This window comes from Gorillibacterium sp. CAU 1737 (assembly GCF_039888655.1).
Lineage (GTDB): Bacteria > Bacillota > Bacilli > Paenibacillales > NBRC-103111 > Gorillibacterium.
Window position 1 is genome coordinate 113,450 of the sequence record NZ_JBDQQO010000007.1, and the last position, 57,671, is coordinate 171,120.

Annotated in this window: 53 protein-coding genes (2 of these 53 running past the window's edge); 38 read left to right on the plus strand and 15 right to left on the minus strand. The window is 55.2% G+C overall.

Annotated elements, in window-relative coordinates; genetic code table 11:
• Positions 1-480, minus strand: partial view of an aminofutalosine synthase MqnE gene (gene mqnE, locus AAFN83_RS15680; protein WP_347770982.1) — the 5' portion only. Its footprint begins 621 nt before the window's first position; only the first 480 of its 1,101 coding nucleotides appear in the window; its start codon is at positions 478-480; its stop codon lies beyond the left edge, outside the window.
• A gap of 244 nt (positions 481-724) precedes the next feature.
• Between mqnE and AAFN83_RS15685 the strand changes: the two genes are divergently transcribed.
• The 7 genes from AAFN83_RS15685 to AAFN83_RS15715 all read left to right on the plus strand — a co-directional run bounded on the left by AAFN83_RS15685 (position 725) and on the right by AAFN83_RS15715 (position 5,368).
• Positions 725-1,084, plus strand: a complete 360-nt coding sequence (locus tag AAFN83_RS15685; protein ID WP_347770984.1) for a HesB/IscA family protein — start codon at positions 725-727, stop codon at positions 1,082-1,084.
• Positions 1,085-1,273: 189 nt separating this feature from the next.
• Positions 1,274-1,618, plus strand: a complete 345-nt coding sequence (locus tag AAFN83_RS15690; RefSeq protein WP_347770986.1) for a PadR family transcriptional regulator — start codon at positions 1,274-1,276, stop codon at positions 1,616-1,618.
• Entirely contained in the window at positions 1,615-2,427 is an 813-nt protein-coding gene (locus AAFN83_RS15695; RefSeq protein WP_347770988.1) for a DUF1129 domain-containing protein, read from the plus strand. The genes AAFN83_RS15690 and AAFN83_RS15695 overlap by 4 nt, the downstream gene beginning before the upstream one ends.
• A gap of 136 nt (positions 2,428-2,563) precedes the next feature.
• Positions 2,564-2,959 (plus strand): hypothetical protein, encoded by a 396-nt coding sequence (locus AAFN83_RS15700; RefSeq protein WP_347770990.1) that lies wholly within the window; start codon positions 2,564-2,566, stop codon positions 2,957-2,959.
• Positions 2,960-3,079: 120 nt separating this feature from the next.
• Complete coding sequence (locus tag AAFN83_RS15705; protein WP_347770992.1) at positions 3,080-3,328, plus strand: hypothetical protein; 249 nt, start codon at positions 3,080-3,082, stop codon at positions 3,326-3,328.
• 186 nt (positions 3,329-3,514) lie between these two features.
• Entirely contained in the window at positions 3,515-4,231 is a 717-nt protein-coding gene (locus AAFN83_RS15710) for a glycoside hydrolase family 73 protein (RefSeq protein ID WP_347770994.1), read from the plus strand.
• Between the two features lie 321 nt (positions 4,232-4,552).
• Positions 4,553-5,368: a glycosyltransferase family 8 protein gene (locus tag AAFN83_RS15715; RefSeq protein WP_347770996.1), complete on the plus strand. Its 816-nt coding sequence runs from the start codon at positions 4,553-4,555 to the stop codon at positions 5,366-5,368.
• A gap of 107 nt (positions 5,369-5,475) precedes the next feature.
• On the opposite strand, the gene AAFN83_RS15720 is transcribed toward AAFN83_RS15715, so the two are convergent.
• From AAFN83_RS15720 to AAFN83_RS15730, 3 genes are all read right to left on the minus strand, one after another.
• Positions 5,476-5,928: a YkvA family protein gene (locus tag AAFN83_RS15720; RefSeq protein WP_347770998.1), complete on the minus strand. Its 453-nt coding sequence runs from the start codon at positions 5,926-5,928 to the stop codon at positions 5,476-5,478.
• 21 nt (positions 5,929-5,949) lie between these two features.
• Entirely contained in the window at positions 5,950-6,207 is a 258-nt protein-coding gene (locus tag AAFN83_RS15725) for a hypothetical protein (protein ID WP_347771000.1), read from the minus strand.
• Positions 6,208-6,395: 188 nt separating this feature from the next.
• Positions 6,396-7,433, minus strand: a complete 1,038-nt coding sequence (locus AAFN83_RS15730; RefSeq protein WP_347771002.1) for an NAD(P)/FAD-dependent oxidoreductase — start codon at positions 7,431-7,433, stop codon at positions 6,396-6,398.
• Positions 7,434-7,749: 316 nt separating this feature from the next.
• Here AAFN83_RS15730 and AAFN83_RS15735 point away from each other — a divergent pair, with 316 nt between their 5' ends.
• Both AAFN83_RS15735 and AAFN83_RS15740 read left to right on the plus strand, forming a co-directional pair.
• On the plus strand, positions 7,750-8,937 hold the full coding sequence (locus tag AAFN83_RS15735) for an NAD(P)/FAD-dependent oxidoreductase (protein ID WP_347771004.1): 1,188 nt from the start codon (positions 7,750-7,752) through the stop codon (positions 8,935-8,937).
• Positions 8,938-9,008: 71 nt separating this feature from the next.
• Positions 9,009-9,272 carry a hypothetical protein gene (locus AAFN83_RS15740; RefSeq protein ID WP_347771006.1) on the plus strand — a complete coding sequence of 88 codons (264 nt, stop codon included), beginning with the start codon at positions 9,009-9,011 and terminating at the stop codon, positions 9,270-9,272.
• A gap of 154 nt (positions 9,273-9,426) precedes the next feature.
• Here AAFN83_RS15740 and AAFN83_RS15745 read toward each other — a convergent pair whose 3' ends face one another.
• The 5 genes from AAFN83_RS15745 to hemQ form a co-directional block, all read right to left on the minus strand.
• A complete protein-coding gene (locus AAFN83_RS15745) occupies positions 9,427-10,782 on the minus strand; it encodes a DUF711 family protein (protein ID WP_481810517.1) in 1,356 nt (451 codons plus the stop codon).
• A 48-nt stretch (positions 10,783-10,830) separates the two neighbouring features.
• Complete coding sequence (locus AAFN83_RS15750) at positions 10,831-11,100, minus strand: ACT domain-containing protein (RefSeq protein ID WP_347771010.1); 270 nt, start codon at positions 11,098-11,100, stop codon at positions 10,831-10,833.
• A gap of 347 nt (positions 11,101-11,447) precedes the next feature.
• Positions 11,448-11,804, minus strand: a complete 357-nt coding sequence (locus AAFN83_RS15755) for a hypothetical protein (RefSeq protein WP_347771011.1) — start codon at positions 11,802-11,804, stop codon at positions 11,448-11,450.
• Between the two features lie 58 nt (positions 11,805-11,862).
• Positions 11,863-12,234 (minus strand): hypothetical protein, encoded by a 372-nt coding sequence (locus AAFN83_RS15760; protein ID WP_347771013.1) that lies wholly within the window; start codon positions 12,232-12,234, stop codon positions 11,863-11,865.
• Between the two features lie 13 nt (positions 12,235-12,247).
• Positions 12,248-12,997, minus strand: a complete 750-nt coding sequence (gene hemQ / locus AAFN83_RS15765; protein ID WP_347771015.1) for a hydrogen peroxide-dependent heme synthase — start codon at positions 12,995-12,997, stop codon at positions 12,248-12,250.
• Positions 12,998-13,182: 185 nt separating this feature from the next.
• Between hemQ and AAFN83_RS15770 the strand changes: the two genes are divergently transcribed.
• On the plus strand, positions 13,183-14,115 hold the full coding sequence (locus AAFN83_RS15770) for a DUF5050 domain-containing protein (RefSeq protein WP_347771017.1): 933 nt from the start codon (positions 13,183-13,185) through the stop codon (positions 14,113-14,115).
• A gap of 9 nt (positions 14,116-14,124) precedes the next feature.
• Here the strand turns inward: AAFN83_RS15770 and AAFN83_RS15775 are convergent, their stop codons facing one another.
• Positions 14,125-14,532: a NusG domain II-containing protein gene (locus tag AAFN83_RS15775; RefSeq protein WP_347771019.1), complete on the minus strand. Its 408-nt coding sequence runs from the start codon at positions 14,530-14,532 to the stop codon at positions 14,125-14,127.
• Between the two features lie 55 nt (positions 14,533-14,587).
• Here AAFN83_RS15775 and AAFN83_RS15780 point away from each other — a divergent pair, with 55 nt between their 5' ends.
• Positions 14,588-15,178 (plus strand): histidine phosphatase family protein, encoded by a 591-nt coding sequence (locus AAFN83_RS15780; RefSeq protein ID WP_347771021.1) that lies wholly within the window; start codon positions 14,588-14,590, stop codon positions 15,176-15,178.
• 7 nt (positions 15,179-15,185) lie between these two features.
• On the opposite strand, the gene AAFN83_RS15785 is transcribed toward AAFN83_RS15780, so the two are convergent.
• Positions 15,186-15,818, minus strand: coding sequence for a CPBP family intramembrane glutamic endopeptidase (locus AAFN83_RS15785; RefSeq protein WP_347771023.1), 633 nt, complete (start codon positions 15,816-15,818; stop codon positions 15,186-15,188).
• Between the two features lie 151 nt (positions 15,819-15,969).
• On the opposite strand from AAFN83_RS15785, the gene AAFN83_RS15790 reads away from it, so the two are divergent.
• From AAFN83_RS15790 to uvrC, 6 genes are all read left to right on the plus strand, one after another.
• Entirely contained in the window at positions 15,970-16,719 is a 750-nt protein-coding gene (locus AAFN83_RS15790; protein WP_347771025.1) for a VOC family protein, read from the plus strand.
• A 166-nt stretch (positions 16,720-16,885) separates the two neighbouring features.
• Positions 16,886-18,376: a replication initiation and membrane attachment family protein gene (locus AAFN83_RS15795; RefSeq protein WP_347771027.1), complete on the plus strand. Its 1,491-nt coding sequence runs from the start codon at positions 16,886-16,888 to the stop codon at positions 18,374-18,376.
• A gap of 57 nt (positions 18,377-18,433) precedes the next feature.
• Positions 18,434-19,402, plus strand: a complete 969-nt coding sequence (zapE, locus tag AAFN83_RS15800) for an AFG1/ZapE family ATPase (RefSeq protein WP_347771028.1) — start codon at positions 18,434-18,436, stop codon at positions 19,400-19,402.
• Positions 19,403-19,661: 259 nt separating this feature from the next.
• Positions 19,662-20,867 carry an MFS transporter gene (locus AAFN83_RS15805; protein ID WP_347771030.1) on the plus strand — a complete coding sequence of 402 codons (1,206 nt, stop codon included), beginning with the start codon at positions 19,662-19,664 and terminating at the stop codon, positions 20,865-20,867.
• A gap of 135 nt (positions 20,868-21,002) precedes the next feature.
• Positions 21,003-21,320, plus strand: coding sequence for a thioredoxin (gene trxA / locus AAFN83_RS15810; protein WP_347771032.1), 318 nt, complete (start codon positions 21,003-21,005; stop codon positions 21,318-21,320).
• Positions 21,321-21,454: 134 nt separating this feature from the next.
• Positions 21,455-23,560: an excinuclease ABC subunit UvrC gene (gene uvrC, locus AAFN83_RS15815; protein ID WP_347771034.1), complete on the plus strand. Its 2,106-nt coding sequence runs from the start codon at positions 21,455-21,457 to the stop codon at positions 23,558-23,560.
• Here uvrC and AAFN83_RS15820 read toward each other — a convergent pair.
• Positions 23,487-25,190 carry a CPBP family intramembrane glutamic endopeptidase gene (locus AAFN83_RS15820; RefSeq protein WP_347771036.1) on the minus strand — a complete coding sequence of 568 codons (1,704 nt, stop codon included), beginning with the start codon at positions 25,188-25,190 and terminating at the stop codon, positions 23,487-23,489. The two genes, uvrC and AAFN83_RS15820, sit on opposite strands and share 74 nt — an antisense overlap.
• Positions 25,191-25,338: 148 nt before the next feature.
• Between AAFN83_RS15820 and AAFN83_RS15825 the strand changes: the two genes are divergently transcribed.
• The 4 genes from AAFN83_RS15825 (at position 25,339) to AAFN83_RS15840 (ending at position 29,970) form a co-directional block, all read left to right on the plus strand.
• A complete protein-coding gene (locus AAFN83_RS15825) occupies positions 25,339-26,004 on the plus strand; it encodes a potassium channel family protein (protein ID WP_347771038.1) in 666 nt (221 codons plus the stop codon).
• Positions 26,005-26,202: 198 nt separating this feature from the next.
• Positions 26,203-26,913 carry an ABC transporter ATP-binding protein gene (locus AAFN83_RS15830; protein WP_347771247.1) on the plus strand — a complete coding sequence of 237 codons (711 nt, stop codon included), beginning with the start codon at positions 26,203-26,205 and terminating at the stop codon, positions 26,911-26,913.
• Complete coding sequence (locus AAFN83_RS15835) at positions 26,906-28,531, plus strand: hypothetical protein (protein WP_347771040.1); 1,626 nt, start codon at positions 26,906-26,908, stop codon at positions 28,529-28,531. The genes AAFN83_RS15830 and AAFN83_RS15835 overlap by 8 nt, the downstream gene beginning before the upstream one ends.
• Before the next feature lie 110 nt (positions 28,532-28,641).
• Complete coding sequence (locus tag AAFN83_RS15840; protein ID WP_347771042.1) at positions 28,642-29,970, plus strand: SH3 domain-containing protein; 1,329 nt, start codon at positions 28,642-28,644, stop codon at positions 29,968-29,970.
• A 113-nt stretch (positions 29,971-30,083) separates the two neighbouring features.
• Here the strand turns inward: AAFN83_RS15840 and AAFN83_RS15845 are convergent, their stop codons facing one another.
• Positions 30,084-31,001, minus strand: coding sequence for a LysR family transcriptional regulator (locus AAFN83_RS15845; protein WP_347771044.1), 918 nt, complete (start codon positions 30,999-31,001; stop codon positions 30,084-30,086).
• Positions 31,002-31,164: 163 nt separating this feature from the next.
• On the opposite strand from AAFN83_RS15845, the gene AAFN83_RS15850 reads away from it, so the two are divergent.
• From AAFN83_RS15850 to sdhB, 3 genes are read left to right on the plus strand one after another with little or no spacing between them, the layout of a single operon-like run.
• Positions 31,165-31,830: a succinate dehydrogenase cytochrome b558 subunit gene (locus AAFN83_RS15850; protein WP_347771046.1), complete on the plus strand. Its 666-nt coding sequence runs from the start codon at positions 31,165-31,167 to the stop codon at positions 31,828-31,830.
• A gap of 5 nt (positions 31,831-31,835) precedes the next feature.
• A complete protein-coding gene (sdhA, locus tag AAFN83_RS15855) occupies positions 31,836-33,623 on the plus strand; it encodes a succinate dehydrogenase flavoprotein subunit (protein WP_347771048.1) in 1,788 nt (595 codons plus the stop codon).
• Positions 33,604-34,380 (plus strand): succinate dehydrogenase iron-sulfur subunit, encoded by a 777-nt coding sequence (gene sdhB / locus AAFN83_RS15860; protein WP_347771050.1) that lies wholly within the window; start codon positions 33,604-33,606, stop codon positions 34,378-34,380. The genes sdhA and sdhB overlap by 20 nt, the downstream gene beginning before the upstream one ends.
• Positions 34,381-34,545: 165 nt before the next feature.
• Here sdhB and AAFN83_RS15865 read toward each other — a convergent pair whose 3' ends face one another.
• Positions 34,546-36,735: a HelD family protein gene (locus AAFN83_RS15865; protein ID WP_347771051.1), complete on the minus strand. Its 2,190-nt coding sequence runs from the start codon at positions 36,733-36,735 to the stop codon at positions 34,546-34,548.
• A 516-nt stretch (positions 36,736-37,251) separates the two neighbouring features.
• Between AAFN83_RS15865 and AAFN83_RS15870 the strand changes: the two genes are divergently transcribed.
• Entirely contained in the window at positions 37,252-38,238 is a 987-nt protein-coding gene (locus tag AAFN83_RS15870) for a Gfo/Idh/MocA family protein (protein ID WP_347771053.1), read from the plus strand.
• Positions 38,239-38,279: 41 nt separating this feature from the next.
• On the opposite strand, the gene AAFN83_RS15875 is transcribed toward AAFN83_RS15870, so the two are convergent.
• Positions 38,280-39,182, minus strand: a complete 903-nt coding sequence (locus AAFN83_RS15875; RefSeq protein WP_347771055.1) for a helix-turn-helix domain-containing protein — start codon at positions 39,180-39,182, stop codon at positions 38,280-38,282.
• A 351-nt stretch (positions 39,183-39,533) separates the two neighbouring features.
• Between AAFN83_RS15875 and AAFN83_RS15880 the strand changes: the two genes are divergently transcribed.
• From AAFN83_RS15880 to AAFN83_RS15940, 13 genes are all read left to right on the plus strand, one after another.
• On the plus strand, positions 39,534-41,045 hold the full coding sequence (locus AAFN83_RS15880) for a glycoside hydrolase family 43 protein (protein ID WP_347771057.1): 1,512 nt from the start codon (positions 39,534-39,536) through the stop codon (positions 41,043-41,045).
• Positions 41,046-41,094: 49 nt separating this feature from the next.
• A complete protein-coding gene (locus AAFN83_RS15885) occupies positions 41,095-42,048 on the plus strand; it encodes an ABC transporter permease (protein ID WP_347771059.1) in 954 nt (317 codons plus the stop codon).
• A gap of 23 nt (positions 42,049-42,071) precedes the next feature.
• Entirely contained in the window at positions 42,072-42,965 is an 894-nt protein-coding gene (locus AAFN83_RS15890; protein ID WP_347771061.1) for a carbohydrate ABC transporter permease, read from the plus strand.
• 145 nt (positions 42,966-43,110) lie between these two features.
• Complete coding sequence (locus AAFN83_RS15895) at positions 43,111-44,868, plus strand: extracellular solute-binding protein (protein WP_347771249.1); 1,758 nt, start codon at positions 43,111-43,113, stop codon at positions 44,866-44,868.
• A 166-nt stretch (positions 44,869-45,034) separates the two neighbouring features.
• Positions 45,035-46,996, plus strand: coding sequence for a sensor histidine kinase (locus AAFN83_RS15900; RefSeq protein ID WP_347771063.1), 1,962 nt, complete (start codon positions 45,035-45,037; stop codon positions 46,994-46,996).
• A gap of 19 nt (positions 46,997-47,015) precedes the next feature.
• Positions 47,016-48,530, plus strand: a complete 1,515-nt coding sequence (locus AAFN83_RS15905) for a response regulator (protein WP_347771065.1) — start codon at positions 47,016-47,018, stop codon at positions 48,528-48,530.
• A gap of 193 nt (positions 48,531-48,723) precedes the next feature.
• A complete protein-coding gene (locus AAFN83_RS15910) occupies positions 48,724-49,605 on the plus strand; it encodes a carbohydrate ABC transporter permease (RefSeq protein ID WP_347771067.1) in 882 nt (293 codons plus the stop codon).
• Between the two features lies 1 nt (position 49,606).
• Positions 49,607-50,440 carry a carbohydrate ABC transporter permease gene (locus tag AAFN83_RS15915; RefSeq protein ID WP_347771069.1) on the plus strand — a complete coding sequence of 278 codons (834 nt, stop codon included), beginning with the start codon at positions 49,607-49,609 and terminating at the stop codon, positions 50,438-50,440.
• 263 nt (positions 50,441-50,703) lie between these two features.
• The gene (locus AAFN83_RS15920; protein ID WP_347771071.1) at positions 50,704-52,017 is read left to right on the plus strand and encodes an ABC transporter substrate-binding protein; all 1,314 of its coding nucleotides are present in this window, start codon (positions 50,704-50,706) and stop codon (positions 52,015-52,017) included.
• A 171-nt stretch (positions 52,018-52,188) separates the two neighbouring features.
• Positions 52,189-53,451, plus strand: a complete 1,263-nt coding sequence (locus AAFN83_RS15925; protein ID WP_347771073.1) for an MFS transporter — start codon at positions 52,189-52,191, stop codon at positions 53,449-53,451.
• A gap of 111 nt (positions 53,452-53,562) precedes the next feature.
• Positions 53,563-53,982, plus strand: coding sequence for a hypothetical protein (locus tag AAFN83_RS15930; protein ID WP_347771075.1), 420 nt, complete (start codon positions 53,563-53,565; stop codon positions 53,980-53,982).
• Positions 53,983-54,168: 186 nt separating this feature from the next.
• Complete coding sequence (locus AAFN83_RS15935; protein WP_347771077.1) at positions 54,169-57,198, plus strand: ATP-binding response regulator; 3,030 nt, start codon at positions 54,169-54,171, stop codon at positions 57,196-57,198.
• Positions 57,195-57,671 carry the 5' portion of a response regulator gene (locus AAFN83_RS15940; protein WP_347771079.1) on the plus strand. It continues 666 nt past the right edge of the window, so 477 of the gene's 1,143 nt are visible here — the first part of the coding sequence; it begins with the start codon at positions 57,195-57,197; its stop codon lies beyond the right edge, outside the window. Before AAFN83_RS15935 ends, AAFN83_RS15940 begins: the two co-directional genes overlap by 4 nt.

Genomic DNA, 57,671 nt, shown 5'->3' on the forward strand with positions numbered 1-57,671 from the left:
CCCCGACAGGCGCGAGAAGAACTCGATCTCGGCAGCGGTGTGGGCTTTGATCGTGACGTGAGGGTAGCGCTGCTTCAAGGCGCGAACATACCCGACGTAATAGTCAAACGAAACATGCGGGTTATGCCCGCCGGTGATGTGGAATTCCCGCGTATCCGGCTGAATGTGTTGGTCGATATACGCGAACATTTCCTCCGGGCTCACGGTATAAGCCCCTTCTTCTCCTTCATCGCGGCGATAATGGCAGAAGGCACAGTGGGCTTCACAGACGTTGGTGAAATACAGACTCATGTTCTCAATGAAATAAACCTTCTTGCCGTTCTTGCGCAGGTTGACCTTGTTGGCCAGCATGCCCAGCATAGCCAGGTCATCGGATTGATACAGGAACAGGCCGTCCTCCAGCGTGAGGCGTTCGCCGTGCTCCACCTTCTCGGCAATGGCCGCCATTTGCGTGGCGGGAGTAGGAATGATGATGCTCATGGTCACTCTCCTTGCATCCGGCTTGGGTTCGGCCGCTTTTCTAGAATCATTATAAACTTCTTGAGGAAGAGGGACAAATTAAAATCGGTGCCAGCTGTGGAAAAACGGGGGACGCTTCTTTCCATGATGAAACTTACTGCGGTTCCAGGCCCCGTAGAACCCTTCTTTCCTCCTTGAGCCCTCCGACGAATCCGGGTATACTTGAAGGAGTGAGAATTCTTATCACCGACGAGGAGGAGATCCCATGATCGATATATCGGCTACGGCCATCGAGAAAGTCAAGGAAATGCTTGAGGAGCAAGGGAACCCGAAGCTGTTCCTGCGACTGGGTGTTCAGGAAGGCGGATGCAGCGGCTTTACGTACCAGATGGGACTGGATGACGAGCGCGGCGAAGGAGATCACGAGCTGAGCTATGACGGCTTGCCAGTCATTGTCGCGGAAGCCGATCTGCGGATTTTGGACGGACTCCAGGTCGACTACCAGGATTCCGGGATGTCGGGCGGGTTCACCATCGACAATCCGAACGCCGTCGCCACCTGCGGCTGCGGCTCCAGCTTCCGCACCCGCTCCGATGCAGGCAAGGCGGAGAAGTGTGACGATTGATTCGTCGAGACTCCCTTTTTTGACAAGACGCCACTTCAGCGGATTCTTCCGCTCGAGTCGGCGTTTTTTGTTATGCACTCAAAGCAGGAAATCCCACTAACATGCTTTACAAGGTAGTAAAGCCGTGCTACACTGATCTCAGCAAGTACTTTGCAATGCAAGATAGTAAAGCAGCAAGGAGGCACGCGAATGGAAGAGGAATCCAAGCGATCCTCCCAGATGCTGAAGGGCATTCTGGAGGGCTGCATCCTCATCATCATCGGCCGGGAGCCTGTCTACGGCTATGAGATGAATGAGAAGCTGCAGCGGTACGGCTTCTCGACCGTCTCCGAAGGGACAATTTATCCGCTTCTGCTGAAGCTTCAAACCAAGAAGCTCATTATGGGAGAGCTGATGCCCTCGCCGGGCGGACCGATGCGCAAGTATTTCAAGCTGACAGAGGCCGGCGTGAGCGAGCGCGATGCTTTTATCGAGCAGTGGACCCGCTTGCACACCAGCGTCAGTCAATTGGTGAAAGGGGACGAACAACCATGAACGCGAAGCAGATAATCGAGCAGAATCGAAAACTGCAAAAAGAATTGAATGAAGAGAACGGGAAGTACTATACGGATCTCGTGGCATATACCCGCTTGAAAGGAAGCCTTCTCTACAAGGAGCAGCAGGTTGAGGAAATCCTGCTCGTCATCCTGCAGGACCTTCTGGATGCTCAGCGGGCGGGAATTGGCGCTTCCGACTATTTCGGCAAACATCCAAAGCAAGTGGCCGACGCGATGATGCGGGAGCTTCCGACCGCCCCCTTCCTGCAGCAGATTCGCTATGTGCTCTATGTCTTCGGGATCTATGCGTTGTTTACGATCCTTCCCGGTCTTGTCTTTCCGGACGAAAGCTTTGACATCGGAGCGCTTCTCGTCAGCTTCCTGATCACGATCCTGTTTGTCAAAATGATCGTTGTGGAAATTCGTCAGTCCATTTACCGCGAGACGGGGCGCAAGGGGAAGTTCGTCATGATTGGCTGTGCCTGTCTTGGCCTTGCTTCCATCGTTGTCGCAAAGATCCTCCTCCCTGCCCTTTGGCCTGTGAAGCTGGAAGGAGCTCTCGGCATCGGCGTTGTGGCGGTCCTGTTGGCGCTGGCGACTTGGTTTACGCTGAGAAAAGGGAACGAGTTCTTCCGCCCCTTCCTGATCGTGGCTTATGCCTCGGGTGTGCTTGCAATTGTCTCTCGAATCCCGAAATATGCTGCCTTTTGGAAAAGTACGGGCGGCCTGCTCGTGATCGTCGTCTGGCTGGCTGGGAGTTTGATCTGGTTCTTCTATCGCAGCTACCGGCAAATAAATAGGGAGTAAAGGGAGAGCCTTCAATCGAAAAGCCCCTCTTTCCGGCAAACTGGCAGATTCCAGCTGTTCCCTCTGCCCAACGAGAGCACCCAGCCGCTATAATAGAGCCATTACTCTCGTTTTTGAAGTCACGGAGGCCTTCATCATGATCGAACCAATCCTTCCTTCTCGAACAAGAGCGGCCGTTGCTTCTCTTGCTCAAGAAGGAATTGTTTTTGCCGGCTGCTATTATTCCTGTTCACTCGCCATTCGCGCAGGGTGGTTTGTTCCTAGGCGGGAAGGGGAGCTTGTGGACGGAAAGCTTGCAGTCACCTATAAGGAAGGCTGCTATCCGCCGGAGGAATTGGAGCTGGTGAGTGCGGAAGGGTTAAACGGCGAACCCGTCATTGCGCGGAGGCTTCTGCACGCCTCCATGGAGGAGAGCGACCGACTCGCTTACCAGGAGCAATTCCAAGCGCTGCTTGCAGCGTGGAAGCTCAAGCGGCCCCGAAGAAGGCGGAGAGCGGCAGCGCACGGGACGGCACTCCTTCGGCCGGAATGAGGCGGCCGTTCTCCTTCGGGCTCAGGGCAGGTTGCGAGCCCGCGCGGCAGGACTGGCTTTTGCCTTCGGGCATGGGTATACTTTTCCTTATGGATATCATCATGGAAAAGGAGAATCCCTGTGCGCGAATTGTCTGACAAGCTGTTCCTGATCTCGCTGTTCCTCCTGCTCGTAACCTTTCTGTATGCAGGCTTTGGGCCGACGCATGCGATCAAAGGAGACGCGGAGGACCAGGAGGAGGAGCCGAAGACCCGCTTGCAGCGGAAAATTGAAAAACAGGATCAGCGGCTTGCCGCTGTGTGGAAGATGAAGCTGCTCTGGATTTCGGTCGGCGGCATCCTTCTCTCCGTTCTTCTCAGCTACCTCTGAAACAGAAGCCGCCGAAGCAAGCAAAGGCTGGCACAAGGAAGCCGCGTCCCGAAGTCGCGGCTTCCTTGTGTCTGCCTTTTTCTTATTCCCTGCCGGGTTGGTCTCCCGCCCCGGGCAACCTGTCCCTTGCCTTTCCCTTCCCCTTGGCATACAACAGGAGTAACGGGTTGGAAAGGAGGGATCGTCATGACCCGCCAGGACTTCATTGCGACGATCGGGCCGATCGCGGTTCGCCTGCGGCTCGAAGGGTCGCCGATCTTCCCGTCGCTTCGTACCGCCCAGGCTCTTCATGAAACCGGCGGCATCATTCCAGCTTGGAACAATGTGGTGGGCTTCAAGGTCGGCAGCGGCCAGCCGAACGCCTATTGGAAAGGGCGTTCTGTCAACACGCGGACGTGGGAGGTCTACAACGGCATCCGCTACAACGTAACCGCGAATTGGCGTGCGTACGACCAGATCGAGGATTGCTTTCGCGACCAGGATCTCTTGTTCCGCCTGAGCCGCTATGAGCGGGTTCGTCGGGCCACAAGCCCGGAGGAGCAAGCGATGGCGCTTCAACTCGGCGGCTATGCCACCGATCCGGACTATGCGAAGAAGCTGGTTCAAGTCATCTCGAGCTATGGCTTGAAGCGGCTTGATGAGGAGGTGGAGGATGTGCTCGAAAGCTTGTCGGTGCAGTTGAACGATCTGCAAAAGGAATTGCAAGCGACCCGGACCGAGCTCGCGACGGTGAGAAAGCAGCTGGATGCGCTGAGAAATCTGGAGCAGCAGGACCCTCCGGTTTGGGCGAAGGAAGCGATGGAGGCCGCCGTCGCGTCCCGATTGGTCGATACGCCCAAGGGGAGCATCGACTTCTATCGTGTGCTGACCATCATGTATCGCATGAAGCTGTTCAGCAAGTAAGGCACCGCTCTTCCGTTGAGCGTTCACAGGCTGCCCCGCCAGCCTTGGGAACGCTCTTTTCATTCACCAGCAGCTTCGTTATGATGAGGAGGAGCCTATGGAAGTGAAACGTGTGGAACGGCAGAAAAGCACGAAGAGATAGGTTGAAACTGGAGGAGCGAACGCGTTCGCCTTTGTTTTTCAATTTCAACTGCCCGCTAAGAAATCAAACCGAGAAATTGAAAAACAACAGCGACCGGAAGTTCAAGCTGTTCTCGTAGTGCGCGCCTTCTCTGCTAGTTCACAAGTTGAACTTCTGATACCGAAACCAAGGAGTGTCCCATGCCGATCCCCATTCTGGTCACCCTCAATTCGAACTACCTCCGCCCGCTCAAGGTCATGCTGAAGTCGCTGTTTCTCCAGCATCCGGGCGTTTCCTTTGACCTCTACCTGCTCCACTCCAGCATCCTTCCGGCGGAGATCGCCGACCTGCATCACTATATTGAGGAGCACGGAAGTGATCTACATGCCATTCGCGTGGATGACCACATGTTCGAGGAAGCGCCGATCGTCAAGCATTACTCCAAGGAGATGTATTACCGCATTCTGGCGTTCCGGTTCTTGCCGCCGGAGCTGGACAAGGTGCTTTACCTCGATCCCGATCTGCTGATCCTCAACGACATTCTTCCGCTTTACGAAACCAATTTGTCAGAGCATCTGTTTGCAGCGGCGTACCACGACCGCATTCCACTGACCGAAATCAATCGCCTTCGGCTGAGAACGCAGGAGCTGCCCGCCTATTACAATTCCGGCGTTTTGTTGATGAACCTGAAGCTTCAACGCGAGCGAATTTGTGAGCAGGAGATCTTCGATTACGTCCGAGAGAACAAGAAGAGACTCATCCTTCCCGATCAAGACGTGCTGAATGCCCTCTACTCCACGTCCATCCTAAAGATCGAGGAGCTTCTGTACAATTACGATGCCCGCTTCTACCTCTATTACAAGCTGGCGAGCGGCGGCAAGGTAGACATGGACTACGTCATCCGCCATACGGCGATCCTTCATTTCTGCGGCAAACGAAAGCCGTGGAACAAGAATTACTCCGGCAGCTTTCACGCTCTCTACAAGCATTATGAACGATTGGCGCTGCCGAAGTAAACGTACTCTCTATGCATGCCCGAAAGTATATTCTCATAAAAAGAAGCTGCCGGCCCCTGGCGATCTGCCATGGGCGAGCAGCTTTTCTATTGGATAAGGGCGAGAGCTTACGCCTTCGATTCCGGCGCCGGACCATGTTGGACGAGCTTCCGTCCGGAGATCCAGGCCTTCGCTTTGTCGCGATGGTCGTTCGTCACCTTCGAGGACAGCGTCTTGAGGGCTCCGGCGAGGATCGCGGCGTCATCGGTCCAGCCGGCGAGCAGGAACACGTCAGGGATGGCATCGATCGGCAGGATAAAATAGGCGAGCCCGCTGAACGCGATGGCTTTGGCCCACTTTGGCGTCTTCGGATCCATGGCGCAGTAGAAGAGGGCGATCACGTCCTGCAGGAAGGGGACCTGCTCGGCATGAGCCTTCAGCTTACTCCAGAAGTGATGCCGGACGTACTCCTCGTCGCTTTCCCCCTCATGCCGAACCAGCGCTTTTTCCTCCTGGGAAGAAGCGGGGGGATTCGAGCTTGGCTGCTCTTTTTTCCAAGGGAAGCGCAAACGGTTTGCCATGAGTTTCACTCCTCCAGTTTATCAATCTCCAATCGAGAACTCCTGTATATATACGGGAAAGGCATGGGCACAGTTTCGACAAAATGCCGTGTGAGCGCAAGCGCCTAGCGCCAGATCCGGCAGCCCGTTGGAAGCAGAGGCTTGTTCGATCGAGCCATAGGGAGAATAAGGGCCGAACTGATCCTGCATTCGCCCTTGATCGAGGGCCGCACTGCCGCATACCGGGCAACGAGCGGACAGGCGACTGAGTCCATTGCATACCGGGCAGATGGTATCCACAGGCTTCTCTTCCTTTCCAAGTGAACGTCCCTGCTACCTTCAAATGAAAGTGGCTTCTATTAACAGCTTACCCATTTTTCCCGAGTTCCCTCATTGGCATCTGAGTTCTATCCAAAAAAAACCCTCACGGCCAGGAGGCTCATGAGGGAGAGGAGTTCGAATTCTAAGCTGCCTCATAGGTTGCTAGGCTAAAACTTGAGGTTGCTGCTGTGGCCGGGAGAAAGCTTGGCGTCAGGATCGATGTAGACCTTGGCGTTGTTGATGGCGGTCGGTGCTTCTCCAAAGCCGACGGCAATCAGCTTCAGCTTGCCGGGGTAGGTCGTGATGTCGCCGGCGGAGAAGATGCCGGGGATGTTCGTCTCCATACGGGAATCGACGACCACACAGTGGTCTTCAATCCGGAAGCCCCATTCGGAGATCGGGCCGAGCGCGGAGACGAAGCCGAAGTTGACGATCACGTCGTCCACCGGAACGATGGTTTCTTCTCCGGTCTTGATCTGGCGGAGAATGACGCTTTCGATGGCATCATCGCCGTTCAATCCGGCAATTTCGGTCGGGGTGATGATCTTGACCTTCGACTTCATCAGCAGCTCGACGCTGTGCTCATGAGCCCGGAATTTGTCACGCCGGTGAATCAGGGTGACCTCTTCCGCAATCGGCTCCAGCATAAGCGCCCAGTCGACGGCGGAATCTCCGCCTCCGCTGATGAGAACGCGCTTGCCGGCAAAGGAGGAGAGGTCTTTCACGAAGTAGTGAAGGTTCTTCTTCTCATAACGGTCCGCTTGAGCGAGCTCGAGCTTTCTCGGCTCGAAGGCGCCAATGCCGGCCGTGACGATGACGGCTTTAGCCAGGTGAACGGCTTTGGTCGTCGTAATCTCGAACAGGCGCTCATCCTTTTTCTCCACGAGCTGAACCTTTTCTTCCAGACGGACATCCACCGGGAAGTGGTTCATCTGTGTAAGCAGGTTGTCGACGAGCTCTTGCCCGCGGACCTTGGGGTAGCCGGCGACGTCGTAGATGTATTTTTCCGGGTACAGGGCAGCGAGCTGTCCTCCCAGTTGGGGCATGCTTTCAATCAGTTTTACCGATGCATGACGCATCCCGGCATAGAAGGCCGCAAACATACCAATCGGGCCTCCGCCGATGATCGCGATATCGACGATTTCCTCTTTCGTGGTCACTCCAGTGGACACCTCCAGGGACGATTGCTTACGATACGCTTTCATTATACCCAACTCCGAGTGAGAAAAGAAATCAAATGAACGGCTTGCTGTAACTTTTGTCACAATGCGTGTCCGGAAGGCCAAAAAAGGCAGGCGGCGGTTTGCTTTCGGCAATCGTCTCGCGGTATGATGAAATGGGGAAAAGTCTTGCACTTTCGCCCTCAAAGGGATATCATTTTTAGGATTGAAAAGGAATGAAAGCAACCATTTAAGCGCCGGAGCGCCTCGCATGAACGAGGCTCCGCACTCGCTTGAGCGGGCCGGCATTCTACTATAGAGAGAGATAAAAGAAATTACGAGAAGGAAAGGATTAGGAGAGATGAGCCGTATTCCCCGCATTGTCATCCTCGGAGCCGGTTATGGAGGTGTGGTCACGGCCATACGGCTTCAGAAGCATCTTAACTACAATGAAGCGGATGTGACGTTGGTCAACAAGCACGAGTATCACTACATCACGACTCACCTGCATATGCCGGCTGCCGGAACCGATAAGCCGGAGAACGCCCGGGTTGACATTTCGAAGCTGATCGACGAGTTCAAGATCGATTTCGTCAAGTCCACCGTCGCCCAGATTCGTCCCCAGGACAAGAAGGTCATTCTCGAGGACAGCACCCTCTCCTATGACTACCTGGTGATTGCATTGGGCGGAGAACCGGAAACCTTCGGCATCCCGGGCTTGCGTGAGCACGCCCTTACCATCCGCAGCTTAAACAGCGTTCGCTACATTCGGGAGCATATCGAGTTTCAATTCGCCAAGTTCAAGCAAGAGCCCCAGCGCAAGGACTACCTGACGTTTGTCGTGGGCGGAGCTGGTTTTACCGGCATCGAGTTCTTGGGCGAGTTGGCCGATCGGCTCCCGAAGCTGTGCCGGGAATTCGATGTCGATCCCGCACTTGTGCAGATTGTGAACGTCGAAGCGGCTCCGAGCGCGCTCCCGGGGTTTGACTCCGAGCTAGTAGAGTACGCAACCGAAGCCCTTAAGGCGAAGGGCGTTGTCTTCCGCCTGTCTACCGCCATCAAGGAGTGTACCAAGGAAGGCGTTATTCTCGCGAATGGCGAAATGATCAAGGCCGGCACAGTCGTCTGGACCGGCGGCGTGCGCGGCAATCGCCTGCTGGAGGATGCCGGGTTCGAAACGATGCGCGGCCGCGCGGTGGTGGATGCTGAGCTGCGGACGAAGGAGCACGACCACGTCTACGTGATCGGCGATTGCTCGATTGTGTTGAGTGAGCAGGGGAAGCCCTATCCGCCCACCGCTCAAATTTCAATCCAGCAAGCGGAGGCGTGTGCGCACAACCTGATCGCCACCATCCGCAACACGCCGCTTAAGGAATTTTCCTTTACCAACCGCGGAACCGTCGCTTCGCTTGGCAAGGGAGATGCGGTCGGCGTCGTCGGCAAGTACAAGGTTAAAGGCTACAAAGCGGCCATGATGAAGAAGGCCATCGATATTCGGTATCTGTTTATCATCGGCGGGCTGCCGCTCGTCGTGCGCAAAGGCCTTTAGCTAATTCGTTGAACGAAGAAGCGAAGAGAAGCACGGAGGAAAAGGTTGAAGCCGGAGGAGGGAGAAGTCGGATGAGGCATTGCAGCGTACAGGTACGTGGGCTGCTGACCCGGGATGAATTGGACCGCTATAACGCTTTGATGGAAGTAGGGTCTTTTCTCGAATCGGTGAATCGCTACGACCTGGTCTATCCGGTCCAAAAGGAAGTCGATCTGCTCATCCAGCCAGCCATCGAGCGGCTGAAGGAGAAGGGGCGCCAGCGGGACCGCGCGGATGAGGAATACCTGGCTTCGCTCCGGGAGCGAGAGGGTACTTTGCCGAGCGAGGAAGATTGACCTAGAGCGTGTTTGCAAACACGCTCCGTGGAAAAAGGGTTCGGCAGGACGAGAATCTATGCCGTGACGATAGAAAAGACGCGCCGCCGTCGCTTTCCGAAAGGGAAAGGACGGGGACGCGTCTTTTTTGCATGAGCATCGGTGGATATAGGGTTTAGTTTTTGAAGCTGTGGATGGGGGCGGGAATGCGGCCGCCGCGTTGAATGAAGCTCTCGCAGGAGAAGGAATTGACGGCCATGACCGGCGCATAGCCGAGAAGTCCGCCGAACTCGACCATCTCCCCGACTTCCTTGCCGATGACTGGAATGATCCGCACGGCGGTCGTCTTCTGGTTGATCATGCCGATCGCCGACTCATCGGCGATGATGCCGGAGATCGTGTCCTTGGACGTGCTGCCGGGGATGGCGATCATGTCGAGGCCTACCGAGCAGACGCAGGTCATCGCCTCGAGCTTCTCGAGGGTGAGCGCGCCCTTCTGCACGGCTTCGATCATGCCATGGTCCTCGCTCACCGGGATGAAGGCGCCGCTCAAGCCGCCGACGTAGGAGGACGCCATGACGCCGCCCTTCTTGACGTTGTCGTTCAGGATAGCGAGGGCAGCGGTCGTTCCCGGTGCTCCCGCTTGTTCCAGGCCCATCACCTGGAAGATTTCGGCAATGGAATCGCCGATCTCGGGCGTCGGGGCGAGCGACAGGTCGATGATGCCGAACGGCACGCCGAGCCGTTTCGAGGCTTCCTGGGCGACGAGTTGGCCGACGCGGGTGATCTTGAACGCGGTGCGCTTGATCGTCTCGCACAGTGTCTCGAAGTCCTGGCCCTTCGCTTCTTCCAGGGCGCGCTTCACGACTCCGGGGCCGCTGACGCCGACATTGATGACACATTCGCGTTCTCCGACACCGTGGAAAGCGCCTGCCATGAAGGGGTTGTCTTCCACGGCATTGCAGAACACGACGAGCTTGGCGCAGCCGATGGAATCGCGGTCCGCCGTTCGCTCGGCGGTCTGCTTGATGATGTCGCCCATCAGCTTGACGGCATCCATGTTGATGCCGCTGCGCGAGGAGCCGACATTGACGGAGGCGCAGACGCGGTCCGTCACGGCGAGTGCTTCGGGAATGCTCTCGATCAGCACACGGTCGCCCTTCGTGCAGCCCTTCTGCACGAGTGCCGAGAAGCCGCCGATGAAGTTGACGCCGACCTGCTTGGCGGCGCGGTCGAGCACCTCCGCGACCGGAACATAGCTGTCGGTGTTCAAGCTTCCGGCCGCAATGGAGATCGGCGTGACGGAGATGCGCTTGTTGACGATAGGCACGCCGAACTGCTTCTCCAGGTCCTCACCGGTCTTGACGAGATGTTCGGCGGAGCGGGTAATTTTGTCATAAACCCGGTCACAGAAGACCTTTAGCTCGGAATGGGCGCAGTCCATCAAGCTGATGCCCATCGTGATGGTCCGGACGTCCAGGTTCATCTCCCGGATCATTTTGTTGGTTTCCTGTACTTCCACCAAGGAAATCAATGTGGACAAGCCCCCTTTTTCTAATCGTTGTGCGTTGTGGGTGAATTAAATCCGGTGCATGATGTTGAAGATGTCCTCGTGTTGCAGTTTGATTTCCACGCCGATCTCACGGCCGACTCCTTGGAGCTCCTCCACGAGGGCCTCCAGACTTTTTGGTGCTTCAGTGAGGTCGACAATCATCATCATGTTGAAGTATCCCTGCACGATGGTCTGCGAGATATCGAGGATGTTAACCTTTTCCGCAGCGAGGTAGGTGCATACTTTGGCGATGATGCCCACCCTGTCTTTTCCGAGTACGGTAATGATCCCTTTCAAGCCCATGGCCTCCTTGTCGAATCGGTCCTCCGCTTGTCCTTTGCGTCTAGGACACAAATCCATATTTCAATCATTATGGCAAAAGCGAAGCAAAGCTTCAACCAAGGATTTTTTCTCACCGTGATGGAGAGCGCCAGAGCGTGTTTGCAAACCCGATTTTTGGCCGAATAGGTCGAATGATTTTCCCTGAATCCAGCCACGATGGCTAGTCTCAAGGCGATGCACATCTGCTGTTTGGCCGTTTCATGGGTTTGCAAACACGCTCTAAATCGGAGAGGGGGAAGGTGAGGAGTGAAGGGGATAAAAAAAGGAAAGCAGGAACCGAACGCTCCGCTTTCCATTCTTTCTTACCGGTTGGTTGAGGGTTCCTCATTCAAGGAGACACCGTCATTTGAATCGTTATGCCATACAATAAAAGCAGGCGGCTTATGATGGATTTTGAAGTATTCGATCGCGGCATACACCCGTTCAACAGGCAATACCCAGGCCATGGGATATTCGTCACACTGCCCGTTGGATAGGAAGAATTCCATGGTTGCCTCTTCCGGGCCTGCATAATCGGGGTTTCGGGAGCTGAATCCCGCATCGCCTTCCTCGCGCAAATACATCAACCAGCCGTATTCTCCATTGAGGAGTGCAACTACCGTTTGCTCATCGGGTTCGTTGGTTACCCATATCTCTTGATACTGGTCTTTGTCGCTCATCTCATATCCTCGCTAACCCGAAAAATGAAGGTCTCCAGCTTATCCTCAGTCCGCCCGTCTACAGCTCCTCCCATTGAATGCAAGAAGGCTTTTCCGGCGAACGGAAGAAATGCAAAGCACATTCCAGGGCGGATTGCGGCTGGATAACCTGGTAGGCTGCCACTTCATACTTCCCGTTCTCAAAACAGGCGAGCCCCTCTTGGGACAGATCGCCTAGGGACGCAAACATTTGACCGTTATCTTCGGAAAAGTAGTTCACTACCGCCTTCGTATCCTTCACAAGGATGGAGAGGCAAGGAAAGTCTTGTCCTTCCTGGCGATAGCACCAGATTTCATTGCCGGGAGAAGCGAATAAACTTGACTTGAGCTGGGCTTCGTATTCGGCAAGAGTGAGGCAGGGAACCTCTCCGAACTTGCTGCTAATCACCATTGGGTCGTTCTCCTTACTTGACGCCCAGCCAATCGCCCAATCTTGCGGCATCGAGGCGGTTCCCGACGTAGAAGCCGCCGAAGTCACCGTAACGGGCGCTCACTTCGTCAAAGCGCATCTCATAGATGAGTTTTTTGAATTGCAGCGGATCATCCGAGAACAGGGTGACGCCCCATTCCCAATCGTCCAGGCCGACGGAGCCAGTGATGATCTGCTTCACCTTCCCGGCGTAGCTGCGGCCGATCATGCCATGACTGCGCATCATCGAACGGCGTTCGTCCATGCTGAGCATGTACCAGTTGTCGTGGCCTTCCCGGCGTTTGTTCATCGGGTAGAAGCAGAGATGGGCGCTCTTCGGAAGGATCGGTTTCAGGCGGGCTAGAATGTCGGGATCTTCCATCGGGTCCGTTCCCGGTTTCGCCATGTAGCTGGACAACTCGACGATGGAGACATAGGAATAGGTGGGCTCGGTGAATTCGGCGATAAGCGAACGGTTGAAGGCAAGTTCGACCTTTTCCAGATCCTGCAGCGTCTCCCGAAGGTGGAAGATCACAAAATCAGCCTTTTGGCCAACGATGCTGTAGAGGACGGTACTGCCGCGCCGCGAGGATTCCGTGAGAGCCCACTCGTCGAGCAGATTCTTCCATTCGGTCAAGGCCTGTCTCCGCTTTTCGGCGGGTGCTGCCTGAAAGGCTGACCAGTTGATGCGGCGAAAATCATGAAGGGCGTACCAGCCCTCCAGTGTTTGAACGGCTTCATTCATGGGAGACACTCCTTACGGAACATGGTTGAGAATCATCTTCATCTGATTGTAGCGCAAGGGACTGGGGAGGGCAAACGAGTGAGCGTGAGCGGTTTTTGTTGCCGATTTTTGTGACAACAATGCTAGCGCTACCGAACCGTAATATGGGATAGTGGAGAGGAATTCGTGCGTACGGAGGGATGTCGGTGAATCGCATTATGCTATGGGGAAGCCTGATCATCCTTATTCTTTTCAGCTCGGGTTGTTCGAAAACGCCAACCTTTCGAATCTTTGAAGGAATGACTCAAGAAGACGGAGGCCACACTCCGGGATTCGTGCAGAACGATGAAGCGGGAACGTATTTTATCAATGGTAACGGGAATCATCGAATCTATCGGGCAAGCCAAGCGGGCGCAGACAAAACTCCTTTAGGGAAAGATTCGGCAAGCAGTCTGCTGTTGGTTAACGATTGGCTTTACTATGTAAAGGATAGTGATGAATCCGGTCTGTATCGCATCCAAACCGACGGGACTAACCAGGAACAGTTGAGTGATGCGTTTGTCGGACTGGTTGGCTCTGATGCTAAAGGTTCCGTCTATTATCGAGACAGCAAAGATAATTATCACTTGAAACGGATGAAGTTTCCCGAGAAAGAGATAGAGACGCTTGTTCCTGAATCGATTAATGAAGCGGCAATGGCGGAGGGTTCCATTTACTACATAAATAATTCAGAAGAAGGACTCCTGTACCGGTATAACCTATCCGATGGTACTAAGGAAAGAATGAGCTCCTTTCCTGTTCGCATGATCACTTGGTCAGGAACAGACCTGTATGCTGTAAATCGACAAGACCAGGTTCTTTACCGATTTGATGAACAAGAGTCTCCCAAACCATTGACGAATTTGAAAGTGGAACATTACGCTGTGCAAGGAAGCAATATTATATACAAGACTGAAAATGGAGGACTCTTTCAAATCTCGCGGGATGGGACCTCATCTGAAATCCTTGTGTCTTCAGAAGATGACCATTACTACCGGTTTCAGATTCTTCAGAACTGGCTCTATTACGAAGACCATGCCAATCCTCGTCATGCAAAGCTTTCACTCATTTCACTTGAGGATATTGGATTTCAACGATAGCCCTGCCGCTCAATAAGAGACAGCGTCTATTCCCGTCTCATCGGCCGAGCTTGCCGGCCCTGTGATCTCGATGTTCATGCGCAGCGGTAAGCAGATGATAACCTGATGCGGTTTGGTGATGCGGCCGAAGGTAAAGCAGACTTTCTCGGGGCAGTCCGATTCGATCACTTCGATTCCGTTCTCTTTCACCCGTAACAGGTCATAGCCCTTATCGGTTCGGACCTCAATGAGCTGCGGTTCTTTCGTCAGCATCACGGTCTTATAGACCTGACCCTCCACATGAATCGTTGCATAGGAAGCTTGTCCCTCATAGGAAACGGGATGAGAGGCGCTCCATTTCATTTGGAAGGAAAAGCCGATGGCTAGGGCAATGCAGGTGAATAAGATCCAGTCGCTCTTCTTAAGCAGGGGGTTCATGGTTCCATTCCACATCCTATCAAAAGGTATTCTAGTCTTTAGCAGGAGGCTGTACATGCACACCTACGTTTATATGATCCGTCATGTTGAATCGCCGAAAGAAGGACCGGATCGGTTGAGAGGCCTCACCGACAAAGGCAGGGCGGACGCCGAACGAATCACGGAGCTTCTCCGGGAGGAAGGCATTGACGTGTTCGCATCGAGCCCCTATCGGCGAGCGGTCTTGACCGTACAGGGCTTGGCGGACGAAGCCGGGAAGGAGATGCTCCTCTTTGAGGATTTGAAGGAGCAGGTTTTCTCTGCGGAAGAAACCCGCATGCCGGATAAGGAATTGATGCCTCTGATCCATCGGCTTTACGCCGAGCCGGGGTTTTCCTTGCCTGACGGGGAATCGAACCAAGCCTGTCAAACCAGAGCCGTGGCCGTTCTGAATCAGTTGTTGGAGACTTATGCGGGACAGCGCATTGCCATTGGGACTCATGGAGCGGTCATGGCCCTGATGATGGGCGGCTATGACCCCCACTACGACTTGAATTTCCTCCTGCACACCACGAAGCCGGATGTCTATCGCATGCAGTTCGATGGGCATCAACTGATGGAAGTGGAGAGGCTGTGGCCGAGACGGCAGTCCGAGGAGCAAGGATAAGGGAAGCCTATCGAGGCTTCCTTTTTGCGTAATAGACGCAGAGTAGATTGAACTCGATATGCAGCACGACCGTGAACAGAATCGACTGGGTAGAATCAGCGACTGCTCCGAAGACCACACCGCCGATAAAGGCATAGGCCATATAGATCAAGCTGGACCTAGTCAGGCGGTAGTATTGGAGATGGGAGACGGCAAACAGGAAGGCCGTAAGGAGAATCGGACCCGTAATGGACAGATCGAACAGTTCCCAATGGGAGGAGGCGCCCAGCACCTGATTTAGCAGCGGAAGAACAGCCCCTCGGTAGACCCACTCTTCCATGACCGGAAAGAAAATAACGAAGTTTGCTAGGTTTCGCCTGCCGACGGGGTGATACCCAGAATATTTTGCAATCCAAAGGTTGGTAAGAAGTACGGCGACAACCAGGGGAAGTACGAAACCTACATCAACCGGCAGGCGGCACGCATAGTTCCCCTCCATAAACGGGACTGCGGCGATGAGAAGAACAGCCCAACCGTAAACCCAATAGGATTCCATACGTTGAAAACGATTTTTGCCGAGAAGGGTGTGCAAGGTCATCTCGACGAGTTTATAGGAAAAGGAAAGCAAAGCAGCAAGAAGCAAAGCGGATAGAGCACCCATCCCTGTATCCCCCATTGATTCGTGGTTGTGATCTCGATGTGAACTCTGTTACAAGTTCGCCTTTTCGTACCAAGTTCCTTCTCCGATGGCGGGGGGCTCTATGGTATACTGCGTGGAAGAAGATTCCTAGCGTATACAGATGAGGTGGCCCATGAAGATTGATCATCTAGTCGTTAACATAGACTCCGCCTGGCAAGAAGACCCCCATCATGTGGAGGAGATTCGTTCGGCTGGACTGCCGTATATGCCGAAATGGGGGAAGGGGACACGAGGATTCAAGGTGTCGAATGTCTGGATCGGCAAGGAATATCTGGAGCTGGTTCGCATCAAACGTCCGGACGGGGGCGGCTGGATTCCCGAATGGACCCAGCGCTACCTCGCGGGGCATCGGGGCCTCGTCGGATTGGCGATCGATGTGGAAGATATCGAAGCGGTCTATCGAAAGCTTCGCGATGCCAAGGTGAAGGTCACCCGGCCGGAGCCGCTTCGGTTCAAGTGGTTTTTTCGCCTGCTGACGCGGACGATGCCCTGGAAGAACGCCTATTTGCCGCCTTTTGAGGGAATGCCGTTCCAGCTCTTTCTGCAGCAGATGGATAACGAGAAGGCGCGTTCCTTCATGGAAGCTTACATGGTGCCGAACAGCCGGAATCAGGGCATAGAGGGAATAGCGGAGTTGATCGTCTATGGCCGGTTGACGGCGGACGACAAACGGATCGTGATGGCGCTGTTCGATCATGTGGATGAGATAGCCGGCGAGATTCGGATTGCCATCGGGGAGCAGATCATTCGCTTTGTTCCTGCGGATGCTCACCGGGTGGAGGTTGTCCTGAGGGGGACCAACCGGGAATATAACGGCCAGCGGCTTGCCTTGCACAACCTGGAACTTATCCATCCCGAGTAAAGAAGAAGCCGTCTTGGATGACGGCTTCTTTTAAGTCCATGCCCTCATTCCTGCCCGAATTGACGCTTAATAGGAAAATCTTTTTTCGTTGGGAACGTAAGATACGTGTCGATTTGTGTGGTAGAATGAAAGGAATGAACGTCAGGGAGGATGGGGTTTTGCTGATATGCGCATGACCAATATGTTGCATTTTACGGAGAATCATCGGTTCTGCGTGTTTCGGGATTTTTCCCTGAGCAGCCTGGATTACAAAATGTTGACCAAGATGTACCAGCCCATGGTCGGAGCGTTTGCGATCGGGGTCTATTCGACACTCTATCAACAGCTGGAAGGGGACCGCGTTGGCTTCTCGTCGCTAGAGCAGCAACGGACGCTGTTTCTGTCGCTCGATCTGGAGCCGGGAGAACGCGGACGCAAGATCTTCATCGAGCAGACGTCGAAGCTGGAGGCCGTGGGGCTTCTCCAGACCGTGCGGCGCTTCCTGCCGGAAAGCGATGACTATGTGTTCGAATACCAGCTGTATGAGCCGCTTGCACCGGCTGAATTTTTCCGCAACCAACATCTGACCTACCTGCTTCGCGACAAGGTAGGCAAATATACGCTGCTCTTTCTGAAGGACGAGCTAGTGGCCAGCGAGCCCGAAGGGTTTACCGATGCGAACGGAGAGAACCTGTCGGTTCCCTTCTACGAGCTGTTCCGCCTCAACACCCAGGTGTTCGACGACGAGTTGGAGCAAGGCTTTGCCGAAGCGGCGACGACACGCGATTCGAAGGTGAAGCTGGACGTGGTGTCCAAGGGCTTCGCTTACCCCGATATCATTCAGCGTTTTCCGCGCGGGTCTCGCAACCGCGACTATGTTGAGGCGCTCAAATACCGCCAGGATCAGTTGGTGGAGATCAACATCATCGCCAAGAAATACGAGCTTACCCTCAAGGAGACCTGCGCCCTTCTGGACGAGGATTCGGTGTTCGACGAGGACGGCTCCCTGCGGCGCGATGTTCTGCAGTACAAAGCCAACCTCTACTTCCGCCAAGGAAAAAAGCGGGAGGACGAGCTGGAGCGAGGCCTCGCCAAGGTGGTCCCATTACGGGCAGGCGACGAGGAAGGCACGGAAGAGATGGCGGTCGAAATGGCTTATTACCTGGAGGTCCCTGCCATCTTCCAAGGCCAATGTGACCAGCATCAATATAATATGATTCTGCGGAATGATCCATATACGAAGGTGCTCAAACGCTTCTTCTCGCAGGGCAGCGTGCCGGACGGCGTACTCGACGTATTCGAGAAGATCGATTTGAACTACAAGCTCCCGGAGGAAGTTATCAACGTCCTCGTTCATTACATGCATACGAGCCGTCGCTCCTGGGCGAAGTCCTCCATTGAGGCGGTGGCGTCCGATATGCTCGGCAAGCAGGTGCATACCTACGAGCAGGCTGTGGAGTATACCCGCGATCGCGCCAAGCTCAAGGAGCGCACGGAGGCAGGGGCTGGCAAAACCGGCGGCGCTGCAGGCGGACGAACGGGAGGAGCACGCGGACGCGGCAAGTCGTCGAAGCCCGTGCTGCCGACCGTCAAGGGGACGAAGGCGAACGGCAAGCTGTCGCCGGAAGAGTTTGCCGAGATGGTGAAATGGGCCGAGAAGCTGGATGGCAATCCCTAACCTGCGAAGCAGCATCCTGATATAACGTTCACTTAAGCAAGAAAGGAGAAATCCTTCATGGAGTCCTTATCACAAGCCCTTAAGGGCATGATAAAGCCGGAGTACCGCAAGATGGCGGAGGACAAGAGCCGTGAGCTGTTGGCCGACCCGCTTCTCCAGAAATGGCGTGCCCGGTTTCCCTTCGTAACGGACGAAGACCTGAAGCCGCATCTGAATGCGGTCTATCAGTTTTTAAAAGAATACAAGGTTTGCACCACGGCTTGCCCCGGCTTGGCCGACTGCCCGCATGATCTGCAAGGGCACTACACGACGATCGTGGCCGAACGAGACAGCGGGGAAGCGAAGCTATACGACCAGCGAACCCCGTGCAAGCGATTCAAGGCATTCGAAGCCCAGAGTGCGGTTCACCGCCGCATTCGCAGCTTTTACGTGGATGACCGTGCGCTCAACGAAGGGTATTCGCATTCGGAAATTTTGAAGATCGATCCCGAGCGTGCCTCGGATGTGGCCCAAGTCTTTGAGTATGTGCAGCGGACGAAGGAGCGAGGCTTGTCTCCTTACGGTCTTTATCTGCAAGGCGAGCACGGCGTCGGCAAAACCTTCCTCATGTGCTACCTGCTCTATGAGCTGGCGAAGGCGGAGCTAAGCGGGGTTATCGTCTACATGCCTGACTTTGCCGAGGATTTGAAGTCGATGTTCGAAGAGCCTCAGAAGCTGAAGGAGACCATCGACCTGTTGAAGGAGACCGATCTGCTCGTGTTCGATGACATCGGTGCGGAGAATCTCAATCCGTGGCTGCGGGATCATGTTCTGGGCTCTATTCTTAATTATCGGATGGACCGCAAGCCAACCTTCTTTACCTCCAATCATGACCTGGACACGCTTGAGCGTCACTTCAGCTTCACGACGCGGGACGGGGAAGACATATCGCGCGGCCGTCGACTGATGGAGCGTGTCCGTCCGTTCGTGCAGGTCGTTACCCTGGCCGGAAGTAACAAACGGGGGCTCGGCCGTTCGCAGGAGTAGAGGAAGCCGCATGCGCCAGGACGAATCCGTTTTGGGCAATGGGTAATAATGGGTTTAAAAAAGTGGGACGAAGAACGGCCTACTGCCGGAATGTGTGGTACAATAGGGGAAAGCAATGTCGATGGAATTGGGGTTTGTTTTGTCCAAGTGAGTAAGATGAGAGCAAACCAGGCATGAAGAGAAAGCTTCCAATCCGTCGCAGACGGAGCCAGGAAGCTTTTTTTATTTGTGCTGTATTTTTCGGAGGGAGGAAGGATCGATGCCCGTTTGGAAACGGAATTTGTTGGTGCTTTGGATCGGTTGTTTTGTAACATCCGCGAGCTTTTCCATGGTCATCCCGTTCTTGCCGCTCTTCTTGCTGCAGATTGGGCAGACCGAGCATGTGGAGATGTGGTCGGGGCTTTTGTACAGCTCTGCTTTTTTCGCAGGGGCGTTGTCAGCCCCGTTTTGGGGGTCGGTTGCAGATAAATACGGACGCAAGCCGATGATCGTTCGCGCGGGCTTCGTGCTGTTCTTCGTCTACGGGTTGATGGCCTTTGTGGTCCATCCCTGGCAAATCCTCGTCCTGCGCATCCTGCAGGGGCTTTTATCGGGTTTCATTCCCGGCTCCATTGCCCTGATTGGGACGAATACACCAGAAAATAAGGTGGGGTATGCTTTGTCGATGATTTCGACAGCAACCGCTACCGGAAGCATTATGGGGCCTTTGCTAGGAGGCGTTATTGCCCGGGTAATGAGCAACCGCGTCGCGTTCGGTAGTGCGGGAGTCATGATTTTCTTCGTGACGCTGCTCGTCATGTTCCTGGTGAATGAGGAGAAATTCGTTCCTGCTAAGCAGCGAAGCTCCATCTTGAGCTCAATGAAGGACGCGATGGGCAATCGTCCGTTACGAAATGTCCTCATGCTGACCCTGCTCACGTCGCTGTCTGTCATGACCATCGAGCCGGTCTTGACGCTGTACATTGTGCAGCTTGGGGGTTCCGAGAAGAATGCTTCGCTATTGGCGGGAATCGTCTTCTCCATATCCGGGGTGGCCGCGATTTTGTTCGCTGCACGCTGGGGCAAATGGGCGGATCGCGTCGGGTTCCGCAAGGTGCTGCTGATCGGGCTGCTCTTTGGCGGCCTCTGGACGCTGGCTCAGCTTCCCATGCATACGATTCTGGGATTCTCCATCATGCGGTTTGTCTACGGAATCTTCTTCTGTGCGGTATTTCCCGCTCTGAACGGACTTGTCGTTCGTTCCACGACCGAGGATTTCCGCGGTCGTGCTTTTGGCCTGAACCAGACCGCGAATCAGGCGGGAAGCATGCTGGGGCCGATGGTAGGGGGAGCCGTCAGCGGAGCGGCGGGGATTCACAGCGTGTTTTGGGCAACGGGCCTTCTCTTGCTGGTGACGGCTGCCGTCGCGTATCGGCTCCGCTTGGACTCTGGAAACTCACAAGAGAGCACCGCATCGATGCCCTGACGGGGGTAAGCTACCCCGGCGAGAGTTGGATTGTGGCTCCCATGGAGGTGAAGCCTTCAGCTTGCTTTACTTGTCGTACAGAAATGGGTAAGATAGAAAAGAAGTGTTACTTACAAAAGAAAAGGAGGATCAACCATGGCAATTGTCAATGTTTCGGACCAAACCTTCGGAGCAGAAGTAGAAGGCAAAGGCACCGTCCTCGTGGATTTCTGGGCACCATGGTGCGGCCCTTGCAAAATGATCGCGCCGGTCCTGGAAGAACTGGATCAAGAGATCGGAGATAGCATCAAAATCGCCAAGCTGAACGTGGATGACAATCCCGAGTCCGCTTCCCGCTTCGGCGTTATGAGCATTCCTACTTTGATTGTGTTCAAGGATGGCCAACCGGTCGATAAGGTCGTGGGCTTCCAGTCCAAGGACGCATTGAAGAACGTCGTAACCCGTCACCAATAAGGGCTACGGGGCTTGCGTAAGGGAGCTGTGTGCCTGTAGGCATACGGCTCTCTATCGCACGAGAGCAGGCGGAGGACACTGGCGGTGAAGCCGGACGATTCCCCTGCTCTTTTTTATGAGAAAGAGGTGAACATATGATCGCATCCGTACCGGAAACGGTTCGCCACAAGCTCGCTCTCTTGCCGGATCAGCCGGGCTGCTACCTGATGAAGAACGAGGAGGGCAAGATCATCTACGTCGGCAAGGCGAAGGTGCTCAAAAACCGGGTCCGCTCGTACTTTACCGGGAGCCATGACGGCAAGACCCAACGACTTGTCAGCGAAATCCGGGACTTTGAATATATCGTCACCGCGAGCAACATGGAGGCGCTCATTCTCGAGTGCAACCTGATCAAGAAGCACTCTCCTCGCTACAACGTGCTGCTCAAGGATGACAAGACTTATCCCTATATCAAGATCACGAACGAAGAGCACCCCCGATTGGAGGTGACCCGCTCGGTGGGCAAGGACAAGGCGAAGGTATACGGCCCTTATCCAAACGCTTATGCAGCGCACGAGACGAAGAAGCTGCTGGATCGGCTTTACCCGTTGCGCAAATGCCGGACCATGCCGCCGAAGGTCTGCCTCTATTACCACATCGGGCAATGCCTCGCTCCTTGCGAATACGAGGTGCAGCCGGAGACGTATGCCTCGATGCTGTCCGATATCCAGCGCTTTCTTGGCGGCGGGCATCAGGACATCCGCAAGGAGATCGAGAAGAAGATGCACGAGGCGGCGGAAAACCTGGAATTCGAGCGGGCGCGCGAGTTTCGCGACCAGATCGCCAGTATCGACGCGGTCGTTGAGAAGCAGAAGATTACCACGGCCGATCGCTTGGACCGGGACGTCTTCGGCTATGCGGTCGACAAGGGCTGGATGTGCGTGCAGATCCTGTACATGCGTCAGGGGAAAATGATCGAGCGCCATGCCTCCATCTTCCCTTATTACGGGGAAGAGTACGATGATTTCTTGTCGTTCGTCACGCAGTTCTACAGCAACAACCCCGCCCTCCCGAAGGAGGTGCTGCTTCCGGCTGCTCCCGGAACGGTCGAGATCGAGTCCGAGTCCGAAGAAGCCGATAAACCCGCGAGCGTTGACGAAAGCTCGGAAGGAACGGGGGAACCCGCCTCCGAAGCCGATACGAAGCGAGCCATTGAAGAAGCGAATGAGCTCATTGACGCCGAGCCGGAGGATGAGGCGGAGGAAGAAGCGAGTGCAGCAGCCGGCTCGGCTGGCGAGGAAGAGAACGCACCGGGGGCGGAAGGCGCCGTGCGCAGTTCGAGTGATCTAAAGGAGACGCTTGAAGGGTGGCTGGGCGTCAAGCTGCATATTCCGCGGCGGGGCCGGAAGAAGAACATGGTCAGCATGGCGGTTAAAAATGCGCGGGTCTCGCTTGACGAAAAGTTCCGCCTCATCGAGCGGGACGAGGCGAGGACCGTCAAAGCCGTGGAGAATCTCGGCGCTTACTTGGGCACGGGTCCGATTCGGCGCATCGAGGCATTCGATAACTCGAACATCCAGGGCAGCGACCCGGTCTCCGCCATGGTCGTGTTCACCGACGGCAAACCGGACAAGAAGGAATACCGCAAATACAAGGTCAAAACCGTACAAGGCCCGGATGACTATGAGACCATGCGCGAGGTGGTGCGGCGGCGATACGAACGGGTGCGGAAGGAAGGCCTTCCGCTTCCCGATCTCGTCGTCATCGACGGCGGGCGAGGCCATATCGCAGCGGCGGCCGATGTGCTGGAGAACGAACTCGGGCTGTATCTGCCGGTCTGCGGCCTGGTCAAGGACGCGAAGCACAAAACGGCTGAGCTGATGGCCGGCGACCCGCCTCAGGTGGTGCCGCTGCCGCGCGACAGCCAGGAGTTTTACTTGCTTCAGCGAATTCAAGATGAGGTGCACCGCTTTGCGATTACCTTCCATCGTGAGATCCGCGGCAAGTCGATGGTTGTCTCCCAGCTCGATTCGATTCCCGGCATCGGGGAAAAGAGGCGGAAGCAGCTGCTCAAGCACTTCGGATCGCTCAAAAAAATCCGAGAGGCCGCAGTCGATGACTTTCGGCCTCTCGGAATTGGGGATAAGCTGGCAAGCACGATCCTCCGTCATCTTCGACAGGAGGAACCTACAGCGTCGGAATCGGAATTGAATCCGAATGAGGACTTGGATCAGGAGTTGGATTCAGAGAATCTGGAGTAGCTGGGGGCTTTCGCCAGAAGGTTTTGTGCAGGAACAGGATGATGGCGGCGACCAGGAATGGCGTCGCCATGTAGAAGAGTCCCAGTGCGATCGATCCCGGCGTGCGCACACCGACCATGTACGACAGGGCCATCAGAATGACGTCCATGGAGACGTGAGCGAAGATCGCCGTGTACAGGCCGTACCGCAGGAAAATGTACCCGAAGATCAGGCCGAGTGCGGTCACCTCGAACAGGCGGGTGTAGTTCGGATAGAACGCATAGCTTGCATGCCCGGCGGCCCAGATGAGGGTCGGCAGCAGCACGCTGATGAAGCGAATCAGGTGCTGGCTGACCTTGTTGCGGCCGTTCGGCAAAATCTTGCGGAACAAGGATATGCCGAAGAGACGGAACACGATTTCTTCCCCAATCCCTGCATACCAGGCCAAGGTTGGGAAAACCCAAGGCCAATAGAGATTCTCCATCGATTGCGACGGATCATTGACCGAGAACGTATCAAATGCATTGTAGGCGAACAAGAACAGCACCTGCTGAACACCCATGATGAAGAGGCAGAGCAGGTAGCCGCGCCCCATGCTGGCGTACACATGCTGGCCAAACCGTTCATCCTTCCAGCTTGGCCAAGGCTTCCAGCCTCGCTCCTTCCAGAGCACATCGCCTGATACGGCGTTGAAGTAGAGGGAGACGGCTAGCAGCGCATAGAGCACGATGCTGACGATGGCGAGGAAGGAATCGCTCATGAGGCCGGATTCGCTCACTCCGACGCTGGCTCTCTGAGCCGGAAGGCTGTTATAGGTATGAATGCTGATCGCGGCTAGAAAGACCAGGCTGAACAGGATGCCGCGGCGGAAGCTTGCGTTCTTGCGTTTCAGGATCATGAGAATGAGTCCGACGATGCCGAAGGTGAAGGCTCCGATCATATAGAGCATGCTGTAGAGTCCGGCTCCCGTATCTTGTTTATGGAGCCAGCTCAGGAACTCCGCAGGCGGCTGAAGAGAGGGAACCATCTGGGTGATGCCGTCTGGACCTGTCGAATAGTCGACAACCAGCTTGGCCTCTCCGATTGTCGGCTGAAGCGGTTCGAAGCGGAAGGTGGGGGAAACCGCTTCGGTTTTGTCTTGATTTCGGAAGACCTTGATCTGATAATCCTGGGGAGAATAGCCGAGCTCCGCGAACAACTCATCAGGCTGCTGCGTCTTCAAGACAATCGCTGATTCGCTGTGGGGCTTCGGGGACAGAATGCCGAACACTCGGTTTTCCTCCAGGCCGATCCGCAGGTACAGGCGGCTGCCGTTATCTGCGACTAGGCCCACCCTCCAATATTCCAGGGGAAACAGGTCCTTGTAGGCGTCTTCGTATTGCTTCGTAAGCTTGTTCTTTTCCAGGTAAACCTGGGCTTGCTTTTCTACGGTATGTACGACTTCCTCTACGCGGGCGGTACCGCCAACCTCGCGCTCAAACCAGTCGAGTGCTGTTTTCTCCGCGATTTCCTTGGTCACGGCTGGAGTGGGCGGCAGCGTGTCCGGGTTGTCTTCCCCCTTCGTCGCATACCAGGCCGATACGGAGAAGTAGAGCACGATGCCGACCAGCGCCAGGATGAGGAGCTTGCGGTTCAAGCGAATTGAGAACAAATCGGTTCCTCCTTCATGGTCATTACGCAGTGTCTTCCTGATTATTATAACGGTTGGCAAAGGCTGGAGTCTATTCTCCGGTTCTGCTGAACCCAATCCGGAGGACGGGATCACCTTAAGATGAATGATAGCGAGAGGAAGATAAGACATGCGGAAAAATCAATTCGCGGTCATCGGACTGGGACGGTTCGGCGCCAGCCTGGCCCGGGAGCTGTATCAGCTTGGGTATGAGGTGCTGGGCGTCGACCGCGATGAAGAGCGCGTAAGTGAAATGAGTCCTTACCTCACCCATGCGGTTGTAGCGGAAGCGATCGATGAAGAGGTGCTTCGCTCCCTCGGTCTGCGCAACTTTGACTGCGGCGTGGTCGCGATCGGCAGCGATGTGCAGGCGAGCATCATGACCGCGATTCTGCTGAAGGACATCGGCGTGAAGATGGTCGTGGCGAAGGCCGTCTCCAAAATCCACGGCAAGGTGCTGGAAAAGATCGGCGTCGACCGGGTCGTCTTTCCGGAGCGCGACATGGGCATTCGGGTTGCCCATCAGCTCGGGTCGCCCAACCTGCTCGATTACATCGAGTTGTCGTCCGAGTACACGATTGCCGAGCTTCGGGCTACCGCCCGCATTGCGGGCCAAACCTTGCGGCAGCTGAACCCGCGCGCCCGTTACGGCTGCAGCGTGGTGGCCCTCTTCAACAAGTCCGGCAAGGTGAGCATTGCCCCCAGCGCGGACGACATTGTGGACGAGAATGACATCATGGTCGTTATCGGCATGAACGATCAGATTGAAAGCTTCGAAGAAGCGGTAGGCAACTAACAGGGGAAGACGGACTAGAGCAGCCTGGAGTCGACATTGAGCGACGGCGGGCTGCTTTTCTTTTCCTATAACCAAGAAAAGGGAGCGGATGGGAAGCGGAAGAAACCATTGCAGCGAGATTGCGTAGAAAGGGGAAAAAGCCTAGTGCGTGTTTGCACATGCTCTAGCCTAGAGAAGGGAGAATGCACAGTCGTGACCATGAAGCTGAGAATCGCAGGCATGGAAAAATCCTTCGGCAGCAAGCAGGTGTTGGACAACCTCCAGTACACCTTTGAACAAGGGAGAATCTATGGGCTGCTCGGACGAAATGGAGCAGGGAAGACTACGCTCTTCAACTGCTTAAGCGGGGAAATCCGGGCAGACGGCGGGAAGGTTCTGCTGGAGGACAGCCAAGGCTTGTCGCGGGAGCTCCAGCCCGAGGACATCGGGTATGTGTTTTCCCTGCCGATCCTGCCGGAGTTTCTCACCGGGTACGAATTTGTACGCTTTTACATGGACCTGCATCCGAACGCAGCCAAGGCGGGACAGACCCCCGAGAGCTACCTCGATCTGGTTCGCTTGTCGGAGGAAGACCGCTATCGGCTGATCAAGGACTATTCCCATGGGATGAAGAACAAGATCCAAATTTTGTGTTTCCTGATTGCAAAGCCTCCGGTGATCCTGCTGGATGAACCGCTCACTTCGTTTGATGTGGTGGTGGCGCACGAGATGAAGCAGCTGCTGCTCGATATCAAGAAGGACCACATCCTCATCTTCTCTACCCACCTTCTTCAATTGGCAGCTGAGCTGTGTGACGATGCGGTACTGCTGAACAAGGGGACCTTGACGCCGATTGCTGCGGAACGGCTGAAGGATAAGGGCTTTGAAGCGGAGCTGGTGGAGCTGTTGAAGGAGGAGAGCCATGGGTAAGGGCCTTCGAGCCATCTGGGCCATTCGAGCTTCGGCGGGCGCTAACCGAATCCTCTATTACATAAAAAGAATTCCCCTTATCGGCCGGCTTCTGCCGGATGCGGTGTACCGCTCTTTGCCTCTAAAGCAGGTATTGGGCCTCTTGGCTCGATTCGCTGTCGTGTTGAGCGGTTTTGTGGGCAAGGGCTTGTATGTGGCGCTCTTGATCGCCTTGGCGAAGGAGTCCGGAACAGCCGGGCTGCCAGTGGATGCTGTATGGGGCCGGTTCCTGTTTGTGTTCCTGATGCTCAGCTTTGGGGTGAGCGTGTTCTTGAATGCGATCGTACTGGAGCCGAAAAGGGACAAGTACTTGATGGTGAAGCTCATGCGAGTACCCGCGACCCTGTATATGCGCATGAACCTGACGCTGCGCTACCTGTTCTTTTTCATTCAATACGCGGTCGTTCTGATGGCTGCTGCTTCCTGGCTGGACGCTCCGACGGGAAGGGGGCTGCAGTTGGCTGTTCTGGTCACAGGCTGGCGGCTTGCGATAGAGGTGCTGCACCTGGTGGTGTTCGATCGCTCCGGGGTTATCCTCGTCAAACGAATGGGGCTCACCTGGAGCGGGATCATCGCAGGAATCGTCTTAACCCTTGCTCCCTTGATCCTCGCTCGTGACAGTGCCTTCGAGATCGGCTCGGTACTCTTTAACGGGCTCGTTCTGGCCGTTGTGGTTGTTCTGGCGGCGGGGTGCGCTCGTTTTCTCTGGCGCTACTCGAATTACAAGGCGGCGGTCGATGCGGTGACGAAGCAGGATGAGCCGCTGCTCGATATGGGCCGGATGATGCGCGATTCCCAGGTGGAGTCCGTCCGAGTAAAAGAAGGCGATCTCGTGCTGGAGGCGGGTAAGGGACAGGCTTATTCCTCGCTTCGGGGTCTGCGTTACTTGAATGCACTGTTTCATACCCGATACCGGCAGGTTCTCCTGAAGCCTTTTCAAAAGAGGCTGATGGTCCTGGTTGTTCTACTCATCGGGGCGGGCTTGCTTGCGGCTTTCCATCCGACTTCGAGTGATGCCGGACTCCTCTTGCAAGAAGTGAAGGCGATTCGGCTTCCCCTTCTTATCGGGATGTCGTTCCTGCTTCTCGGGGAGCAGTATGTCAAGTCGCTGTTCTACAACTGCGACCGCAGCCTGCTGCGCTATTCGTTCTATCGATCCCGCCCTGCTGTGCTGGAGCATTTTCGCATTCGATTCGGTCGGCTCCTCCGGTACAATCTGCAGTTGACGGCGGTGCTCGTCTTCGGGACGGCCTTGGTTCTTCTGGTTACGGGCATCCCCTTTACGACGGACCTCCTTTTCCTTGCAGCCGGTTGCTTTGGACTCAGTGTCTACTTTACGCTCCACCCGCTCGCCACCTATTATTTTTGCCAGCCTTATTCAACGGAAATGAACGTGAAGAATCCATTTTTCCTGATTATCAGTTCAATCGGCAGTATGGTGGTGGTGATGCTGTCGCTGCTCGTCTCGACAATGGCGGCTTTCGCTGCCGTGATCTGGCTATTGACGATCGTCTATCTGCTCCTTGCATTTGCCGGTCTCGCTCGCTTCGGTTCCCGAACCTTCCGCTTGAAGGGGTAAAGAGCAGCGGTTTCGATTCGCAACCTCGGCTCGGTTTGCACCGTCTATCCAATCAGGAAGATATTTCCTGACGGTCTCTTGGAGACCCGGGATGAGGAGCGAACGAGGACATGAGACGTAGTGTGAAAATCGGGATCGTCGGATTCACCTTGATCATGGGTTTGTCACTGGCTGGCTGTGAGAAAGGGGAGGACCTTCCAGCGCCTTCTGCTTCAGAGGGGGAAAGCGGATCATCGGTCTCGCCGATTGCTCCATCTCCCACCGCAACGGCAACCGGTGGAGGAGTAGTTCTGAAGCCGGGAGAAGGACTGGTTGATCAAATTCCGCCTACTTTCGGGGTTAAAATTGGAGAAAGCTACACCACCGCTTTGCGCTGGCGTGCCAAAGACCGACCGGACAGCGTGGCCATGACAGCCGCATTGCTGACGAGAACCGACCGAGCCTATCAGGTCACCGAGCAGGTAGAGGAGTACGTCAAGATTGAAGCGGACGGCATGAGCGGTTGGCTGCCGGCCTGGTACTTGACAGAGGCCGCCAGGCAAGTAATGGGTATATCTCCCGAGCGGCTTATGCTCGTTCCCAAAGCGGGGCGCCCGCTCTTCCTCTATCCTGAATCGAGCGCTCCGAGCGAAGAGCTTCCGCTTGAGGGAGGCCGAGTCGTCAAGGTAGTGGCGGAGTACAGGGATTGGGCGATGGTGGAGTTCCGTCTTTATGACGCAGGAGAGTACGGCAATCGCTGGATGAACAAAGCCGACCTTGCGGACTATTCGGCATCCGCTGCTCGCGAGGGTACTCTTCGCTACAACGGCAAGTTCTATGACCCGCAGGGGCAGCCGCTAAAGGAGGGGACCTCAAGCTCGCTTATGATTCAAGAAGAGGTTAGCCTCGCTGGAAAAGGTGACTTTTATCGGGTGAGCGGCCCCGGCGGCTTCAGCGCCCTGATCAAGCGGGCCGATTTTGTACCGGACCCCTTCCGCCTGCCGGGCAAGGAGCCCGAGAACACCTTGAAGGTTCAAGTGAAGGGCGAGGAGAAGACGTGGACGCTGCCCGAAGGCATTCTTGCCTCCGAGCAGGAGACAAAGGGAGAGATGAAGCGCTTGTATTCGCTTCGGGACGCGGGGACGGGGGAGGTCCTCGGCACCTGGAAGGAAATCACGTCTGGTCAGGTCGATGACCGGTACGACGAGGCAGGCCGCTGGATCGGAACCTCCAACGAAGGAGAGAAGCTGATCAGCCCGCTCGGCAACGGGCATCTGTTCCTCCAGTTGATAACGAGAAGCGCGGAGGAGCAAGGGATGGAACGTCCGGAAGCTTCAATCACTGCACTCCTTCCAAGGAGAGAGGGCCATCCCGGTTACGCCGTACAGCTCGACGTTCCCTATGGGAAAGAGCCGGGTGCTTATGTGCAAGCTGTGAAGAAGATGCTGCATGCGGATTGATCGATCCGCCTTGCAGGGATAACAAAGAAACGCCTGCTCCTTCAGAAGCGCGTTCCCCTGCCCCGATGCGGGAGGGGGTCGTGGCTCTAAGGATCAGGCGTTTTTGAATAGGATCAAGGGGAGGGAGGATGCGGATTCACGATCCGCTGGAGTCTTTCCCGCGCCTTCTCGACCAAGGGCCTCCATCTGGAGGAGGCAGCAGCCTCGTCGAAGAAGACGAGCGAGGTCGTTCGCTTCGCCCGGGTCAGCTCCGGCAACTGCCGGACGGCGAGTCCCCCCGTTTCCAGCAGCGAGCGCCGCAGGTAAGACATCGGCAGCAGGGTAGCGGCTCCAAGCGAAGGGACGAGCCGGACGATCGCCTCGAACGAGTCGATCTCCATCCGAACCTCCGGATTCAGTGCGTGGGCTTCAAAGAGCTCGTCCACAAGCCGACGAAACCAGGTGCCGCGTGAGAAGAGCAGCATTGGCAAGCCGGTAAGCTCCTGGATGGCAATCGACTTCTGCCGGGTCAAGGGGTGCCCATCGGGGAGAACCAGCGCAAGGTGATCGTCGAAGAGCGGCACCGACCAGACGCCGTCATGCTCCGCGAGGGAAGCAATCAGTCCGAGATCCACGCGTTTCTCCTTGACGAGCGTGAGGATTTCGTGGGTTTTCCCTGTCACCACCTGAATTTCCGTCTGGGGAAAGGCCTCCGCATACCCCGTCAGAAGATCGGGAAGTGTCGTCTGCAGCGTCGTAAGGCTGGCGCCGAGGGTTAGGCGCGAGGGAATCGGTCCTTCCCGCAGCCGAAGAAGAGATTCCTGCAGCTCTTGGTCAAGGGTACGCATTTTTACCGCAAAATCGTAATAGATTTTACCTGCGTGGGTCAGGCGAAGCCGTTTGCCTTCCCGGTCAAACAGCGGCACCCCGAGTTCCTCCTCAAGCGCCATGATTTTTCGCGACAGGGCAGGCTGTGAGAGCCGCATCACCGCGGCGGCCCGATTCACGCTTTCTTGTTCGACGACATGGGCGATAATCTCCCAATCCTTCACGAGAACCCCTCCGCTTATGCCGTTTTGGTATAACAGATTATACCAGAATGACATTTCCAATCGTAGTGGAAAACGGTTACTATGAGGATAGTCACACCACATTATTTTTTTATGACAGTCATGTGAATAATGATCAACCAAGGGAGATTGGGGGCGCGGGTTCATGAAAGGGAATTCGTATCACTACCGCAAGATCCACTCGTTACTCGGGGTTTTTCCGGTGGGGTTCTTCTTGCTGGAGCACCTCATCACGAATTACTCCGCGTATAACGAAGGGCCGGAGGGGTTTCAGAGTAAGATCGAATGGATCAACAAGCTCCCCCTTCTGCTTGGCATGGAGATTTTGTTCATCTGGCTTCCGATTTTGTATCACGGGGTTTACGGCTTGTATGTGGCGTTTACATCGAAGAACAATGTAAGGCAATACAGCTACGCCCGTAACATTCTATTCATGCTGCAACGTGTAACCGGTGTCATTACACTGGTGTTCATTGGCTGGCATGTTTACGAAACGCGAATTCAGCTCGCGCTGGGTCATGTGACACACGAGCAGCTAGGGGTCCAAATGCACGAGATTCTGACCCAGCCTGTCTCGTATGCGTTCTACCTGATCGGGACGCTGGCCGCTTCGTTTCATTTTACGAACGGGATGTGGTCGTTTCTCGTCAGTTGGGGCATCACCGTAGGGCCGCGCGCGCAAAGGGTTTCGGCCTACATCTGGCTGGGCCTCTTCCTGGTGATGGCGGTGATGTTTATCCTGACGATGAACGCCTTTACCGGTTCCGAATTCGAGCAGGCCGCTGCAGCATTTAATGGGAAGGGGGCGTGACGAGGATGGCTAAGGGTAAGCTGATTGTCGTAGGCGGAGGACTGGCCGGCTTGATGGCCACGGTAAAAGCAGCCGAAGCGGGCGTGCCGGTGCAGCTCTTCTCGTTCGTCCCGGTCAAGCGGTCCCACTCTGTATGTGCGCAGGGCGGTATCAACGGGGCCGTGAACACGAAGGGAGAGGGCGATTCGCCGTGGGAGCATTTTGACGACACGGTGTATGGGGGAGATTTCCTCGCAAACCAGCCGCCGGTGAAGGCGATGTGCGAGGCGGCGCCGGGTATCATCCACCTGATGGACCGCATGGGCGTCATGTTCAACCGGACGCCGGAGGGCTTCCTCGATTTCCGCCGCTTCGGGGGAACCAAGTATCAACGCACCGCCTATGCCGGCGCGACAACCGGCCAGCAGCTCCTCTATGCGCTCGATGAGCAGGTGAGGCGGCATGAAGAGGCCGGGCTCGTGACGAAGTTCGAGTTCTGGGAGTTTCTCTCCGCTGTATTGGATGACGAGGGCGTCTGCCGCGGGATCACGGCGCAAGACCTCCGCTCCATGGAGATTCGAACCTTCCCGGCGGATGCCGTTCTTCTGGCGACCGGGGGGAACGGGGTTATCTTCGGCAAGAGCACGAACTCCGTCATCAACACGGGAACGGCGGCGGGGGCCGTCTATCGGCAAGGGGCTTATTACGCCAACGGGGAGTTTATCCAGATTCACCCGACGGCGATTCCAGGCGACGACAAGCTGCGGCTCATGTCCGAATCCGCACGGGGTGAGGGCGGACGCATCTGGACCTACAAGGACGGGAAGCCTTGGTACTTCCTTGAGGAGAAGTATCCGGCTTACGGCAACCTGGTGCCGCGGGACATCGCTACTCGTGAAATTTTTGAAGTGGTGGTAAACCAGAAGCTTGGGGTGAACGGAGAGAATATGGTGTACCTCGACGTGACCCACAAGGACCCGAAGGAGCTGGACGTGAAGCTCGGCGGCATTCTGGAGATCTACGAGAAGTTCATGGGCGAGGATCCGCGCAAGATTCCGATGAAGATCTTCCCCGCCGTGCATTACTCGATGGGCGGCCTCTGGGCTGATTACAACCAGATGACCAACATTCCCGGCCTATTCGCGGCAGGGGAATGCGACTACACCATTCACGGAGCCAACCGACTGGGAGCGAACTCCCTTGTCTCCTCCATCTATGGAGGGATGGTGGCGGGACCGAAAACCATCGAATACATGGAAGGGCTGGATCGAACGGCTGAGGAGCTGTCCAGCCGCTTGTTTGACGGGGAGACCCGGCGCGAGGTTGAAGCCTACGAGGCTTTGCTCCGCATGGAAGGCAAGGAAAATGCCTATCAGCTCCACCGGGAGCTCGGCGATGTGATGACGGAAAACATGACGGTGGTTCGCTACAACAAGCGCCTAGAGGAGACGATCGACAAGCTCGGCGAGCTGAAAGAGCGGTACCGCAAGGTTGGCTTGTCCGACACGGCCGGGTGGAGCAACCAGAGCGCCGCCTTCACCCGCCAGCTGGGGAATATGCTGGAGTTGGCCCACGCGATGACCTTGGGCGCTCTGCTGCGCAACGAGAGCCGGGGCGCTCATTACAAGCCGGACTATCCGGAGCGCGACGACGAGAACTTCCTTCGGACAACCAAGGCTCGCTATACACCGGACGGCCCCGTGATCGAGTACGAGCCGGTGGATGTGTCGCTCATCACCCCGCGCAAGCGGGACTACACGACCGACAAGAAAAAGAAAGAGGAGGGGAAACGAGATGCCAGCGCCCGTGCCTAACGCCGAAGCTTCCGGGAAAACCGTGAGGCTGATCGTCACCCGTCAGGATCACCCGGAATCGCCCTCATACACGGAGGAGTTCGATATTCCTTATCGGCCGAACATGAACGTCATCGGCGCACTCATGGAGATCCAGCGTAACCCGATCAATGCCGAGGGAGGGCCGACGGCGCCGGTCTGCTGGGAGTCCAACTGCCTGGAGGAGGTGTGCGGCGCCTGCTCGATGGTGATCAACGGCAAGCCCCGCCAGGCATGCAGCGCACTCATCGACAAGCTGGAGCAGCCGATCCGGGTCGCCCCGATGAAGACCTTCCCGATTGTGCGGGACCTCGTCATCGACCGGGGGCGAATGTTCTCGGCGCTCCGGAAGGTGAAGGCCTGGATTCCGATCGACGGCACCTACGATCTCGGGCCGGGACCGCGCATGGCGGAAGCCAAGCGGCAGTGGGCCTACGAGCTGTCCAAGTGCATGACCTGCGGGGTATGCCTGGAAGCCTGCCCGAATGTGAACGAGCGCTCGACCTTCATCGGGCCGGCTGCTATCTCCCAGGTGCGCTTGTTCAATGCCCATCCGACCGGGGAGATGAACAAGCATGAGCGGCTCGATGCGCTGATGGAGGACGGGGGAATCGAGGGTTGCGGCAATTCACAGAACTGCGTGCGTTCCTGTCCGAAGGAGATTCCGCTCACGACCTCCATCGCCGAGATGAACAAAGACACCACGAAGCGGTTGTTCCGCAAATGGCTGGGAATGTAGAAAAAAGCCAGCACTCGCAGGGGAAGGGATCTTCCCTTGGGCGAAGCGCGATCGATGGATGAGGATCGATTGCGCTTCGCGCCTGCGAGCAGTTGGCTTTTTGCGTGAGATCGAGAAAAGAGAGCCTAGTCTAGCGGATCTGGTCTTCCACCCTTGCTTGCTGTACTATCCGATCTGGGCATCTGACGACGGCAGCAGAGGAGAGGGAGCGCCGGTATGCAGCACCACCAACCGGTGCAAAGCCCGGGTGGAGGCCACGTATAGCAGCTTGGCGTCCCGGCTGTCTGCCAAGTAATGGCGGTCGTCTACATCCGTAAGGAGGACCGCATCGAATTCGAGGCCTTTGGCCAAATAGACCGGGACGACCGAGAGACCGCCTTCATACCGGAGATTACCGGTATGAATCAGGTTTGCGCTCATGCCCTGCTGGAGCAGATAGGCATGGGCTTCTTCGGCTTCCTCCGCGGTGCGGGTGATGACGGCGATCGTGTTCAGCCCGCCCGCAGCCAGAAGCTCGGATACGGAGGAGGCGATTGCTTGCATCCGTTCCTCTTGCGAAGCGAGTTGCTGGATGCCGACCGGTTCACCGGTCCGGAAGACCGGGACGGCGAGCGAATCGCCAAGCCCGCCGTTCGTCAGAACGGCATTGGCGAATTCGATGATCTCCGTCGTCGAGCGATAGCTTCGGCTGAGACGGTAGAAACCCTGCTGCTCCTCCGGGAACTGGTTGAGGAATTCCTCCCATTGATGAATGCCCCGGTAGTCGTGAATTCCTTGGGACAAGTCGCCCAGGATGGTGAAGGACCCGGTCGGAACCATTTGGCGGAGCACCGCCAGCTGGTACGGAGAAAAGTCTTGTGCTTCGTCGATTACGGCGTGATCGAAGCGATCGTTCCCGTCTACGCCGTACCAGCGGTTATGAATATGCGTGAGAGGAGCAAGGTCCTCTTCGGTAACGGTTTTCTTACGCAACAGCTTGAGGGTTGTCTGCGCGATGCCTGGCGGGACGGCAGAAGCTTCCTGTGGCTCGAACAGCATAGCGTAGAAGGTGAGCGGCGTAAGAGAAGGCCACTGCTTCAGGAAGGTTTTCAGCTTCGCGGTCGCCTTCTGCTTGCGGTCCTTGCGCACCTTGGGATCGGCGATGCCGTCCAACTGCATCTCCAGCCAGCGGCGGATGCGCGCTTCGCCACGTTCCCGTCTCTTCTGAAGCGGGTAGTGGCGCAGGTCCTCGTAGAACCACTTGCGAATCTCGGCCGCTTTCAGCACCTTGCCTTCCCAGGGACTGTAGGCGAGGTCGGGCAAGAAGGCCGTCTCATACCGATCCAGGGCATCATTCACCTGCTCGTAAAAAGCAAGCGAGCCCTTGAAGCGGCCTGCCGGCGGTTCGCCGGAGTCGGGAGCGGCATCGGCTTCATTGGCGCGGGCTTTGCCCTTCCGGGCAGCAGAAGCGGCTTTCCCCGATGCATCTCGCAGCTTGAAATGCTCTTCATAGGAAGCGGAAGCATCGGTCAGCTTCAGGCTGTCCTGGAGACGCTCCTGCGTCCAATCCGCCCAGGTGGTCTGCTTGATGTGGCCGACGCCCAGCTCAGGAAGCACACCGGAGATGTAGTCCAGGAACATGCGGTTGGGCGCGAAGATGATCATGCGCTCGGCGCGCATGCTGTCGCGGTACCGATAAAGCAGGAATGCAAGGCGGTGCAGGGCGACGGTCGTCTTGCCGCTTCCCGCGACCCCTTGGATGACCAGCGCTTTGTTGCGGTCGGCGCGGATGATGCGGTCCTGCTCGGCCTGGATGGTGGAGACGATGTCCCGGAGCTTGTTGTCCTTGTTTTCTCCCAACCGATAGAGCAGGAATTCGTCCGCGACAGCCCCGCCCGTCCCTTCCTGCCCGCGTACGTAGGCATCGACGACCCGCTGCAGCTCTCCCTGCCGAATGAGCAGGTTGCGCTTTAAATGAACGTCGCCTTCGATCGTGCCATCCGGGGATTCATAGCTGGCCGAATCCTCTCCCCCGGTGAAGGAGTAGTAGAGCTCGGCCACCGGAGCGCGCCAGTCGATGACGAGCAGCGGCCCGCCCTTGGAATGCTCCAGCCCTCTTTTGCCAATGTAGAGCGGCATCGGCTCCTGGGCTTTCCGCTCCTGATAATCGAGCCTTCCGAAGTAAGGCTCATCGGCAATCCGGGCCAATTGCTGGCGATTCTCTTCCCGGATCCCCTCCAGGACCTGTTCGGTGTAATCATCCCCGCGGTAACGGGGCACCTGGTCCAACTGTTCCCGCTGCACCCGGATTTCCTCCGTTGTGTGGCGCAGACGAGACACTTCTTCCAGATAGGCACTTTGATTTGGTTCCGTCAAAATCAGTTACCTCCATGGATCATAGTCAGCCGTTCCGATTGGAAAGACAGGAAATTACTATAGCACAACGCCAGAGGCGGGGCAACGGCAACCAGACAGAGTTCTTGCTAATGAGAGTATCTTGGACCTTGGGATTTACGGCCCGCGGGGGAGGGGAGACTACCAGAGATTTGGATCGTCGGAATCGGTTCTTTTTAATAGGAAAGAAGATTGGAAAAGTAGGGTTAGCTATTATTACGTTTCGAAAAAAATGAAAACGCTTAGAAAAGCCGCTCTAAAGTGGAAGCACTTCCAAAATCCGCGATTTGGGCAAAAAAAGAGGCCCGCCAACGGGGCGGGCTTTCAAGTGTATTGAAAAAAGGGGGTCTTGTTAAGTATTCTAACCTGAATCTGTTAACCTAGTGTAACAGAAATATTTCATTTGTGTTACAAAGCAACAAATGGATGTACAAAGTTGGCGTTAGGACCAAGCTTTCGGTACAATGGGAGCATCATGAGGACATGAGGAGGAAACAGATGAGCAAGAAGACGATCAAGTGGGGAATCCTTGGAGCCGGTTGGATCTCAAGCAAGTTCGTACGGGACTTGGCCTATGCCGAAGGTGCGGAAGTGACGGCTGTTGCCGCCCGCTCCTTGGAGAAGGCCGCTGCCTTCGCCAAAGAGTACGGTATCCCGCGTGCTTACGGAAGCTATGAAGAACTGGCGAACGCTCCCGACGTGGACGCCATTTACATTGGAACGATTCATCCGGCGCATCATGAGAATCTGTTGACCTGTCTGAAAGCGGGCAAAGCGGTGCTCTGCGAGAAGCCGTTCACCATGACCGCAGCGGAAGCGCGTGAAGCCGTTCAGGTGGCGGAAGAAAATGGCGCCTTCCTGATGGAAGCCATGTGGAGCCGCTTCCTTCCGCCGCTTCGCCAAGTAAGCGAATGGCTTGCGGAGGGCCGTATCGGGGAGGTTCGCTTGCTGAAGGCTGACTTCGGCTTCAACACGGACTGGAACCCGGAGGGGCGCCTGCTGGATCCAAAACAAGGCGGCGGCGCACTGATGGACGCGGGCATCTATCCGATCTCGCTGGCATCCTTCGTGTTCGGCCGCAAGCCGAATACGATTCAAAGCACCGTACATATGGGAGAGACAGGAGTCGATGAGCATTTCAGCCTTTTGTTCGACTATGGGGATGGGAAGACAGCTCTCTTATCGGCAGCCGTGAGGCTCTACATGGGAGAGGATGCCTGGATCCTCGGAACGAAGGGCCGCATCTACCTCCCTCGCTTCTTGTTTGCTGACCGCGCAACGCTGCTCGTCGAAGGGGAAGAGCCTGTTGAGTTCGTCGATGAGCGCAAAGCGGAAGGCTATTGCTTCGAAGCGGAGGAAGTCATGAATAGCTTGCGCGAAGGCAAGAAGCAAAGCGACATCATGCCGCTCGCCGAAACCGTTGCCATCATGGAGACGCTGGATTCCATCCGCAAGGAATGGAAGCTCGTCTTTCCTTTTGAATAAGGAATCGACTTTAGGCCGATAGGAAGATCAAAAGCCAACCGTTAATTCGGTTGGCTTTTTGCTTGCTTCGTTCGATCCAAGGAGAATTGATGATGGCGGCGATAAGCTGTTGGGGACATCCCAAACTTCTTGGTGAACTGGCGAGTGAAATAGTTGCTGTCATTAAACCCGCTTTCGTAGGACAGGACCGTAATCGGCAGATTGGTTTTCTTCAAGAGAATGCAAGCGTGCTCCAGACGGAGCTGGTGAATGTACTCCAGGGGAGTAAGCTGGTAATGGGCCTTAAAGATCCGGTTTAAGTGACGGATGGACAGCTTGGACTTGGCGGCAAGCTCTTCCATGGATAGCTGCTCCAGATAATGATCCTCCAGGTAAGACACCGCCTTGGCCAAGTGGATCAGGTTGTTCTCCTTGTCGCAAACCTGGTTTTCATATTGACGGGACAAGTAGACGATCAGCTGCAGGAACCCTGCGCTCACCATCGTTTGATAGGCCTGCTGCTTCTCTTCATATTCCCGGACCAATGCGGAGATATGGGCAACAACAAATTCGAGGCTGGGCAAGTCCAAATTCAACCGACTCTTCATCTGCTCATGGCGGGAGTTGGGCTCGATCACGAACAAGGCTTGGAAGCCGCTGGATTTGTTCAAGCTGTTGCCGGATGCGGGAAGCAGATTCGTTCGGTACATAATGTTGCAGATTTTAAAGTTATGCGTGTTCTTATATCCGTGCGGAGTGGCGCCATTGATGACGAAAACGTCGCCTTTCTTAATAAACATCTCCTCATTCCCCACCACGTGAGTGGCGGTACCGCTCAAAATAATGACAAGCTCGGAAAAGTCCACATGAACATGCATCCTCGTGTCTTCGTCGTGCCCGCCATATTGAATAAAGAAGGGGAATGTCTCGTCATGGGTAAACCAATTCAAATAAACTTCGTTCACCGGCCGGGTACCTCCTGTTCACCTAACTTTTTTGCTGGAAATGTCCGAATCGTGCTAGTCGATGGCTGAAATGTGAAGGCCTCATTGTTCTATGCCCTATAGAATGAGGAAGAAGGCGCTAGTTCAATGAATGAACAAAGAGAACCGATGGCTTGGAATTGATGGCTTGGAAGCGATTGCACGGTTGCCATTCACAAGCTACAATGGGAAGGGCAAGGTTCCCGGTGCAACGCAGGATTCACGTACTATCAAAAATAGTAACATGAACCGATCTTGGCATCAATTTTTCTGTTTTCGCTTTCATTGGAATGGCCAAAAATAGAAAAAGAGAAAAGACGAGAGGAACCTGCTATGCAGTATTCAAACCCTGTTATACCCGGTTTTTATCCTGATCCCAGCATTTGCAGGGTTCAAGATGATTACTATCTGGTAACGAGCACCTTCGAATATTTTCCAGGTGTCCCTGTCTTTCATAGCAAGGACCTGGTGAATTGGAAGCAGATTGGTCACTGTCTGACGACAGAGAGTCAGTTGCCGCTTCACAAGTCCTGGAGCTCGGGAGGCATCTACGCTCCGACGATCCGGTACCATGATGGCTGGTTCTACATGACTACGACAAATGTAAGCGGTGTCGGAAACTTCTATGTCCGCACCCAGGACCCGGCAGGACCTTGGTCGGAGATCATTCCCGTCGATCAAGGAGGCATCGATCCATCCCTGTTCTTCGACGAGGATGGGAAGGTTTACTATCTCTCGGCTTGGAACGGTGATCGAGGAGACGGCATCTATCAGTGCGAGCTGGACATCTCAACCGGCCGCCGCCTGACAGAGAGTCGCCTGGTCTGGCAGGGAACGGGAGGAGCAAGCCCGGAAGCTCCTCACATGTATAAGAGGAAGGGCTATTACTACCTGATGATTGCGGAAGGCGGGACAGAGTACGGGCACATGGAGACGATCATTCGGGGCTCCACGCCTTACGGTCCTTTCGAACCTTGTCCGCACAATCCGATTCTGACTCACCGAAGCTTGAGGCACACGATTCACGCAACAGGACATGCCGATCTCCTGGAAGCTCATGATGGAACCTGGTGGGCAGTCTTCTTGGGAATAAGGCCGCCCTCGTATCCCATGCGCCATCATCTGGGTCGAGAGACGTTCCTCGCCCCTGTTCAATGGACAGACGAAGGCTGGCCTGTTATCGGTAACAATACTCGAATTGAGGCGGTAATGGATGGTCCTTCCTTTATGGGGAATCCTATCCCAGGCCCGTCCGTCCGAGATCACTTTACCGAAGAAGCCCTTGGGTTCGACTGGATCTTCTTGCGAAACCCTCCGGCGGGCTCCTGGTCGCTGACCGATAAACCGAGTTCTTTAACGCTTCGTGGTACCGCTTGCACGCTCGATGAGGACGGCGCCCCGGCCTTTGTGGGCCGTCGACTGCGCCACTTCTCCTGCAGAGCGGAGACGATCCTGGAGTTCGATCCCCGGCAGGATGGAGAAGAAGCGGGAATCACCGTCTTTATGAACGGAAGGTACCACTACGATTTCGCGGTGATCCAGTCGGCAGGGGACCGTAAGGTTCTGCTGCGACGGACCGTGGGTTCTCTGAAAACCGAGCAGTTGTTTTCCTGCGAGACTGGTCCTGTGAAGCTGAAGGTGGATGCGACACCCGACCTCTTCACCTTCTCGTTCCAAGGCGTTGGCGGAACGGAACACAAAGCAGGTGCAGCAGAGACACACTTGCTCTCGACTGAGGTGGCTGGAGGCTTCACCGGGGTCATGTTGGCCATGTACGCCGTGAGCAAGGCGGATAGTGCTTCGCCGGCTCATTTCGATTGGTTTGATTATGAGCCGCTCAACTAGCTTGCTTGCATCATGATCACTGCGGCTTTCTACTACAGGGGGGGATTCCATGAAAACGGCTGTCGAAAACCAAATGCAGCCTGCGCGCACCAAACGCTTCACCATTCCGGAACGTTATCGCTTGTTCCTTTATGCGCTGCCGCTGCTTGCGCTCGTCTTCATTTTCAGCTACATGCCATTGTATGGTTGGATCTACGCATTCTTTAACGTTCGCCCGGGTTTCTCCTTGTGGTCGTCGGAATTTGTAGGATTCAAATGGTTCCGTGCCATCGTATCCAATCCGACCCAATCCAAGGAAGTTATCCGCGTTCTCAAAAATACGCTGGGGATGAGCTTCCTGGGGATTATCACCTCGATCTTCCCCGTGATCTTTGCCATCCTGCTGACCGAAATCAAAGCTACCAAGTTTAAGAAGGCCGTTCAAATCCTGACGACCCTTCCGAACTTTATCAGCTGGGTGCTCGTGTTCAGTATCGCCTTCATGCTGTTCTCCGTGGACAGCGGGGTCATCAATCAGCTGATGATCAGCCTGGGCTTCCAGGATAAAGGCGTCAATTACCTGGCCTCGGATAGTCACATCTGGCTCAAGATGACCTTATGGGGATTATGGAAGGGACTCGGATGGAGCGCCATCATGTACATTGCGGCGATCACCTCGATCGACCAAGAGATGTACGATGCAGCCCGGGTTGACGGCGCCGGCCGCTTCCGGCTGATGTGGCACATCACAGTGCCGGGCGTCATGCCGACCTACTTCGTCCTCCTGCTGCTGTCTATCGGGAACCTTATCAACAACGGACTCGACCAATACTACGTTTTCCAAAACCCTGTCAACAAAAATACGATTGAGGTTCTGGACCTGTACGTTTACAATGTCGGTCTGCTCGGGGCCAACTTCTCCTTCGCCACGGCGATCGGTATGTTGAAATCCCTGGTCAGCGTCACCCTTCTGTTCTTCGCCAACCGATTGTCCAAGATCGTACGCGGCGAATCGATCATCTAAACGGAAAGGAATGGGAACTCAACATGGTACAGAAACGAAGTGCTGGTGACCTTATATTCGAGATTCTAAACTATACATTCTTTGCCCTCTTCACTCTGATTTGTATTTATCCCTTCTATTATCTATTCATTCAAACGATCAGCAGCAATGATCTGAGCGCCCGGGGGCTCGTAACCTGGTATCCCAAGGGGATTCATTTCTCCAACTATTTGAAGGTGCTGCAGATCAAGGGGCTCCCGAATGCCGCCCTGGTCTCTGTAGGAAGAACGGTCATCGGAACGGCACTCACCGTCATGGGGTCTGCTTTCCTGGCGTACCTGTTCACGAAGCAGAGGATGTGGGGCCGCAAGTTCTGGTATCGGTTTGTCGTGATCACGATGTACTTCAACGCCGGGATCATCCCTTGGTACATCATCATGCTGAACCTGCACATGACGAACAACTTCCTGGCTTATATCCTGCCGGCTATCGTTTCCCCGTTCTATGTCATCCTGATCAAGACCTTCATTGAATCGCTTCCGGCGGCGCTGGAGGAGAGTGCGGAGCTAGATGGAGCGGGTACCATGACCCTGTTCACACGCATCGTCTTCCCATTGGTAACTCCGATCGCAGCTACGACTGCCATTTTCGCCGCGGTTGGTCAATGGAACTCGTTCATGGATACCGTTTTCCTGATGACTACTCCGAAGTTCCATACCTTGCAGTACGTACTTTTGAAGTATTTAAATGAATCCAATTCGCTTGCCGCGATCATTCGTTCCCAAGGGACAGCCAATGTGGATTTGACGAACATGCAGACACCGAACTCGATTCGGACGACGGTATCGATGATTGTCGTTCTCCCCATCCTGTGTGTTTACCCGTTCTTCCAACGGTTCTTTGTAAAAGGGATTCTGATTGGCTCCGTGAAAGGGTAAACCTGTCGGCAAGGGCGGGTCAAGCGGCCCGCCCCACTTCAAGGAGGTGGTGCTTAGGCACTCATCGCAAAAGAATCAATGGACACCAGGTATTCGCAAGATGAATCCTTTCATTTAAAAAAGGGAGGCAACAAGCGTGGCAAAGATGAAAAAGACAGCACTGACAGCTCTTTCTCTGGTAATGATGACTTCTCTCGCAGCATGTTCCAGCAAGTCCAATGAGGCATCGTCCTCTCCTTCCAGCAGCGCAGCAGCAGGAACAGAGGCTCCGGCTCCAGCTCGCGATCTGCTCAAGCTGGACGTCTTCTCCTTGACCTCGAACTTCAGCGGCGCACAACCCGGCTGGTTCGCCAAGGTAGTCAAGGACAAATTCAACATTGAGCTGAACATTATTGCTCCGCAGCTCGAAGGCGCCGATGCAAAATTCAGCGCGCAAATGGCTTCCGGCAACCTGGGAGACATCGTGATTTTCGGCGGAGCCGACCAAAAGTGGCAAGATGCCATTAAGGCGGGTATGCTGCTTGACTGGACCAAAGACGGCCTTATCGACAAGTACGGCAAGAACATGCTCCAATACGCTCCGAAGGCAATTGAAAAGAACAAAGTCAATTTTGGAAACGGTACCAGCGTATACGGGATCGGCATCGATGTAGGTCCTGACCAAGACGGACCTTCCGAAGCGAAGGAACTGAACGCTCACCCGAACCTGCGTTGGGACTTGTACCAAAAGATCGGCAGCCCGGAAATCAAGACCATGGAGGACTACCTCCCGGTTCTGAAGAAGATGCAAGAAGCCCAACCGACGAGCGATTCCGGTCGCCCGACGTACGCCTTCTCCATGTGGGGAGACTGGGACGGCAACATGATGATGCACACGAAAGCTTGGGCTATCCTTCACGGCTTCGAGGAAACCGACGGCTTCAACCCGGGTGGATTTTCTCTGATTTCAGCTGACAAGGATGAAACCCAAGGCATCCTGGACGAAGACGGCTTGTACCTGCGCGCTCTGAAATTCTACTTCGATGCCAATCAAATGGGTCTGGTTGACCCGGACTCCCTGACGCAAAAGTTTGAAGACGCTACCAACAAGATGAAGGACGGCGCAACCCTGTTCTCCATGTTCTCTTGGCAGGATGATGTGTACAGCACGCCGGAACGACTGGCTGAAGGCAAGGGCTTCCAATTGGTTCCGTTTAAAGAAGAGCGTAACTACTCCAACGGCTTCAACCCGTACGGCGGCAACAGCTTCTGGTCCATCGGCTCCAAGACGAAGTCTCCGGAACGCGTAATGGAGTTCATCGACTGGATGTACTCTCCTGAAGGCTACATGACCGCGAACTACGGTGTAGAAGGCATGGTTTATGAGCTGAAGGACGGCAAGCCGGTTCTGACCGAGCTCGGCGAAAAGGCTCTCCCGGCAAACGACACGCCGATTCCGGACGAATTTGGCGGCGGTAACTGGAAGGACGGACGTAACCAACTGACCAACTCCTTCAAGTATACGTCGGTAAACCCGATTACGGGCGAACCGTACGACTACCAACTGTGGTCTTCGCAGCTGGCCAAACCGACCAACAAGGTTGACGAAAGCTGGACGAAGGCAATGAACGCTACGTCTCCGAAGGACTACCTGGAGAAGAACAACATGCTTGCCATTCAAAAGGCGATCTTCACGGGATCCGCTCCGGTTCAATACACGGACGATCTTGAGCAAAAGAGAGGACAAGTCTCTGCCGTTATCAGAGAGTTCTCCTGGAAGATGATCTTTGCCAAGGATCAAGCCGAATTCGACAAGTTGAAGAAGGAAATGATCGAGAAGGCCAAGGGTCTTGGCTACGACGACGTCCTGAACTTCAACATCGAAAACAACAAGAAAGTGTTTGAGTTCCGCAAAACGAAATAAGAACCGTACAATCGCCTTACCATGAGAGGCAGCTATGGCCCGGATCCCGGACCATGGCTGTTTTTCTTTTTGCTTACATAGGATCGGCTGGGGGAGTGAAATGCTGGCACGGACGAATTCGCCTTGCAGGGCTCGTGTCGATGGGCTAGGATAAGGGATACAGGAAATGTCGAACCTTGGGGATGACAAGCAGGGGAGAGGGGCTCACATGGGCTGGCGGAACAATCGATGGGTGAAATGGCTGTATTGGCCGGATTGGCGGATGGAGGCAAAGATGTTTGCCGTCTTTGTGCTGCTCCTGGTCATTCCGATCTGGATCGTAACCCAGCTCGCGGGCCGCAGCTACTCCAAGTCCATCGAAGAGAACACCGTTTCTTATACGTCGCAGATTGCAGACAAGATGATGGGCAAGCTGGATGATTACATGGAGGATATGAAGAAGATCTCCATCATTCCCTCTTATCTGGAGACCATCCAGACGGGCCTGCGCAATTCGAACGATTTTTACGGGGAGCAATCCGCCATACCCACCACACCTCCTCCGGATTCTCACGGTGCGGGGGAGCCCGTCTCTCCCGGTGGACCGGGCTCGACAACGGATCGGGGCAATGCAGTTCTTCCTGAGACTGAGCGGAGACGGTTGGACATTCAGAGCCAAATCGCAAACAGCATCTACTTCATTACAGGGCTCAAAACCGGAACGAACACCGTGTATCTCTTCGACCTCTATGGCAACCCTTACTACGTAATGAAGAGCAGTACGGTCCGCAGCGATCTTCCCAAGGTGTACGATGAATGGAGAGAGCTGGCTGAGAAGGCGAACGGCGCTCCCGTGCTGAGCAGTACCCAGGAAGTGTCCGATACCATCAATCGGAAGCGGTTTGTGTTTACCGTGGTCCGGCAAATCATTGACACGACCTTCTCGCCGGTAGGCCTCATCGCCATCGACGCCAACATCAGCGTCATTGAGGACATCGTCAAGGACCTGGACCGAACGACGGAGGGCACGACGCTTATTCTCGACGGAGAGAACCGGGTCGTCTATGACAGCCAGAAGCAATATCTGTCGCAGAGCTTAGGTGAGCGGGAAGCATGGGTGAAGGCAGCGGGCACCGAAGGAAGCTTCCACACGACGGTCAACGGGCAGAAGGAATTGATCATCTACCGACAATCCGCTCAAACCGGCTGGCGGATCTTTATCAGCATTCCTCAGAAGGAATTGATGGCCAACGCAGACAAGACGCGCGACAACACGCTCTTCGCCGGTATTTTCTTCATCAGCTTGGCGATGCTGACCTCCATCGTGCTCATCTACGCTCTGATCCGCCCTTTGCGTTCGCTGGTCCGGACGATGAAAGAGGTGCAGAACGGCAATCTCAATGTGATCTTTCCCGTCAAGCGAAGGGACGAAGCCGGCCTCGTCGGTACCGCCTTTAACCGAATGATTCAGAGGATCAGCCGTTTGATCGAGGAGATCCACTTCATTGAGCAGCGGAAGAAACAGGTGGAATTGGAGTCGCTGCAGCACCAAATCAACCCGCATTTTATCTACAATACGTTAGAATCCATTCGCATGACGGCTGTCCTGCATGATGATTCCGAGGTAGCCGACATGTCTCGATTGCTCGGTAAGCTGCTCCGCTACAGCATCCATCAAGGGATGGAGACGGTACCGGTTACGGAAGAGTGGGAATACCTCGACATGTATGTCCAACTGCTCAATTTTCGGTACGGCAATCGCTTCCGGCTCATTCTTCCGGAGGAAGACTTGTCTCGTAAACGGGTGATCAAACTGCTGTTTCAACCGATCGTGGAGAACGCGATTCATCATGGGCAGGACAGCATGAACACCCAGATGGACATTGTCATTGATTACCGGGAAGAGGAAACCGAGCGAGTCTTCACGGTCTCCGATAACGGGGTGGGCATCGAAGCAGAGGTGCTCGAGCGGCTCCGCAGCTCCCTTCAAGCTTCGGGTTGGCAGGAGCGGAACGGCAAGGGGATCGGCATGTGGAATGTGCACGAACGGATCAAACTGAAGTACGGTATGGCGTACGGTCTGTCCATTGACAGCGTGTATGGAGAAGGAACGGTGGTCACGATTCGGCTGCCCCTGGAGGATGAATGAAGCGACAGGAGATGACAACATGGTGACCATAGTGGTCGTAGACGACGAAGAACGAATTCGGCTGGGACTAGCCAAGCTGATCGAGAAAGCTGGAGAGCCTTATCGGGTGATCGGCATCTTCGAGAGCGGGTTCGAGCTTTTGGAGCAGCTGGAAGAACTTGCACCGGATCTGATCATCACCGATATCAAAATGCCCAAGCTGAGCGGGCTGGAGCTCATTGAATGCGTAAAGCAGGCGCGTCCGGAAGCCTCGATCGCAATCGTGAGCGGGTTCAGCGAATTTGATTACGCCCGTCAGGCCATTCGGCTGGGGGTCGAAGAATATTTATTGAAGCCTGTGGAGACCGAGGAGCTGAACAGCCTACTGGATCGCGTACGCATGAAGCTGATGAAGGAGCGGTCGCGGCAAATAACTGCAACCGATGATTACCTGCGGCTTCTGGCTATGAATGCGCCCGATATGCTGTCCGAATCGGTTCAGGCGGAGGCATTGGAAGCGCTCGCGGGGCATCCCTTGTTTAGCCATTATTATACCGTTCTTGTGATAAGAGCCTCCGTGGAGCGCATCCAAGAGCGAGTCCGCAATTGGGCGAAGGATCAACGCCGGGAATGTCGGGTACTCTCCTGGAAGACAGGGGAACTGGTGCTCTTGTTGGGCATTCATCCAGGTGATGATGTCGAGACCATTCGTTCTCTTACGGCGGGGCTGCTCAGCATCCTTCCCGCCAACGTCCATGTTCGCGCAGGCGTTTCCGGGCTTTTTGCAGATAGCCATTCCCTCCATGAGGCTTACCAGCACGCGGGGAACGCGGTGCATCATGCATGGTATGCGGAAGGCATTCGGGCCTTCGAAACCGCAGATCGGCTGCCGAAGCGGCTAGAGGACACCCACGCGCTTCATCGGCTCATCGACCGGGATTTCCGTGCTGCTCTGCATACCGTGGATTACGAACGGGCCGAGACCGCGCTCAAGTCCTGGATTCAAGAGGCGGCCAAGCTGCGTCTTCCCTGGTCTGTGGTGCAAGAGCACAGCAGCCTGCTCTTCACCCTCATTCGAGAGGAGCGAACGGAGCGCAATCTGCCCATTGGAGCCGAGGAGCTGGTGGAACCCGTTCTCCCGCCCAGCTATTCGGAATGGAACGAATTCCAGCGTGCCTTGCTTCATCAGGTTCAAGAGCAGTTCGGGCTCTTGAAGGATGTGCAGCAGGATAATTGGATGATCGAGACGGTAAGAACCTACATTCACGAGCATTACAAGGAAGAGCTAGAGCTCGGCAAGCTGGCGGAGATCGTCTATCTGACTCCCAGCTATTTGAGCAAGCTGTTTCGCATGAAGACCGGAGAGACGATCACCGACCTCATCATCTCTCTTCGCATGGAAGAAGCAAAGCGATTATTGGTTTCGGAGCTGGCCTTGAAGACCTATGAGGTTGGGGAACGGGTAGGGTACGCCGACCCCGCTTATTTTAACAAGGTGTTCAAAAAGGTCGTGGGGATTACACCGAAGGAATACCGCGATCGGGTTCGCCTGTAAGAGGCGGCTGGAAACGAAACGCTTTCACATGGAACGCAAATGAAGACAAAGAAAACAAACCAAGACCATTATAATTGCGGGGTCAACCGTTTATACTGTTGATGAAAGCGATTACCGGGCTTTCCCCAAAACGGGAAGGCTTTTTTTTCGGTTTTGACTCATTCTGCATGCCAATGGAAAGTGGGGTTCGATCATGTTCAACAATCTCAGCTACAAAAACCAGCGCACGCTCATCCTGTTTGGCTTTCTTCTGATACCGGTAGCGCTCTTGCTCGTGCTGTCGTATTACCCGGCACTGTCGCTCCTGTATTACAGCTTCACCGACTGGACGGGTGTAGGTTGGGATATGAACTGGGTAGGGTTTGACAACTACAAAGAGATTTTCACGCGACCCGAGATCTTTGCTTCGTTTAAAGTAAACGCTTATTATTTTATCGGCGGTCTAGTTCAAACCGCGCTCGCCTTGTTCTTCGCTGTTATTCTTAGCGGCAAGCTCAAAGGACGCAACGTATTCCGCGCGATTCTCTTCTTGCCGTATGTTCTTCACAGCGTTGCAACCGTCATCATGTTCAAGAACGTTTACCACATGGAGTACGGTTCGCTAAATGTTTTCCTCGGGGCCATCGGACTGGAGTCCTGGCAGCAATCCTGGCTCGGCAATGAGCATCTGGTCAACTTCTCCCTGGCGTTCATCTCGATGTGGAAGTTCATGGGCCTCAGCATGATTATCTTCATCGGTGCCCTTCAATCCATCCCAGGTGACATGTACGAATCTGCGAAGATCGACGGAGCCAACAGCTGGCAGCAATTCCGTTACCTGACCCTTCCAAGTATTCGCAGCGTCCTGGAACTGCAGCTCATTCTCACCTTGACCGGTGCGCTCGCGGCGTTCGAAATTCCGTACGTCATGATGCTCGGTGCGAACGGCACATCCACCTTCGTTATTCAGACTGTGGACACCGCATTTAAATTCCAGAAGGCGGGACTCGCTTCCGCAATGGGGATTGTGCTCATGCTGTTCGTCGTTGTGATCATCTTCATCCAACGCAAATTGCTGCCGGGAGGGAAAGACTGAGATGGAAACCAAACAAAACAAGCTGGTCAGTGTACTCAAATACCTGTTCTTGATTGCCGCTTCGTTCGTCGTCTTCTTCCCGATCTACTCGGTGTTCATCGGAGCCTTCAAGACTCAGGTGGAGTACTATCAATCCGGTATGGCTTTACCACACGACTTCTTCAACTTCGATAACTTCAAGCGCGTAATGAAGATCGGCAAGCTCGGCTCGAGCTTCTGGAACATCGGAATCATCATGGTGATTTCGCTGGCCGGTAACATCATCTTCGGTACGATGGTCGCTTATGCGCTCGGTCGCTTCAAGTTCAAGCTGAGAGCGCCGATCATGGCTCTGTACCTCGGAGCTCAACTGATTCCGACCATCACGACGCAAGTTTCGACGTTCAGCGTAATCAAGGCTTTCGGTCTCTACAACACAATGGGAGCTCCGATTCTGCTCTACCTGGGTGCGGACGTTCTCCAGATCGTCATCTACCTGCAATTCATCAACAGCATTCCGAAGGATCTTGACGAAAGCGCCATGATGGAGGGGGCCTCGCTCTTCAAAATCTACCGCTCCATCATCTTCCCGCTGCTTGCTCCGGCAACCGCTACACTCGTCATCCTGAAGAGCATCTCGATCTACAACGACTTCTACACCCCTTACCTGTACATGCCGGCTCAAAAGCTGCGCGTTGTCTCGACGGCGATCTACTCCTTCGTCGGTCCGAATGCAGCTCAGATCAACGTTATTTCCGCGGGGATCCTGATCATCTTCATTCCGACGGTTGTTCTCTTCCTCTTCCTGCAGAAGTACATCTTCTCTGGAGTCACGAGCGGAGCCGTCAAAGGATAACCAACCCAATCAGCGCATCCTTGCAGCAAAACGCCTTTCCTGTCTCTCGAATGGTCGAGAGAGGGGGAAGGCGTTTTCATTTCTCCTGCATAAACCGGACGTAAAGCGCTAACAATTGAGTGAGTTAGCACAATTGATAACAAGAAAAACAAACCGAAACCATTTTTCTTGTATATGTAACCGCTTATACTGGGTATTGTAAGCGATATCAAGCGGTGATCCAATCAGGATCGCTAATCCAATCCACGGGGGTTGAACTTAGAATGAAAAAGAAAAGCATTGGAGTCGGCTTGGCATCCGTTATGATGGTTTCGATGTTGGCTGCTTGCGGATCGAGCAACGAAGCAGAAAAGAGCGAATCGCCTTCCGCTTCTCCGGCTGCCACCAACGCCGCATCGACCGCACCGGCTAGCGACCTTAAGGGTAAGATTAAGGTCTTGACCCACCGTACCGACTATGTAAACGACGGCACGCTGGACGGATACGTGAAGAAGTTCAAAGAGAAGTATCCGAATGCCGAAGTTGAATTCGAAGGACTCACGAACTATGCAACCGATATCAAGGTTCGGTTGACGACCGGCGAAGCTGGCGACGTCAACATGCTGGACGGCGGTATGCCGACGAGTGACCTTCCGAAGTACTATGAAGCCCTTCCGGATTCCCTGTTCGAAAATGCTTACTTCGCTGACGTTCGCGAGCTGGACGGCAAGCGTTACGGCATCGCAACCGGCGTAAATACGCAAGGGATCGTGTACAACAAGAAAGCCTTCAAAGAAGCTGGCATCGACAAAGTTCCGACGACCCTGGACGAACTGTATGCTGACGCTCAAAAGCTGAAGGACAAGGGCATCATCCCGCTGTACCTGAACTACGGCGCTCAATGGCCGATGACCAACTGGGGAATTAACTCCTACTGGTACGTTGATGGCAACCCGAAATATACCGATACCTTGATTGGAACCGACACGCCGTTTACGGTTGACGGACCTTACGGCAAGCTGGTCAGCATCGCTCGCGAATTCGTGAACAAGGGCTGGGCAGAAAAAGACCTTTCCACGAACAACTGGGAAATGTCCAAGGGTGAAATCGCATCCGGTAAAGCAGCTATGTACTTCCTGGGCAACTGGGTCATTCCGCAAGTAATCGGCGCAGGCGCTGCTTCTGAAGACATCGGCTTCTTCCCGCTTCCGTATGACAACACCGGCAAGTACAATGTACCGCTGGGTGGCGACTACTTCATCGGAGTAAGCAAGGACAGCAAGAACAAAGAGCTCGCTACGGCATGGGTTGAGTTCTTCATCAAGGAATCCAGCTACGCAGCAGACTCCGGCTTCATGCCGATTTACAAGGACCAAGAGCCGGCTGTACCGCAAATGGCTGAATTCAAGTCCTACAACCCGAACTTCATCGAAAGCACCTCGACCGATCCGAAGTTCAACGAAATCGCCAACAAGGCTGAAATCGCAGTCAGCACGGGTTCTGTAGAGCAAGAGCTCGTCAAGGCTCCTGACCTGCAAAAAGCATTCGACAGCATCAACAAGAAGTGGGCAGACGCTCGCAAGGCTCTGGGCTACTAAGCCGACCGCATTACACGAACCGCTTCCCTTAGTGACAAGCCGACCGGACCCTCCGGTCGGCTTGTTTTTGCGATTGGAGAGTCGGAAAACTTTCGCTTTCGCAGCCGGAATAAATCGGGTATTCTGTTCCTGAGCTTGGCACAAATCACGAAATCGAAAGAGGAGCACTCCATGAAAACCGGATTGAAGTCCCGCCTTGGACTTCCGATCGGCGACATCGCTTGGTCCAACTTCAAGTTGGATTTTACGTCGACCCTGCTTTACAGCTTATTCAATGTGGTCTTTAACCAGTTTTATGTGCCGGTCGCCATCCAGCAGGGGGCTTCCGATCTTCAGATCGGCCTGCTCACCGCCTCGCCTGCCATCGGGCTGTTGTTCTCGCCTCTGTGGACCGGGTGGATCGAGCGATTTGGCCCCCGTCGGTTCTTCTTCATCCCGAACCTGATCGGGCGGCTGCTGGTCATCGTACCGGCTCTTCTTGGAGCACCTGTCGCCTTTGTCGCAACTGCACTTGTGTTTCAACTGCTCATGGGCATGCAGTCTCCCGCTTATGCCGCTTTGCTGACCCGGATTTTTCCGGCCCGGCAGAGAGGGAAGCTTCTCGGGTACGTACGGGTTGGGATGTGCGTACTAATGATGCCGATGGCCTTCGGCATCGGCACCTGGATCGATCATGCGGGGCCAAGGCCGGCGCTTCTTTCCGCCGCGCTGACGGGGGCCGTCTCGCTCTTGATCTTCCGCGGCATCCGCAATGAGGACGGGAGCCGCGAACCGGCCATCGCAGCAAGGGCTGTGACGCAAACCAACTGGCGCGAACGCTTCTCGCTGCTTCTCGGGAATCGGGAGCTGCTGGTCTTTTTCCTTGCCACGACCTTGGCTGGCTTCGGCAACATTCTGTCCAGCCCGCTCTATCAGATGATTCAGGTCAAGGAGCTGAGTCTGACGAACAGCCAGATTGGTACGGCGCGGGTCGTTTACTACGCGTTCTTGTTGCTTTCCTACTTGATCTCCGGTTGGGCGCTCGATCGATATCCTCCGAAGCGGACGCTGGTTTACGGGCTCGGCGCCGTGATTGTCGTCCCGCTGTTGTACGGGCTTATCCCGAGCTTTGGCTCGGTCCTGGTCGCCAGCGGCATTCAGGGCATTGCAGACGCCATCTGGGACATCGGGGTACTGAGCTTTGTCTTCCGCATTGCGCCGGGGCGGGAAGCGAGTGTCTTCAGCATCCACCTGATGGTGTTTGGGATCCGGGGAACGATCGGCCCCCTGCTCAGCACCTCCCTCGTGAAGACCGTTCCCTATTCCAGCATTCTCATGGGCGCTTCCATCTGCGGACTGATTGGTACCGCACTGTTCCTATTTTTGCTCAAGGAACGCAAGCCGCCTCGCGCTCCAAGGGCCGATCTGGACGCAGCCCGTTCTCCCTCTGCATAAAATTTCGGTTGGATTTGCTTGTCTTTAAGCTTCATTTCAGGTACAGCGGGTATACTGATGATAGTGGAAGTGACGGACAAGGCAAATCTTAAATGAAAAGAGGAGAACCGCATGAAAGCAAAACGCATCCTGATCATCGGAACAATGGCTGCCGCCCTTACGGCAGGAAGCGGCGTCGGCGCAGCTCAGGCGGAGTCAAGAGCCCTCGATACCAGCATGAAGCTGAGAGCGCCCTCGGCCATCGTGCGTACCGTCGAAAGTACCCGCAAGGAAGACGACCTGCGGGAAACGCTCGGACTTGCCTCTGACGACGAGCTCTATGACGAGCTCTACGAAGGCAAATCGCTTGCCGAGATCGCGCGCGAGCATAGCAAAGACGCGCAAGTCGTCATCGACCTGCAGGTGGCGCAGCTCGAGGGACAACTTCGGGAACGTCTGAATGCCGGCAGCATCACCTATGCTCAGTATGCGGCGCATCTCGCCGAACTGGAGGCTGTGGTTACCCGCTCTGTATACGGTGACGCTCAATAGTAACTCTTCGCTTCCAGCGAATCCTTAAGAATGACGTTTGGCCCCAGGCCGAACGTCATTTGTGTTTTGTGCGGGAAGAAGAGGAGTTTGTCGGGGGTTTGTCGAAACCCTAACCGCATGAAGACCAAGAAACCATGGATTGCTATCCTTCTGTTGGCTGCGTTTTTGATGACAGGAGCGCGGTTGTTGTGGCTAAATCACTTTCAGGAGCTTCCTCAACCCGAAGCGGGACAAGGCGTGCTCGATCTCCGAGGAACTCCCCTGGATCAAAGACCGTTGGCCTTGATCGGCGAATGGGAGTATTACCCGGAGCAATTGCTCACTCCGAACGATTTTTTGGAAAGGGACACGCGTACCGTTTACTATGAACCGCTCTATGGGCATGATCCAGCCGTTGTCTTGTCAGGCAGATCTGCCTATGCGGGGACATATCGCCTTCTCCTGCGCTACGACAAGACAGGAGAACCGTTAGGAATAGACCTTCCGGAACTTTCCATCGCCTCTCGCGTCTACGTAAACGGCCAGCTTGTAGCTCAAACGGGAGAACCCTCCATCCAACCGAATGAAGTGCAGCGCCAAGCTTATCCGAAGGTGGCGCTTTTTCCGGACGGGCAAGGAGAGGCCTCCATTGTTTTGCAGGTAGCGGGCAATGTTCGCATCTCCCCTGAAGTCATGGAGCGGCCCATCCGATTTGGGACGTACGAGCAAGTTCACGGGGAGCGTGCCTTTTCTTCGGTCATGCAGTTCATGCTCGTTGTCGTGTTGGCCCTGCATGCGATCTATGCGGCCATCCTATACGGCTATTCCGGTCGAAATCGGACGGTTCTGTACTTGTTCCTCCTGCTGGTCTGCAGCCTCTACGCCTTCCTCATGGATGAAGCCAAGCTTCTTCTCGCTTGGTCGGGAGGTCACTTCTCTTATACATGGGCAGATAAGCTCAAGCACGTGGCTTATGTCTGGCTGTTTGTCCTGCTCGTTCTGCTCGTCTTTCGTCTATTCCGGGACAGGCCAAAGGCTTGGGCCATTCGGCTCTACACCGGGGTAGCGGCTCTTTATTGCGCGTTCGTGCTCTTTGCTTCACCGGAGCGCATTCATGAGGAGCTGTGGGCCTATCAGCTGCTGATGACGGGCTCCTTTCTTTCCGTACCGGTGTGGATTTTCCGCAGCCGCGCTTGGAAAACGGACCCCGGCTTTCTCCATCTGGCTGTTGCGGCCTTGGCGATCTTATCCAGCTCCTTCTGGGGAAGCTTTCGTTGGCACTTGGACATCGTTCGGCCTTTCTATCCCTTCGATCTCATCGTCGCTTTCATTTGCATGGCAACGTATGCGTTTCGGAGGTACCATCGCTATACGGTTCAGACCCGGGAGCTGGCGGCTCAGCTTGAAGCGGCGAACAAGACCAAGGATCAATTTTTGGCGTATACCTCTCATGAGCTCCGCCATCCCTTGCAGGGGTTTATCCAAATTACCCGTCAACTGGCGGAACGGAGCGAGCGACTTGATTTCGATGCCCAAAGAAGCGTACGGCTCCTGCTGACGGTCAGCAAGCGCATGGCTCGCCTCGTTGACGATCTGCTGGACCTTTCCCTGCTTCGAGAAGGTAAGGTGCAGCTTGCGCGGTCAGCAGTTTCCGTTCGGCCGATCGCTGAGACCATCCTCGAGCAGCTCCGCTACCTGCTGGACGACAAGCCTGTTGAAATCCGCAGTGTGATCGGAGACGAGATTCCACGGGTGTGGGCCGATGAAACCCGGCTCGCTCAACTCCTGGCTCATCTTGTGCACAATGCCGTTAAATTTACGCATGTCGGCACGATCGTTTTGTCCGCGGAGGCGAACGAAGACCACGTGTTCCTGCATGTGACCGACACGGGAATCGGGATGGACCCTCAAACGGTTGCAAGGGTGACCACTCCCTACAACCAGAGCGGAGATTTCGAAGAGAGCGGGGAAGGCGGGGGCCTTGGACTCCGCATCTGCACGATGCTCGCCGAATTGCACAACGGGAGACTGGAGGTGAGCTCCTCCCCAGGTCAAGGCACAGATGTGTGCCTCGTGCTCCCGGTCTCGAAGGATGAGAGCGTCGCCTTGGCTGCGCAGGAGGCCCTTTTCCGTGGAAGCGACCTGCGAGAAGACAACCCCGGAGCGGCCGCTCCGCCGATTTTACCGGATGCGCACCTGTTTACGCAGGAGGCCCCGCTTCCTCAATCGGCTGATCAGAGGCCGCGCATTCTGGTCGTGGATGATGATCCTGTCAATCTCAAGCTGCTCTCCTATCAGCTCCCCCCTGAAGAATATGAGCTGGCCTTCGCCATGAACGGCATGGAGGCGCTCCGTCTGCTGGAACGAGGCTCCTGGGATCTGGTGATCAGCGATGTGATGATGCCGGGGATGTCGGGCTTTGAGCTGACCCGAAGAATCCGCTCCCATTATTCGATGACCGAATTGCCGGTGCTCCTTCTTGCGACTCGCACCCAGCCCGATGACATCGAGGAAGGGTTTCGAGCCGGTGCGAACGACTACACCTCGAAGCCCGTGGATCGGGTGGAGATTCGAACCCGTGTCGATGCTCAAATTCACCTGAAGCAGGCGATCGCAAAGCGATTGGAGCTCGAAGCCGCCTACCTGCAGGCTCAGATGCATCCTCATTTCCTGTTCAATTCCTTGAATTCGATCTCCGCCTTAGCCGAAATCGATGTCCATCGGATGGGCGAGCTGTTGGATGCCCTCAGCAATTACTTGAGAATTAGCTTTCATTCTTTGAACAGCGAGCAGTTCGTTCCCTTCGAACATGAGCTGGAGCTGGTCAGAGCGTACCTGTACATTGAACAGGAAAGATTCGGAGAACGGCTGCGTATCGCTTGGGAGCTGGAAGAAGGATTGACCTTCCATTTGCCGCCTTTGACCTTACAGCCGCTGGTGGAGAATGCAGTGCGTCACGGAGTCACCTCCAAGGTGAACGGGGGAACCGTGGTCATCCGTACGGTAAAGCGGGGAGACGAAGTAGAAGTGAGCGTGAAGGATGACGGCGTCGGGATGGACGATGAGAAGATGCAAGAGGTGTTCGCAGCGTCTACCCGGCAATCGGCCGGGGTCGGGCTGGCGAATACCGATCGCCGCTTGAAGCGATTGTGCGGCCAAGGGTTAAAGATTGAAAGCACACGGGGGGAAGGGACTTGTGTTTCCTTCCGAGTCTGGCTGAAGGAGGAGAAAGCGTGATCCGGGCAATCTTAATCGATGATGAGAGGCTGGCCCTGTTGCAGTTGGACAGGTTGTTGAAGGAGCATTCCGATGTGGAAGTTATCGGCAGTTACACGGATCCTCTATCTGCATTTGCGGAAGTGATCGAGCGGAAGCCGGACGTCATCTTTCTCGACATCCACATGCCGGGCTTGAACGGGCTGCAGGCGGCGGATCGCATTCAGCAGGATCTCCCTTCCGTCGAAATTGTCTTTGTGACGGCATACGACGAATTTGCCGTGGAAGCCTTCGAACTGAATGCTCTCGATTACTTACTGAAGCCTTTGAATCGGGGAAGGCTGGCGAAGTCGATTCAACGCCTGCATGCAAGCCTATCATCTGACTCGGCGCCCCAGCCGGAACCGCAGGATCAACCGCTGATTCGCTGCTTCGGAACACTGAGGGTGGAGAGCCGCTCCGGCTCCGGGACAGAGCCGGTCAGGTGGCGTACC

Bases quoted from the DNA above. Each gene is read 5' to 3' on its own strand.
- AAFN83_RS15685 (WP_347770984.1), top strand. From the start codon at position 725: ATGATCGATATATCGGCTACGGCCATCGAGAAAGTCAAGGAAATGCTT.
- AAFN83_RS15690 (WP_347770986.1), top strand. From the start codon at position 1,274: ATGGAAGAGGAATCCAAGCGATCCTCCCAGATGCTGAAGGGCATTCTG.
- AAFN83_RS15695 (WP_347770988.1), top strand. From the start codon at position 1,615: ATGAACGCGAAGCAGATAATCGAGCAGAATCGAAAACTGCAAAAAGAA.
- AAFN83_RS15700 (WP_347770990.1), top strand. From the start codon at position 2,564: ATGATCGAACCAATCCTTCCTTCTCGAACAAGAGCGGCCGTTGCTTCT.
- AAFN83_RS15710 (WP_347770994.1), top strand. From the start codon at position 3,515: ATGACCCGCCAGGACTTCATTGCGACGATCGGGCCGATCGCGGTTCGC.
- AAFN83_RS15715 (WP_347770996.1), top strand. From the start codon at position 4,553: ATGCCGATCCCCATTCTGGTCACCCTCAATTCGAACTACCTCCGCCCG.
- AAFN83_RS15720 (WP_347770998.1), bottom strand. From the start codon at position 5,928: ATGGCAAACCGTTTGCGCTTCCCTTGGAAAAAAGAGCAGCCAAGCTCG.
- AAFN83_RS15730 (WP_347771002.1), bottom strand. From the start codon at position 7,433: ATGAAAGCGTATCGTAAGCAATCGTCCCTGGAGGTGTCCACTGGAGTG.
- AAFN83_RS15735 (WP_347771004.1), top strand. From the start codon at position 7,750: ATGAGCCGTATTCCCCGCATTGTCATCCTCGGAGCCGGTTATGGAGGT.
- AAFN83_RS15740 (WP_347771006.1), top strand. From the start codon at position 9,009: ATGAGGCATTGCAGCGTACAGGTACGTGGGCTGCTGACCCGGGATGAA.
- AAFN83_RS15755 (WP_347771011.1), bottom strand. From the start codon at position 11,804: ATGAGCGACAAAGACCAGTATCAAGAGATATGGGTAACCAACGAACCC.
- AAFN83_RS15760 (WP_347771013.1), bottom strand. From the start codon at position 12,234: ATGGTGATTAGCAGCAAGTTCGGAGAGGTTCCCTGCCTCACTCTTGCC.
- hemQ (WP_347771015.1), bottom strand. From the start codon at position 12,997: ATGAATGAAGCCGTTCAAACACTGGAGGGCTGGTACGCCCTTCATGAT.
- AAFN83_RS15775 (WP_347771019.1), bottom strand. From the start codon at position 14,532: ATGAACCCCCTGCTTAAGAAGAGCGACTGGATCTTATTCACCTGCATT.
- AAFN83_RS15780 (WP_347771021.1), top strand. From the start codon at position 14,588: ATGCACACCTACGTTTATATGATCCGTCATGTTGAATCGCCGAAAGAA.
- AAFN83_RS15785 (WP_347771023.1), bottom strand. From the start codon at position 15,818: ATGGGTGCTCTATCCGCTTTGCTTCTTGCTGCTTTGCTTTCCTTTTCC.
- AAFN83_RS15790 (WP_347771025.1), top strand. From the start codon at position 15,970: ATGAAGATTGATCATCTAGTCGTTAACATAGACTCCGCCTGGCAAGAA.
- AAFN83_RS15795 (WP_347771027.1), top strand. From the start codon at position 16,886: ATGCGCATGACCAATATGTTGCATTTTACGGAGAATCATCGGTTCTGC.
- zapE (WP_347771028.1), top strand. From the start codon at position 18,434: ATGGAGTCCTTATCACAAGCCCTTAAGGGCATGATAAAGCCGGAGTAC.
- AAFN83_RS15805 (WP_347771030.1), top strand. From the start codon at position 19,662: ATGCCCGTTTGGAAACGGAATTTGTTGGTGCTTTGGATCGGTTGTTTT.
- trxA (WP_347771032.1), top strand. From the start codon at position 21,003: ATGGCAATTGTCAATGTTTCGGACCAAACCTTCGGAGCAGAAGTAGAA.
- uvrC (WP_347771034.1), top strand. From the start codon at position 21,455: ATGATCGCATCCGTACCGGAAACGGTTCGCCACAAGCTCGCTCTCTTG.
- AAFN83_RS15825 (WP_347771038.1), top strand. From the start codon at position 25,339: ATGCGGAAAAATCAATTCGCGGTCATCGGACTGGGACGGTTCGGCGCC.
- AAFN83_RS15830 (WP_347771247.1), top strand. From the start codon at position 26,203: ATGAAGCTGAGAATCGCAGGCATGGAAAAATCCTTCGGCAGCAAGCAG.
- AAFN83_RS15835 (WP_347771040.1), top strand. From the start codon at position 26,906: ATGGGTAAGGGCCTTCGAGCCATCTGGGCCATTCGAGCTTCGGCGGGC.
- AAFN83_RS15840 (WP_347771042.1), top strand. From the start codon at position 28,642: ATGAGACGTAGTGTGAAAATCGGGATCGTCGGATTCACCTTGATCATG.
- AAFN83_RS15850 (WP_347771046.1), top strand. From the start codon at position 31,165: ATGAAAGGGAATTCGTATCACTACCGCAAGATCCACTCGTTACTCGGG.
- sdhA (WP_347771048.1), top strand. From the start codon at position 31,836: ATGGCTAAGGGTAAGCTGATTGTCGTAGGCGGAGGACTGGCCGGCTTG.
- sdhB (WP_347771050.1), top strand. From the start codon at position 33,604: ATGCCAGCGCCCGTGCCTAACGCCGAAGCTTCCGGGAAAACCGTGAGG.
- AAFN83_RS15870 (WP_347771053.1), top strand. From the start codon at position 37,252: ATGAGCAAGAAGACGATCAAGTGGGGAATCCTTGGAGCCGGTTGGATC.
- AAFN83_RS15880 (WP_347771057.1), top strand. From the start codon at position 39,534: ATGCAGTATTCAAACCCTGTTATACCCGGTTTTTATCCTGATCCCAGC.
- AAFN83_RS15885 (WP_347771059.1), top strand. From the start codon at position 41,095: ATGAAAACGGCTGTCGAAAACCAAATGCAGCCTGCGCGCACCAAACGC.
- AAFN83_RS15890 (WP_347771061.1), top strand. From the start codon at position 42,072: ATGGTACAGAAACGAAGTGCTGGTGACCTTATATTCGAGATTCTAAAC.
- AAFN83_RS15895 (WP_347771249.1), top strand. From the start codon at position 43,111: ATGAAAAAGACAGCACTGACAGCTCTTTCTCTGGTAATGATGACTTCT.
- AAFN83_RS15900 (WP_347771063.1), top strand. From the start codon at position 45,035: ATGTCGAACCTTGGGGATGACAAGCAGGGGAGAGGGGCTCACATGGGC.
- AAFN83_RS15905 (WP_347771065.1), top strand. From the start codon at position 47,016: ATGGTGACCATAGTGGTCGTAGACGACGAAGAACGAATTCGGCTGGGA.
- AAFN83_RS15910 (WP_347771067.1), top strand. From the start codon at position 48,724: ATGTTCAACAATCTCAGCTACAAAAACCAGCGCACGCTCATCCTGTTT.
- AAFN83_RS15915 (WP_347771069.1), top strand. From the start codon at position 49,607: ATGGAAACCAAACAAAACAAGCTGGTCAGTGTACTCAAATACCTGTTC.
- AAFN83_RS15920 (WP_347771071.1), top strand. From the start codon at position 50,704: ATGAAAAAGAAAAGCATTGGAGTCGGCTTGGCATCCGTTATGATGGTT.
- AAFN83_RS15925 (WP_347771073.1), top strand. From the start codon at position 52,189: ATGAAAACCGGATTGAAGTCCCGCCTTGGACTTCCGATCGGCGACATC.
- AAFN83_RS15930 (WP_347771075.1), top strand. From the start codon at position 53,563: ATGAAAGCAAAACGCATCCTGATCATCGGAACAATGGCTGCCGCCCTT.